This is a genomic window from Spirillospora sp. NPDC047418 (genome assembly GCF_040643275.1).
In the GTDB taxonomy this organism is placed as follows: domain Bacteria; phylum Actinomycetota; class Actinomycetes; order Streptosporangiales; family Streptosporangiaceae; genus Spirillospora.
The window spans coordinates 1-43,496 of the sequence record NZ_JBEYTW010000075.1; the positions used below are offsets into that span (position 1 = coordinate 1).

The 43,496-nt window shown below is 72.0% G+C and carries 38 protein-coding genes and 1 tRNA gene; 32 read left to right on the plus strand and 7 right to left on the minus strand.

Annotated elements, in window-relative coordinates:
- Positions 1–50: 50 nt before the first annotated feature.
- On the minus strand, positions 51–680 hold the full coding sequence (locus tag ABZ806_RS33355) for a TetR/AcrR family transcriptional regulator (protein WP_500221434.1): 630 nt from the start codon (positions 678–680) through the stop codon (positions 51–53).
- Between the two features lie 104 nt (positions 681–784).
- Between ABZ806_RS33355 and ABZ806_RS33360 the strand changes: the two genes are divergently transcribed.
- The 3 genes from ABZ806_RS33360 (at position 785) to ABZ806_RS33370 (ending at position 4,852) form a co-directional block, all read left to right on the plus strand.
- Positions 785–1,828, plus strand: coding sequence for an oxygenase MpaB family protein (locus ABZ806_RS33360; protein ID WP_500221435.1), 1,044 nt, complete (start codon positions 785–787; stop codon positions 1,826–1,828).
- Positions 1,829–1,976: 148 nt separating this feature from the next.
- Entirely contained in the window at positions 1,977–2,558 is a 582-nt protein-coding gene (locus tag ABZ806_RS33365) for a TIGR03086 family metal-binding protein (RefSeq protein WP_500221436.1), read from the plus strand.
- A 143-nt stretch (positions 2,559–2,701) separates the two neighbouring features.
- A complete protein-coding gene (locus ABZ806_RS33370) occupies positions 2,702–4,852 on the plus strand; it encodes an acyl-CoA dehydrogenase family protein (protein ID WP_500221437.1) in 2,151 nt (716 codons plus the stop codon).
- 36 nt (positions 4,853–4,888) lie between these two features.
- Here ABZ806_RS33370 and ABZ806_RS33375 read toward each other — a convergent pair whose 3' ends face one another.
- Positions 4,889–5,926 carry an aldo/keto reductase gene (locus ABZ806_RS33375; RefSeq protein WP_500221438.1) on the minus strand — a complete coding sequence of 346 codons (1,038 nt, stop codon included), beginning with the start codon at positions 5,924–5,926 and terminating at the stop codon, positions 4,889–4,891.
- A gap of 394 nt (positions 5,927–6,320) precedes the next feature.
- On the opposite strand from ABZ806_RS33375, the gene ABZ806_RS33380 reads away from it, so the two are divergent.
- The 13 genes from ABZ806_RS33380 to ABZ806_RS33440 all read left to right on the plus strand — a co-directional run bounded on the left by ABZ806_RS33380 (position 6,321) and on the right by ABZ806_RS33440 (position 18,408).
- Complete coding sequence (locus tag ABZ806_RS33380; protein WP_500221439.1) at positions 6,321–6,992, plus strand: DUF6084 family protein; 672 nt, start codon at positions 6,321–6,323, stop codon at positions 6,990–6,992.
- On the plus strand, positions 6,980–7,849 hold the full coding sequence (locus ABZ806_RS33385; RefSeq protein WP_500221440.1) for a hypothetical protein: 870 nt from the start codon (positions 6,980–6,982) through the stop codon (positions 7,847–7,849). The genes ABZ806_RS33380 and ABZ806_RS33385 overlap by 13 nt, the downstream gene beginning before the upstream one ends.
- Complete coding sequence (locus tag ABZ806_RS33390; protein ID WP_500221441.1) at positions 7,843–8,619, plus strand: hydrogenase maturation protease; 777 nt, start codon at positions 7,843–7,845, stop codon at positions 8,617–8,619. The genes ABZ806_RS33385 and ABZ806_RS33390 overlap by 7 nt, the downstream gene beginning before the upstream one ends.
- Positions 8,616–8,756 (plus strand): hypothetical protein, encoded by a 141-nt coding sequence (locus ABZ806_RS33395; protein WP_500221442.1) that lies wholly within the window; start codon positions 8,616–8,618, stop codon positions 8,754–8,756. The genes ABZ806_RS33390 and ABZ806_RS33395 overlap by 4 nt, the downstream gene beginning before the upstream one ends.
- A 36-nt stretch (positions 8,757–8,792) precedes the next feature.
- A complete protein-coding gene (locus ABZ806_RS33400; RefSeq protein ID WP_500221443.1) occupies positions 8,793–9,317 on the plus strand; it encodes a DUF892 family protein in 525 nt (174 codons plus the stop codon).
- Complete coding sequence (locus ABZ806_RS33405) at positions 9,314–10,018, plus strand: D-sedoheptulose-7-phosphate isomerase (RefSeq protein WP_500221444.1); 705 nt, start codon at positions 9,314–9,316, stop codon at positions 10,016–10,018. The genes ABZ806_RS33400 and ABZ806_RS33405 overlap by 4 nt, the downstream gene beginning before the upstream one ends.
- Positions 10,019–10,023: 5 nt before the next feature.
- Positions 10,024–10,647, plus strand: coding sequence for a D-sedoheptulose-7-phosphate isomerase (locus tag ABZ806_RS33410; protein WP_500221469.1), 624 nt, complete (start codon positions 10,024–10,026; stop codon positions 10,645–10,647).
- On the plus strand, positions 10,647–11,723 hold the full coding sequence (gene hypE / locus ABZ806_RS33415) for a hydrogenase expression/formation protein HypE (protein ID WP_500221445.1): 1,077 nt from the start codon (positions 10,647–10,649) through the stop codon (positions 11,721–11,723). The genes ABZ806_RS33410 and hypE overlap by 1 nt, the downstream gene beginning before the upstream one ends.
- 111 nt (positions 11,724–11,834) lie before the next feature.
- A complete protein-coding gene (locus tag ABZ806_RS33420; protein ID WP_500221446.1) occupies positions 11,835–12,335 on the plus strand; it encodes a DUF1269 domain-containing protein in 501 nt (166 codons plus the stop codon).
- Positions 12,336–12,408: 73 nt separating this feature from the next.
- A tRNA-Met gene (locus ABZ806_RS33425) sits at positions 12,409–12,480 on the plus strand.
- Positions 12,481–12,595: 115 nt separating this feature from the next.
- The gene (locus tag ABZ806_RS33430) at positions 12,596–14,071 is read left to right on the plus strand and encodes an MFS transporter (protein ID WP_500221447.1); all 1,476 of its coding nucleotides are present in this window, start codon (positions 12,596–12,598) and stop codon (positions 14,069–14,071) included.
- Positions 14,072–14,202: 131 nt separating this feature from the next.
- Positions 14,203–16,041, plus strand: a complete 1,839-nt coding sequence (locus ABZ806_RS33435; protein WP_500221448.1) for an ABC transporter ATP-binding protein — start codon at positions 14,203–14,205, stop codon at positions 16,039–16,041.
- A gap of 534 nt (positions 16,042–16,575) precedes the next feature.
- Positions 16,576–18,408 (plus strand): transporter substrate-binding domain-containing protein, encoded by a 1,833-nt coding sequence (locus tag ABZ806_RS33440; RefSeq protein WP_500221449.1) that lies wholly within the window; start codon positions 16,576–16,578, stop codon positions 18,406–18,408.
- Positions 18,409–18,865: 457 nt separating this feature from the next.
- Here ABZ806_RS33440 and ABZ806_RS33445 read toward each other — a convergent pair whose 3' ends face one another.
- Both ABZ806_RS33445 and ABZ806_RS33450 read right to left on the minus strand, forming a co-directional pair.
- Entirely contained in the window at positions 18,866–19,072 is a 207-nt protein-coding gene (locus ABZ806_RS33445; RefSeq protein ID WP_500221450.1) for a DUF397 domain-containing protein, read from the minus strand.
- A gap of 13 nt (positions 19,073–19,085) precedes the next feature.
- Positions 19,086–19,946 carry a helix-turn-helix domain-containing protein gene (locus ABZ806_RS33450; RefSeq protein WP_500221451.1) on the minus strand — a complete coding sequence of 287 codons (861 nt, stop codon included), beginning with the start codon at positions 19,944–19,946 and terminating at the stop codon, positions 19,086–19,088.
- Between the two features lie 195 nt (positions 19,947–20,141).
- Between ABZ806_RS33450 and ABZ806_RS33455 the strand changes: the two genes are divergently transcribed.
- Both ABZ806_RS33455 and ABZ806_RS33460 read left to right on the plus strand, forming a co-directional pair.
- Positions 20,142–20,399 (plus strand): hypothetical protein, encoded by a 258-nt coding sequence (locus ABZ806_RS33455; RefSeq protein ID WP_500221452.1) that lies wholly within the window; start codon positions 20,142–20,144, stop codon positions 20,397–20,399.
- Positions 20,396–20,818: an ATP-binding protein gene (locus tag ABZ806_RS33460; RefSeq protein ID WP_500221453.1), complete on the plus strand. Its 423-nt coding sequence runs from the start codon at positions 20,396–20,398 to the stop codon at positions 20,816–20,818. The genes ABZ806_RS33455 and ABZ806_RS33460 overlap by 4 nt, the downstream gene beginning before the upstream one ends.
- Before the next feature lie 350 nt (positions 20,819–21,168).
- Here ABZ806_RS33460 and ABZ806_RS33465 read toward each other — a convergent pair whose 3' ends face one another.
- The 3 genes from ABZ806_RS33465 to ABZ806_RS33475 form a co-directional block, all read right to left on the minus strand.
- The gene (locus ABZ806_RS33465) at positions 21,169–26,058 is read right to left on the minus strand and encodes a DNA repair ATPase (protein ID WP_500221470.1); all 4,890 of its coding nucleotides are present in this window, start codon (positions 26,056–26,058) and stop codon (positions 21,169–21,171) included.
- 133 nt (positions 26,059–26,191) lie between these two features.
- Entirely contained in the window at positions 26,192–28,210 is a 2,019-nt protein-coding gene (locus ABZ806_RS33470; protein WP_500221454.1) for a flotillin family protein, read from the minus strand.
- A gap of 39 nt (positions 28,211–28,249) precedes the next feature.
- The gene (locus ABZ806_RS33475) at positions 28,250–28,966 is read right to left on the minus strand and encodes a hypothetical protein (RefSeq protein WP_500221455.1); all 717 of its coding nucleotides are present in this window, start codon (positions 28,964–28,966) and stop codon (positions 28,250–28,252) included.
- A 463-nt stretch (positions 28,967–29,429) separates the two neighbouring features.
- On the opposite strand from ABZ806_RS33475, the gene ABZ806_RS33480 reads away from it, so the two are divergent.
- The 14 genes from ABZ806_RS33480 (at position 29,430) to ABZ806_RS33545 (ending at position 43,417) form a co-directional block, all read left to right on the plus strand.
- Entirely contained in the window at positions 29,430–30,479 is a 1,050-nt protein-coding gene (locus ABZ806_RS33480; RefSeq protein WP_500221456.1) for a sulfotransferase family protein, read from the plus strand.
- A gap of 453 nt (positions 30,480–30,932) precedes the next feature.
- The gene (locus ABZ806_RS33485; RefSeq protein WP_203597414.1) at positions 30,933–31,190 is read left to right on the plus strand and encodes an acyl carrier protein; all 258 of its coding nucleotides are present in this window, start codon (positions 30,933–30,935) and stop codon (positions 31,188–31,190) included.
- A gap of 29 nt (positions 31,191–31,219) precedes the next feature.
- Positions 31,220–31,813 (plus strand): SGNH/GDSL hydrolase family protein, encoded by a 594-nt coding sequence (locus ABZ806_RS33490; RefSeq protein WP_500221457.1) that lies wholly within the window; start codon positions 31,220–31,222, stop codon positions 31,811–31,813.
- 39 nt (positions 31,814–31,852) lie between these two features.
- The gene (locus tag ABZ806_RS33495; RefSeq protein ID WP_500221458.1) at positions 31,853–32,752 is read left to right on the plus strand and encodes an SGNH/GDSL hydrolase family protein; all 900 of its coding nucleotides are present in this window, start codon (positions 31,853–31,855) and stop codon (positions 32,750–32,752) included.
- Positions 32,753–32,798: 46 nt separating this feature from the next.
- A complete protein-coding gene (locus ABZ806_RS33500; protein ID WP_500221459.1) occupies positions 32,799–33,290 on the plus strand; it encodes a nuclear transport factor 2 family protein in 492 nt (163 codons plus the stop codon).
- A 73-nt stretch (positions 33,291–33,363) separates the two neighbouring features.
- Entirely contained in the window at positions 33,364–35,229 is a 1,866-nt protein-coding gene (locus ABZ806_RS33505; protein ID WP_500221460.1) for an acyl-CoA dehydrogenase family protein, read from the plus strand.
- Between the two features lie 6 nt (positions 35,230–35,235).
- On the plus strand, positions 35,236–37,044 hold the full coding sequence (locus tag ABZ806_RS33510) for a fatty acyl-AMP ligase (protein ID WP_500221461.1): 1,809 nt from the start codon (positions 35,236–35,238) through the stop codon (positions 37,042–37,044).
- Positions 37,045–37,185: 141 nt separating this feature from the next.
- Positions 37,186–37,767, plus strand: coding sequence for a PadR family transcriptional regulator (locus ABZ806_RS33515; protein ID WP_500221462.1), 582 nt, complete (start codon positions 37,186–37,188; stop codon positions 37,765–37,767).
- Positions 37,768–37,896: 129 nt separating this feature from the next.
- Complete coding sequence (locus ABZ806_RS33520; RefSeq protein ID WP_500221463.1) at positions 37,897–38,478, plus strand: ATP-binding protein; 582 nt, start codon at positions 37,897–37,899, stop codon at positions 38,476–38,478.
- Positions 38,479–38,520: 42 nt separating this feature from the next.
- Positions 38,521–38,886, plus strand: coding sequence for a hypothetical protein (locus ABZ806_RS33525; protein WP_500221464.1), 366 nt, complete (start codon positions 38,521–38,523; stop codon positions 38,884–38,886).
- A gap of 100 nt (positions 38,887–38,986) precedes the next feature.
- The gene (locus ABZ806_RS33530) at positions 38,987–41,893 is read left to right on the plus strand and encodes a sensor histidine kinase (RefSeq protein ID WP_500221465.1); all 2,907 of its coding nucleotides are present in this window, start codon (positions 38,987–38,989) and stop codon (positions 41,891–41,893) included.
- Positions 41,890–42,309, plus strand: coding sequence for a roadblock/LC7 domain-containing protein (locus tag ABZ806_RS33535; RefSeq protein ID WP_500221466.1), 420 nt, complete (start codon positions 41,890–41,892; stop codon positions 42,307–42,309). Before ABZ806_RS33530 ends, ABZ806_RS33535 begins: the two co-directional genes overlap by 4 nt.
- Before the next feature lie 6 nt (positions 42,310–42,315).
- On the plus strand, positions 42,316–42,750 hold the full coding sequence (locus tag ABZ806_RS33540) for a DUF742 domain-containing protein (RefSeq protein WP_500221467.1): 435 nt from the start codon (positions 42,316–42,318) through the stop codon (positions 42,748–42,750).
- Complete coding sequence (locus ABZ806_RS33545; protein ID WP_500221468.1) at positions 42,731–43,417, plus strand: GTP-binding protein; 687 nt, start codon at positions 42,731–42,733, stop codon at positions 43,415–43,417. Before ABZ806_RS33540 ends, ABZ806_RS33545 begins: the two co-directional genes overlap by 20 nt.
- Positions 43,418–43,496: the final 79 nt, after the last annotated feature.

Consider the following 43,496-nt stretch of genomic DNA (forward strand, 5'->3'; position numbering starts at 1 on the left):
TTGTTGTTATGCGGGCCCTCATAACAACAACACGCCGCAGGTCAACGAAATCAGGCGTGTTTTGCGGCGGTGGTGTGGAGGGCTAGGGACAGGTCTACGGCGCTGTCCACCACCGCGTCCAGGTCTTCGCCTAGGCGGCCGTCCGCCCACTGCTGGGCCAACTCGGTCATGGCGCCGGTGAACATCGTGGCGGCGATGACGACCGGGAGCGCCGGGTTCTCGATGTTGCTCATCGCGAGGACGCCGTCCAGCAGGGCGGTCTGCGCGGCGCGGCGCCGCTCGGCGAGGACCTCGTTGCCGCGCGCCTCCGCGAACAGGACGCGCCCCCTGCGCGGATCGTCGCTGATGAAGCGGAGCACGCTGCGGATGCCCGCGCGGGTGCGGACGTTCGGGCCCGGGCCTGCCTCGTCGAGCGCGCCCGCCAGCGCGTCGCCGAGGGCCGTGGCCTCCCGGTCGTAGACGGCCGCGAGGAGCTCGTCGGTGCCGGCGAAGTTCTCGTAGAAGTAGCGCGTGTGCAGCTCGGCCTCCCGGCACACGGCGCGCACCGTCAGGGCGGCCTCGCCCTCGTCCCCGAACAGCGTGTACGCGGCCCGGACGAGCATGGCGCGCCGCTCGTCCCGCCGCCGGCCCGCCGGGACCCCGGCCCACCGGGTGGCCGTGGCCGTGCGCGCGTTCGCCATGCCCCGACGATACCGGCCCGGCCCCGCCGCGCACCCCGAGTCTGGACACGGATGTACCCAGACACTTACTCTGGCCACAGTTGTAGCCAGAATTGGGAGCGCAGATGCCGGCCGAGACCAGTCACCGCAGGACCAGCCAGGGCAAGACCAGCCAGGGCAAGACCAACCCCGTCGCGACGCGGTTCGAGCGGGCCTTCGACACCGAGATCCGCTCCAGGTTCTTCAAGGGCCTGGACTTCGCCGGGCCGGAGGGCGACCCCGGCTGGTTCGGCCCCGGCAGCGCGGTCTGGTACGTCCACTCGCACCTGCCCACGCTGATCCTCGGCCTGGTCGGCGCCGCCTACATCGAGGGCCTCGACCCGAGCATCAGCTGGATGGCCTACGACCACTCGCGCATCCCGGAGCGCGTCGACGGCATCCCGACCGGCAACATCGACCCGGAGGGCGCCGCCGTCCGGCTCGGGCACTCCCTGTCGTTCTTCATCGGCACCGCCTACGGCTCCACGCCGACCGCCGAACGCCTGGCCCGCACCGTCCGCGCGATGCACCACACCATCAAGGGCACCCGGCCGGACGGGCTCGCCTACGACGCCGACGACCCCGAATGGCTGCGCTGGAACTACGCCACCGTCGTCTGGGGGCTCGCGACCGCGCACGAGCGCTACCACCGGCGCCCGCTGCGCGACATCGACCGCTACTACGGCGAGTTCGTCCGCGTCGGCGAGGCCCTCGGCGGCACCGACCTGCCCGCGACCAAGGCCGAGGTCGCCGCATGCCTGGAGTCCTACCTGCCGCGTCTGGCGCTGACCCCGATCAAGGCGTTCCAGACCGGGCCGAACCTCCGCGACAGCAAGGTCAAGCCGTGGGAGCCCGGCGGCCCGTTCATGGACTGGGCCGCCCGCGACATGCTCCCGAAGTGGGCGCAGAAGCTCTGCCTCTACCGGCCGCCGAACCCGATCGCGCTGCGCGCCCGGCGGAGCACGCTGTGGCTCGTCCTCAACGGGCTGCACGACGCGACGGGCCCGATCCGGGAGTTCCGCGAGGCCGAGGCGCGGGTCGCGGCGGGCGCCACGGCCGCGGTCGCCTCGACCGCGCCGACCGCCCCCGACCCCGTCCTGACCCGCGCGGAGGTCGAGGCCACCGCCTGACTCGGCCGCGGGACCGCTCGGGCCGGGGCGCCGCGCCGCGGTCGCCAACCGCGCGGGAGCCGGTGGCGCGCCGATGAATTCGCGATGCGGAGGCAGTCCACAGAACAGGCGGTCCGCTCGGCGGGCCGCCCTTCCGATGGGAGGCCGGATGTCCGAGCGGACGTGTGCGATCCAGACCGCCGGGTGCGGCGCCAGGCTGCTGGACCGGGCGGTCGGGTTCGCGCTGACGGCCGTCCAGGCGGTGACGCCGGACATGCTCGCGCGCCAGACGCCGTGCGCGGACTGGGACCTCGGCATGCTCGTGCTGCACCTCGGCGAGTCGCTGGCCGCGCTGCACGAGGGCATGAGCGCGGGACGCGTCGGGCGGGAACCGGCCGCGTACACGCCGCCGGACGACCCGGTGTCGGCGCTGCGGGTACGGGCCGTCCGCGTGCTGCGGGCGTCCGCCGCCCTGCCGGTCGTCGCGGTCGGGGACCGGCGGCTGGCGGGCGGCGTGCTGGCCCGGGCCGGCGCGCTCGAGGTCGCCGTCCACGGCTGGGACATCGCGCAGGCCACCGGGGAGCACCGGCCCATCCCGCCGCTGCTGGCCGAGGATCTGCTGGCCGTCTGCCCGCTGGTGCTGCCCGAGCCGCCGCGCGGCCCGCTGTTCGCCGCCCCCGTCGAGCCCCCGCGGGGCGCGGGGGACGGCGCGCGGCTGGTGGCCCTCCTCGGGCGCCGCCCGATGGCCTGAGGCGGTCGGGCGGGATGCGGCGCGGCGATGCGCTTGGTCGATGCGCTTCGCCGAAGCGCTGAGATAGATCGGGGCTGCCTCTCGCCCCGGACGGCAACCGAATGCCATTCTGGTTACTGGACGGAACGACGCTTGGAGGGTTCATGGCGATCGCCATCAGCGAGGAGCACCGCGAGCTGGCACGGACGGCGCGCGCGTTCCTGCGCGACCAGGGGGCGCGGGCCGCGAACCGCGCGCTGCTGGACGCCGACAAGGAGCCGCTGCCCGCGTTCTGGACGGAGTTCGCCGGCCTCGGGCTGCTCGGCCTGCACCTGCCCGAGGAGCACGGCGGCGGCGGCGCGGGACTGCCGGAGCTGGTCGTGGTCGCCGAGGAGCTCGGCCGCGCCGCCGCGCCCGGCCCGATGCTGCCGACGATGATCGCGGCCGCGGTGATCGCGGCCGCCGGAGGCGGCGAGCAGCGGGCGCGGCTGCTGCCCGGCCTCGCCTCCGGGGCGACCCCGGCGGCGCTCGGCACCGGCGGCTCACTGACCCTCGCCGACGGCACCGCCACCGGCGACGCGGGCGTCGTGCTCGGCGGCGGCCTGGCCGAGCTGCTCGTCCTCCCGGCCGGCGACGACATGATCGTCGTGCGGGCGGACGCGCCGGGCGTCACCGTCGAGGTCCCCGCCAACCTGGACCCGGCCCGCCGCTCGGCCCGCGTCACGCTGGACGGCGCCGCCGCCGACGTCCTGCCCGGCGCGCGGGCCCGCGCCACCGCCATCGCCCGCACGCTCGTCTCCGCCGAAGCGGTCGGCGGCGCCCTCGAATGCGTGCAGAACTCCGTCGAGTACGCCAAGGTGCGGCAGCAGTTCGGCCGTCCCATCGCGACGTTCCAGGCGGTCAAGCACCACTGCGCGAACATGCTCGTCGGCGCCGAGCTGGCCACGGCCGCCGTGTGGGACGCCGCGCGGGCGGCCGCGGGCCCGGCCGACCAGTTCGAGCTGGCGGCGGCCGTCGCCGCGGCGCTCGCCCTCCCCGCGTTCACCACCAACACCGGCCTCAACATCCAGGTGCACGGCGGCATCGGCTTCACCTGGGAGCACGACGCGCACCTGCTGATGCGCCGCGCCGCGACGCTGGCGGCCGTGTTCGACCCGCACTCCGCCGAACGGGACGTGACCCGCCTGAAGGCCGCGGGCGTCGTCCGCGAGACGACCCTCGACCTACCGCCCGAGGCGGAGGCGCGGCGCGCGGAGATCCGCGCGCTGGCCCGCGAGATCGCCGCGCTGCCCGCCGCCGAGCAGCGGCAGAAGCTGATCGACACCGGCTACGTCCAGCCGCACTGGCCGCGCCCGTGGGGCGTGGCGGCGAGCGCCGGGCTGCAGCTCGTCATCGAGGACGAGTTTCGCACCGCCGGGGTGAAGCGCGCCCAGCTCGGGATCACCGGCTGGGTGATCCTCACCCTCGTCCAGCACGGCACGCAGGACCAGGTCGACCGCTGGGTGCGGCCCGCCCTCACCGGCGACGAGATCTGGTGCCAGCTGTTCAGCGAGCCCGAGGCGGGGTCGGACGCCGCCGCCGTGAAGACCCGCGCCGTCAAGGTCGAGGGCGGCTGGATCGTCAACGGCCAGAAGGTGTGGACGAGCGGCGCCCAGCACTGCCGCTGGGGCTTCGCGACCGTCCGCACCGACCCGGACGCGGCCAAGCACGCCGGCGTCACCATGGTCGTCGTCGACATGGAGCACCCCGGCGTGGAGGTCCGGCCGCTCCGCCAGATCACCGGCGGCTCCGACTTCAACGAGGTGTTCTTCTCCGACGTCTTCGTCCCCGACGCCGACGTGGTCGGCGAACCGAACCAGGGCTGGACGGTCGCCCGCGCGACCCTCGGCAACGAGCGCGTCAGCATCGGCGGCGGCGTCGGCGGCCCGCCGGGACCCGACTTCGTCTCCCTCTACACCGGGCACGGCGACCGCGTCCCGGCCGCCGCCGAGCGCGTCGGCGCCTACCTGGCCGAGGAGCAGGCCCTCCGCCTGCTCAACCTCCGCTCCGCCGAACGCGCCGTCGCCGGCGGCGAACCGGGCCCGGAGGGCAACATCACCAAACTCGTCCTCGCCGAGCACGGCCACGCCACCGCCGACCTGCTCGCCGAGTTCGCCGGCTCCGGCACGGCGTTCGACGAGGGCCTCGGCCAGTTCGCCGGCCTGATGCGCCTCGGCTCCCGCGGCATGTCCATCGCCGGCGGCACCTCCGAGATCACCCGCAACCAGATAGCCGAGCGCATCCTGAAACTCCCCCGCGACCCGCTGATCAAGTAACCGGAGCGGCCCCGGCGCGACGGCGCCGGGGCTTGCTCACGCGCGGCGGCGGCTGCCGGGGAGCAGGGACGGGGTGCCGCTGCGGTGGTTGATCCCGGCGATGTCGGTGCCCGGCGGGACCACCTCGTCGATCGCGTCCAGGACGGCGGCGTCCAGGCGGACGTCGGCGGCGGCGAGCAGGTCGTCCAGCTGGGGCAGTGTCTTCGGGCCGATGATCGTCGAGGTGATGGCCGGGTGCTCGCCGACGAAGGCGAGGGCCAGGTGCGTCAGCGTGAGGCCGGCCTCCTCGGCGATCTTGGCGAGGCGCTCGACGGCGTCGTACCGGACGGGGGCGCTGGGGTCCACGTCGACGGTGCGGCCGCGCCACGCCGGGTTGTCGGAGTGCGCGAACCGCGCGCCCGCCGGCGGCTCCTCCCCGCGCCGGTACTTGCCGGTCAGCCAGCCGCCCGCGAGGGGGCTCCACGGGATGACGCCCATCCCGTGCCGCCGCGCGGCGGGCAGCACGGACTCCTCGATCGACCGGGCGAAGACGGAGTACTGCGGCTGCTCGCAGACGAACCGGACGCCGCCCCTCCGCTCGGCGGCCCACTGCGCCTCCACGATCTGGTCGGCCGGGAACGACGACGACCCCACGTGGAGGACCTTGCCCTGGCGGACGAGGTCGGTGAGGGCGTCGAGGGTCTCCTCCAGATCGGTGTCCCAGTCGCGGCGGTGCATCTGGTAGAGGTCGATGCGGTCGGTGCCCAGCCGCCGGAGGCTGTCCTCCACGGCGCGGACGATGTAGCGCCGCGACCCGCCCCCGCTGTTGCGCTCCTCGCGCAGCGGGAAGAAGCACTTGGTCGCGAGGACGATGTCGTCCCGGCGCCCCTTGATCGCCTTGCCGACGACCTCCTCGCTCTCCCCGGCGGAGTACATGTCGGCGGTGTCGATGAAGTTGATCCCGGCGTCCAGCGCCCGGTCGACGATGCGCACGCAGTCGTCGTGGTCGGGGTTGCCGACGGCACCGAACATCATGGCGCCGAGGCACTGGCCGCTGACCTCGATACCGGTGCGGCCGAGCTTGCGGTACTGCATCCTCGCGTGCTCCCTCGTTAGGCGAACGCAGCGAACGCTAGAAGCTGGAGCGCGCTCCAGGTCAAGCGCACGGCCCGTCCATCGCGGGGGTCGGGAGTCCGGCATGGCCGAGGAAAGGTTCCCCATGGGCCGGGCGGCGGCCGCCGGTTGCGAATCGGGCAATTGGCTGGAAATTGACGCCGCATTGCGCGGAGCGGGTTCGTGCCGGGCTTCCTAATTCTGGTCGTTTGCCTAGGTCAGAAGGCCGTCGTGGGGGTGTCGCCCGCGCCTGCGGACCGTTTCTTTGCCGAACGCCGGGGCGGGGAGCGGCGGCTTTCCGGGTGGTGTTTCGGGGGGATGCGGCAGGGCAGTCCGCTCTGGTGATGATCTGCGAACCCGCGCGCGGGAGGCGGGCATGAGCGGCGCGCCGGAACTTGGGCTGGAGCTGCTCGGGATCGAGGCCGGGACGGCCGCGGCGACGCCGGCGCTGGACCTGCGGATCGGGCTGCGGCGGCTGGACGGCGGGCCCGTCCAGTGCGTCATGCTCACCGCGGCCGCGACGATCGCGGCGTCGCGCCGCGACCACGACGACGCCGAGCGTGAGCGGCTCACCGCCGTGTTCGGGACGCCCGACACGTGGGACACGGCGCTGGACGCCCTGGCGTGGGCGCGCGTCGGCGCGACCGTGCCGACGTTCCGCGGCGGGACGGAGGTCACGCTGTCCCTGCCGTGCGGGCACGACGCGCAGGCCGGCGCCGACCGCTACCTGCGCGCGCTCGACGGCGGCGACGTCCCCCTCGACCTGGCCTTCGACGGCACGGTCTTCTACCCCGGCGGGGACGGGCCGCTGCGCACCCGGCAGGCCCCCTGGCGGCACACGGCGGCCGGCGTGCTGCCCGTCCAGGCGTGGCGGGACCTCATGGACCACTACTACGGCCCCGCCCGCTGGCTCCGGCTGGACGACGCGTGCTTCGGCCGGCTGTCGGACTACCGGGCGCGCCGCGCGCACTCCTCGTTCGACGACACGGTCGACGAACTGCTCAGGAAGGCCGACGCGCGGCGCGGGGAGGAAGAGTGGACCGTGTGAGGGCGGTCGCGGACTCGGTCCTCTACGAGGGCCATCTGCTGTGGCCCTACCGCCGGCCGCCGCTGCGGCACCGCCGCCGGTGGACGATCGGCGGCGTCCACCCGCGCGCCCACGCCGAACGCACCGGCGACCGGTGGACCGCCTGCGCCGAGGTCGTCCTGGAGGCGGCGCCCGACGCCGACGTCGAGATCACGCTGCGCTTCCTGCAGGCGGTGCGCCGCCAGGTCATGGACGGCGACACCCCGGTGGACGGCGTCCGCCGCGGCGGCGAGACGTTCACGACCTGGGACGAGGCCCGCGAACGGGAGGTCACCGGCGGCCGGATCTCCGTGCGGCGCATGCTGACCGGCCCCATCCGGATCCCGGTCGCGGTCCCGCCCGGCGCCGAGGACGAGGAGATCGGCGGCGGCGCGCGCCTCCGGCGGTCGTGGAGGCGGGTGGCCGGCTGGGTCGACGCGTCCGCCGTCCCGGTGGGGGACGGCGCCGTGCGGCTGCGGATCGAGATCGTCAACGGCGCGGACGCGGCCGGGCCCGAGGACGCCGCCCGCGCCGGGATGCTCTGCGCGCACGTCGTGGCGAGCGCTCGCGGCGGGGCGTTCGCCTCGTCCGCCGACCCGCCCGACCGGCTCGCCGCCGCCGTCGCCGGGTGCGGGAGCGACGGGCTGTGGCCCGTCCTCGCGGGCCGGCCGGGCGAGCGCGGCACCGTCCTCGCCGCGCCGGTCACCCTCTACGACTGGCCGCAGGTCGCGCCGGACGGCCCCGGCGACCCGCGCTTCGGGTCCGAGGGCGACGGGCTGCTGTTCCTCGGCGTGCTCGGCCTCGCCGGAGGCGAGCGGCGGGAGACCGCGGCGTGGTGAGCGCGAGGGCGCTCGTTCGCGGGCGGGAACTGACCGCCGGGAGCCGGGTCCGGCTGCGTCCCCGGGGCGGCGCGGACGCCTTCGACCTCGCCATCGTCGGCCGCGCCGCCACCGTCGAGCGGGTCGAGGACGACCTGGAGGGCGGCCTGCACCTGCTCGTCACGGTCGACGGCGACCCCGGCGGGGCGCCCGGCGGCCGCGACGCCCTCGGGCACCGGTTCTTCATCGGCCTGGACGAGGTGGACCCGCTGCCGCGGGACGAGCCGTCCCGCCGGGTGCTCGTCGCCGGCATCGGGAACGTCTTCCACGGCGACGACGGGTTCGGGGTGGAGGTCGTCCGGCGGCTGCGGCGGCGCCCCGTGCCGGACGGCGTGGACGTCACCGACTTCGGCATCCGCGGCGTCGACCTGATGTGCGCGCTCGGCGACGGCCACCGCACCGCGATCCTCGTCGGCGCCGCCGCCCGCGGCGACGCGCCCGGCACCGTCTCGGTCGCCGAACCCGACCCGGACTCGGGCGGCTTCGGCGGCGCCCGGGTCGACGCGCACGGGCTCGACCCGGCGCGGGTGCTGCGGCTGGCCCGGGAGAACGGCCCGGTCCCGCCGCGGATCCTGCTGGTCGCGTGCGAGCCGTCGGCGCAGGCGGCCGACGCCACCTGGGAAATGGACCTCAGCGCGCCGGTCGGCGCGGCGGTCGGGGAGACCGTCCGGCTGATCGAGCGGCTGATCGCGAAGGAACTCACCGCACAGAGAGAGGGAGTCGTGTCATGAGGAAGGGAAAGCGGGTCGGCCCGCGCATGGTCCGGCTGATGGTGGCGCTGTCCGCGCTGTCGGTGCTCGCCATGATCGTCATGGTGGCCGGGCGGACGCCGGTGCTGCGCCGGTACGTCGGCTCCGAGCCCAGGTGACACCGGGCGCCGCTGCCACATGATCGGAACCCGGCGATGACGACGATCGACCGGCATCTCGTCGGCTACCTGAAGGACGCGCACGCGCTGCAGGAGCACGTCGAGGCCGCACTGAGCGAACTGCTGACGACGGTGGCGGACGAACCGGACGCCTGCCGGCCGCTCGGCCGGTTCGCCGAGACGACGCGGCTGCACATGCGCGAGATCGAGGCGCGGCTGCGGGCGCACGGCTCGTCCCCGTCCATGGTCCGGGACGCGGGGCGGCTGTTCGCCGCCGTCGCGGAGGCCGGGCTCGGCCGCAGCCGCCGCGACGCCGCCGGCAAGCACATGCGGGACGCCTACGTCGCCGCGCACCTGCAGATCGCGGCGGCCGAGATGCTGCGGCGCGTCGCCGAGCGCGCCGGGGACGCCGAGACGGCGCGGGTGGCGAAGGCGATGTGCGACGACGCGCACGCGATGTCGGCGGAACTGTCGGACCGCTGGGACCTCGCCGTCGAGTTGTCGCTGCGGCAGCACGGCGTACGGGACATCCCACCGCCGCCGCCCGGGACCGACCGGTGAGCGGCACGGTTGGCGGCACGGCGGGCGGCGCGGTTGGCGGCACGGCGGGCGGCGCGGTGGACGGCACGGTGGCGGAGGTGTTCCGGCGGCGCGCCGAACCGGGCGCGGCGCTCGCGGACGCCGCCGGCGCTATCGCCGCGGCGTCCCACGCCATGGCGGGGCGCTTCCACCGCGGCGGGCGGCTGCTCGCGTTCGGCAGCGGCGCCGCCGCCGCGGACGCCCAGCACGTCGCGGTCGAGTTCGTTCAACCGGTGATCGCCGGGAGGCGGGCGCTGCCCGCGATGCCGCTCACCGGCAACGCCGCGACCCTCACCGGCCTGTGCGCCGGGCCGGGGCCGGACGACGTCTTCGCGCACCAGATCCGCTGCTTCGGCGGCCCGGACGACATCGCGTTCGGGATCTCGCCGGACGGACGGTGCGGCGGCGTCCTGCACGGCCTGCGGACCGCCCGCGACCGCGGCATGCTCACGGTCGCGCTGGCGGGCGGCGACGGCGGCGCGCTCACCGGGGCGCTCACCGGGGCGCTCGCCGGGGCGCTCGCCGGGGCGGTTGCCGGGGCGGTCGACCACCTGGTGGCCGTGCCGTCCACCGACCCGCGCATCGTCAAGGAAGTGCACGTCACCGCGTACCACCTGCTCTGGGACCTGGTCCACGTGTTCCTGGAGCAGCCGGACGTGCCGGGCCGGGAGGTGGTCGCGTGACCGAGATGCTCTACCCGTTCCTCTACGCGGGCGGCTCGGGGCTGGACACCCTGCTGGAGGACGTCCGGCGGTCGACGGCCGACAAGGCGAACGAGATCGTCCGGCTGCGGGAGGCCGTCCTCGCCGAGCACGGGGAGGGCATCGCCGCCTGCGCCGCGCGGATGGCGGACGCCTTCCGCTCCGGCGGCCGGCTCTTCGCGTTCGGCAACGGCGCCGGCGCGGCGGACGCGCAGGACGTCGCCGCACTGTTCCTCAACCCGGGCGGCTCCGCGAGGCCGCTGCCCGCGCACGCCCTGAGCAGCGACGCCGCCCTCGTCACCGCGCTGTCCGACGACATCGGCTTCGAGGCCGTCTACGCGCGGCAGCTCGCCGCGTTCGGGCGTCCCGGCGACATCGCGCTGGCGCTGTCCACCAGCGGCGACTCCGCCAACCTGATCGCCGCGCTGCGGGAGGCGTCGCGGCGCGGGATGGCGACGGTCGGGATCACCGGCCGCACCGGCGGCCGGATGGCGGAGACGCCCGGCCCGACCCACCTGTTCACCGTGCCGTCGTCGTCCGCGCACCGGATCCAGGAGGCGCGGACGACGATCTGCCACGCCCTCTGGGAACTGACGCAGGAGGCCCTCTGATGGCCGTACGGGAAGAGCAGGTCCTCGACCGCACCACGCGGGCCCGCGGCGGCAGGGCGCGCCTGCGCGACGACACCGTCACCCTGGCGCACGGCGCGGGCGGCGAGGCCACCCGCACCCTGGTCGACGCGGTCTTCAGGGAGGCGTTCGACAACCCGCTCCTGGACCGCCTGGACGACTCGGCGCGCTTCGCCGTCAACGGCGCCGGCCTGGCCTTCACCACCGACGCGCACGTGGTGTCGCCGCTGTTCTTCCCCGGCGGCGACATCGGCGACCTGGCGGTCAACGGGACGGTCAACGACCTGGCCGTCTCCGGCGCGACGCCGCTGCACCTGTCCGCCGGCTTCATCCTCGAAGAGGGCTTCCCGGTCTCGTCGCTGCGCCGCATCACCGCGTCGATGAGCGCCGCCGCCGAGGCCGCCGGCGTCGACATCGTCACGGGCGACACCAAGGTCGTCCGGCGTGGGCAGGCCGACGGCTGCTACATCACCACCGCCGGCGTGGGCGTCGTCCACTCCGCCCCGGCGGACGACGTCCGCCCCGGCGACGCGATCCTGGTCACCGGCCCGATCGGCGAGCACGGCGCCGCGATCATGCTGGCGCGCGGCGACCTCGACGTCCTCGACACCGAGGCGGACCTGGCCTCCGACACCGCGCCGCTGAACTGCCTGCTCGCCGACCTGGCCGCCCGCTGCCCGGGAGCCGTCCGCCGCATGCGGGACGCCACCCGGGGCGGCGTGGCGGCGGTACTCGCCGAACTGGCGGCCGGCGCGGGCCTTGCCGCGGTGGTGGACGAGGACGCGGTCCCCGTCCGGCCCGCCGTCCGGGCTGCCTGCGAACTCCTCGGCATCGACCCGCTGCACGTCGCCTGCCAGGGCCGGGCCGTGATCGTGGTCGCACCCGAAGCCGCCGACGCCGCGCTGGCCTCACTACGCGCCCACCCGCTGGGCACGGACGCCGCCGTCATCGGCCACCTGCACGAGGACCCGCCCGGCACCGTCCTGCTGAAGACGGCCTTCGACGGCACCCGCCCCATCGATTTCCTGGTGGGCGACCCCCCGCCCCGGATCTGCTGAGGTCAAGGTTCGCGCCGGAAATGGGCAACTTCCCGCCATTGATGCTTGCCGGGCATAGAAGCGGGCATTTCCGAAAAACTTTCAGGTGCCACACCCTTGGGGGACACATCAATGAGCGACCTCATCGCCATCGCCTACCCTGACGTCGACAGTGCCGTCGAGGTCCGGGACCGGCTCATCGACATGCAGCGCCAGAACGTGATCGCGCTCGCCGACGCCGCCGTCGTCGAAAAGCGCCTCGACGGCGGGATCAAACTCCACCAGATCCACAACACAACCGGCCGCGGCGCCGCCTGGGGGACGGTCTGGGGCGGGCTGCTCGGCATGCTCTTCTTCGCCCCGCTGGTCGGCATGGCCGTCGGCGCCGCCGCCGGCGCCGCGAGCGGCAAGATGACCGACGTCGGCGTGGACGACTCGTTCATGCGCGAGCTCGGCGCGAAGCTCCAGCCCGGCGGCGCGGCCCTGTTCCTGCTGGTCACCCGGGTGACGCCGGACAAGGTCATCCCGCAGATCACCCCGTACGGCGGCGAGATCCTGCAGACCTCGCTCAGCGAGGACGCCGAGCGCCACCTCCGCGAGGCCATCGAGGCCGACGCCCGCGTCCACGCCTGACCGCCCGCGCGGCGGTCCGGCGGAAAAAGGATTGGCGCCTCCCCGTACCGGCCTTTTATCATCGAAATGCCGGTGCGGGGTAGTGCAACGGGAGCATGCAGGCCTCATAAGCCTGGTGATGCGGGTTCGAATCCCGCCCCCGCCACGATGAAAGGCGCGCCCGGCCCGTCCGGGCGCGCCTTTTCCGCGCCCTGCCGGAATTCGCCGGGGAACGGTCGGCCGCTCGTTTACCCCTGGAAGGCAGGGGTAGCCGACGCCGCATGGTGGCGACGAAAGTCCGGCTGTCCGGGGTCCCCTTGCGCGGCAGCTATGCCGGTGCTGTCGCGATGGCGCTGCTCGCGCTCTGCCCGTTCATCGTCCTGTCGACCGCGTCCCTGCTGCTGCGGCAGCCGGTGGAGCGCGACCTGGGCGGCGGGCGCTTCGGCACGCAACTGGCCGGGGGACTGTCCAACGCCTTCTACGCGTTCGGTGCGGTCGCCGCCGCCGACCTCATCCAGCGCTTACCGGGCCGGACCCTCTTCCTGTCCTGTGAGGCGGGCTTCGTCGCCGGTTCGCTGCTCGCGGCCCTGGCACCGGGCCTCGAGGTGTTCATCGCCGGGCGCGTCCTGCAGGGCGCGGCGACCGGCATGCTGCTGGTCGCCGCGTTACCGCCGCTCGTCACCAACCACGGCGTCGGGAAACTGCCGCTCACCGCCGCGTTCGTCAACCTCGGGCTGTTCGGCATGGTCACGCTGGGGCCGCTCGTCGGCGGCGTCGCGGCCGGCTTCGACGCGTGGCGCGCCCTGTACCTCGGGATCGCGGGCCTCGGCGCGGCCGGCCTGCTCATGGGCGCGCTGACCTTCGAGCGCTCCGCCGCCCCGTCCCCGCGCATCGGGTTCGACTACTCGGCCATCCCCGTGGCGGCGGGCGCGACGATCCTGCCGTTCCTCGGTGTCGCCTGGCTGGGCCGCGGCTCGTTCACCTCCGCGGGCTTCCTGGTCCCGCTGCTCATCGGCGCGGCGGCGCTCGGCACCCTCCTGGTCCGCCAGTACCGCAAGCCGCGGCCGCTGATGCCGCTGAAACTCCTCGCCCACACCCTCCCCGTGACCGGGGTGTCCATCGCCATGGTGGCCGGCGCCGGCTTCACCACGCTGATCGAACTCGCCGTGATCTACCTGCTGGAGGTCGACCACCGGACGCCGCTGGCGACCGGGGGGCTCCTCGCCACCCAGGTCGCCGGCGTTCTGGTGGCGGCCTGGCTGTTCAAGACGATGCTGACCACCCGCTGGCTGCCCGTGCTGGCGTTCACCGGGATGGGCGTGGTGCTGGCCGGCGGTGCGTTACTGCTGTGGCTCCAGCCGTCCAGCAGTACCCCGGTCGTGGCGGTCGCGGGCGTCCTGCTGGGCTTCGGCGCCGGCGCGGGCGTCACCCCCGGGCTGTTCATGGCGGGCCTCAGCGTCCCGTCCACCCGGCTCGGCCCGACGTTCGCACTGGTGGAACTGCTGCGCGCGGAGGCCGCCTTCCTCGTCGGCCCCGTCCTGGTGCACATCGCGATGACCAGCACCGACCTGTCCCGGGGCATCCTCCTCGCCATCTGGATCACGCTGGTCATCGTCGCGGCGGGGGCCGTCGCCTCCCTCGCCGTCCTGCTGGCCGGCGGCGCCCGCCCCCAGGCCCCCGACCTGCCGTCCTGGCTATCCGGCGACTCTTCCGCCTACCATTCCCCCCGCCTCGCCGCCACCTTCCGTAACGACTGAAAGGCGCGCCCGAAATCCGGACGCGCCTTTCGGGTCATTTACTCACGGGCGCGAGCACTCGGGAAATACGTTCGCCTGCCTGGACGTATTGAGGCAGCATGGGAGAGCGCCGGTGTGGAGGGTGGGTTGACGTGCTGGGGGTACGGGGTGGCTCCGGGGACGCTCGGTCGCCCCGGCGGCGAGCGGTTCTGCTGGCCCTGCGCTATTACTGCGATGTGCTGCGCCGCCAGTGGCGTATCTCGCTGCCGGCGCTGACATTACCGGCGCTCGGGAACACCTGCCTGTTCTACCTGACACCGCTGATGGTGGCCGCCCTGGTCGGGCACCTGGCCGACGGCGGGGAAAGCGACCTCGCCGCGCTCCTGCCCTACGTTCTCGGCTTCGCCGGCCTGATGCTGGCGGGCGAGGCGCTGTGGCGAGCGGGACTGCACTTCCTCAACCGGACGAACGGCCGCGGCATCGAATGGCTCGGCATCGTCGGCATGGACGAGTTGCTCGCCAAAGACACCGCCTTTTTCCACGACAACTTCGCCGGTTCGCTGACCAAACGGATACTGAGCTTCTCCGGCGGCTTCGAAAATTTCGCGGACACGCTCACTTTCTCGGTCGTGGCCAATGTGATCCCGCTGTCCTTCGCCTCGGTGATCCTGTGGCGGTATCACCCGCTCCTGGTCGTCGTCCTCGTCGGACTGATCGTCGTGACCGGCTTCCTCGTCACCCCGTTCATCCGCCGCCGGCAAGTGCTGGTGGACGAGCGGGAGGCGGCCAAAGTGCGAGTGTCGGGCCACGTCGCCGACGTGGTGACCAACATGGAGACGGTCCGTGCGTTCGCCGCCGAGGAGCGGGAGGCCGCCGAGTTCCGCGGCCGGGTCGCCGAGCAGCACCGCCTGTCGCTGCGCTCCTGGGACTACGCCAACCTGCGGGTCGACACGATCGTGGCTCCGATGTCGGTCCTGACCAGCGCCCTGGGGCTCCTCGTCGCGGTGGCACTCCACGGCGGACTCGGGGTGGAGGGCATCGTGGTGACGTTCTCCTACTACACCAACGCGACACGGATCATGTTCGAGTTCAACCAGATCTATCGGCGGTTGGAGAGCACGCTCACCGAGAGCGCGCAGTTCACCGAGTTGCTCCTCGTCCCGCCGACCGTCGTGGACCCGCCCGACCCGCAGCCGTTGCGCCCGGCCGATGCCGCGGTCCGCTTCGAGCGGGTGCTCTTCGCCCATGGCGACGGCCCGCCCCTGTTCGAGAAGCTGGACCTGGAGATCCCCAGCGGCGCCAAGATCGGCCTGGTGGGCCGGTCCGGCGGCGGCAAGACCACCCTCACCCGGCTCCTGCTGCGTCTCATGGACGTCGACGGCGGCCGGATCCTCGTCGGCGGCCAGGACATCGCACGGTTGCGCCAGAGCGACCTGCGCGGCCTGATCGCGTACGTCCCGCAGGAACCCGCGATGTTCCACCGGTCGGTGCGCGACAACATCGCCTTCGCCCGGCCGGGCGCCACCGAAGCCGAGATCCTCCAGGCCGCGCGGGCGGCACACGTCACCGAGTTCGTCGAGAGCCTCCCGGACGGGTTCGACACGCTGGTCGGCGAGCGAGGCGTGAAGCTCTCCGGCGGTCAGCGGCAGCGCCTCGCCCTCGCCCGCGCCGTCCTCCGGGACGCCCCGATCCTTCTCCTGGACGAGGCGACCAGTGCGCTGGACTCCGAAAGTGAACTCCTCGTCCAGGAGGCTCTGTGGCACCTGATGCGCGACCGCACCGCACTCGTCGTCGCGCACCGTCTCAGCACGGTCGTCCGCATGGATCGCCTTGTCGTACTCGACCGCGGCCGCGTCCTTGAAGAGGGCACCCACCGGGAACTCCTCCAGTCCAAGGGCCCGTATGCCCGTCTCTGGCACCACCAGTCCGGCGGCTTCCTCACCGACGAAGCCGCCCCGAGCGCCGCCGACCGCCAGCCCGCGACCGGCTGACCCACGGCGGTTCAGGGAACGACCACTACGGCGCCCCGCAAGCAACGTCGTACCCGCGCTCTTCGGCGCTTCGGCAGCGCATCACGAACTCCGCACCCGAGCCGGCATCAAAAAAGGTTGAACTGGCATGGGAAGCCAGCCATGCTCCGTACTGATCACAGCTCCCTCGCGATCACGAGGGATTTAACGACGGGCTTATAGGGGACGATGTGCCAGCCGAAAACAGATTGCGCCGGTTCGTTGTGCGGTCTGCCAGCGGTGGGCGCGTAACGGTGATTAGGCTGGCGGGTGCGGGTGCGGGTGCGGGCAGCGAGTGGACGCACTCGGGTGGGTTGGACGTGCTTGCGGACCATTTGAAGGTCCGTGGCCGCTGGCACCGATATCCCGATGGTGGCGAGGAAGCGTGGAACAAGCCGCCGGGTGGCGACACCGATACGATTGCTCGCAGTGACCCGGCATGAGCGGCCCTCATGGCCTGTCGGTACCGTCGGCAGGGTCGGTAACCTCTGCGGGCGCCACGATCAGGGTGGGGTAATGGAAAACTTGCGGTTGCATCGACTGATTATCTGTGTTGATATTGAGCGTTCTTCTGAATTGTCCGACTCGTGGAAGGCTGTCGCGCGCCAGGGCATGTACGAGGCGCTGCGGAGCGCATTCAACGCATGCGAGATCGCGCTGGATGACCACGACCACGAGGACCGTGGTGACGGTGCGCTCATAGTGCTGTCAGCGGACGTACCGAAAGATCGTTTGTTGAGCAGGCTGCCGCTGGAACTGGTTGTCACGTTGGCCCGACATAACGTCTCCGAACCACGGGCACGGGTCAGGTTGCGGATCGCCGTCCACGCCGGTGAGGTTCTCAAGGACGCTCACGGCTTCGTCGGTACCGCGGTAGACAAGGCATTTCGCCTGTCTGAGGCTCCGCCGCTGAAGGATGCTCTGGCCGCAAGCCCGGCGCTGGTGGCGATCATCACTTCCAGCGACATTTATCAGGACGTGATCTGGCACACTCCGGCTGCCAGGCCCGAGAGTTACCTGCCTATCAGGGTCTCGGTGAAGGAGACCGACACCACGGCCTGGATCTGCCTGCCCGACGCACCGGATTTCTTGAGCCGAACCCTGGACCATCAGCGTGACAGGCCACAGTGGCAGGAAGCGGAAGCCGCCCCTTCATGCATGGCAGACGCTCCTCGGGTTGGCTCCGGACACGCCGCCTTGTCCACAGGCAACCCTCGCTCCGGTGGCGATGATTCGGCCGGGTCCGCGGACCATCCACATATAGGGCCGTCGACAACATCAGATTCAGGCCCTCGTGCGGACGACGTGTCGGGGTTCGGGAGTGCCGGACGCGGCCAACGCCCCCCTCGCCTCACGTTCGGCGGGAGATCTCGGATCGTGGTGGGGGCAGTGTGCCTGGCTCTTCTGGCCGGCGGCGGATGGCTCACGTGGGACCAACTGAGCAAGCCGGATACGGTGAACGCCCAAACGCACAAGTGGGATCCGAATAAATCTGCCACCCTCCGCAAAATTGCACAAAGAAACGGAACGATCGTCATCGGAATTAAAAGAGCCCAGCCCGGTCTGAGTAAAAGAGTCGAGGGCGATCCTTCGAAATTCGACGGGGATCCTTCGAAATGGGACGGGTTTGATGTGGAGATAGCCAAGCGAATCGCCGGGCGTCCCGAACTGAAGCACTCGCACCTCGTGTTCAAAGATGTCTCGTCCGCAAATCGCGAGGACGGAATTGACCGGGGCGATCTGGACCTGATAGTGGGGAGCTACAGCATCACTCCTGAACGCAAAGAAAAGGTAGATTTCGCGGGCCCATACTTCGTCACCAGTCAGGGGATATTGATGTATGGAGGCCGAGATGGCATGTACATCAAGAACAGATATGGAAGCCGGATTCCGGAGCGGGTAAACGGATGGGCTGAACTAAAGAATGTGGCAAAGGAGCCTGAATACAAAGAAGAATTTCTAGTGTGCACCTCTGCTGGGTCGACTTCGGAAAAAGAGCTAGGGAAAGTCAAAATAAAGACTAAGTCGGTGACGGACTATCAACAATGTGCGGATGATTTGAAGCGTCCAGAATCTGATTATTCTGCCATGGTCACCGACAGGGCCGTCCTGGTCGGCTTTCAGGGGGACGGGCTCAAGATGATTAAAGATCCAATCCCAGGCACCACGCAGTACTGGGGGATCGGACTAAAGAAGGGAGATGGCTTTATGAAGCATTTGGTATGTGAGGCCCTTCGAGACCTGGCAAAGAATGGGGGAGGATGGTCCAAACTACGCGGAAAGTATCTTTCTGAACTCGGCAGTGAGAGCGCGACCCCGCCAGAAATGACTGAGTGCGATGATGTTTAAATTGGTCGGCGAGATGCTACAGAAATTGGCGTAGCGGCCGCAGTGGCGCAGTAGCTCGCGGTGTCGTGGACGACTGCGCCGTTCTTCCAGGGATCGGAAGCCGCCGGGCGCCTTGGATCAGTGACTCACGTCCATCCCAAGTGCATTGTCCTGTTGGATGCCAAGCGACGCATAAGTGACCTGCCGGTATGCCACCCGCGGTGGCCGCCGTTCTGGCAGGAACGAGTTTGTGTCAGCGTGGATGCTGTATGTGAGTTCGTCCAGATCTTCGCCCAGCAGTACCGCGACGAACGTCCGCTCTTCGGCATGAGGTCGTCCCGGCCCCTAGCGTGTAGCCGGGCAGTGGCCTATCGGCCGCTGATGCAGGGGCACGCGATGCTCAACGCGCCGTACCCCGGTCGCAGTCCCTCATGCCCCGCTGGCGGCACGGGAGCCGGGCCCTTGGCGGCGGTACCGGTCAGAGGTCGTGGGTACCGCGCTTGACCGCGTGGAGGAATCGGGACCACTGGCCGGTGGGGATGGTCAGGACGGGCCCGGCGGGGTCCTTGCTGTCGCGGACCTTGACATGTGTGCGCAGGTCCGCGAGTTCCACGCAGGCGCCGCCCGCTCCGTTGCTTCGGCTGCTCTTGCGCCATGTCGCGCTGGTCGAGCTTGGCGGAGCCACGCCGTACTTCCTCTCACTCGCTCAGGCCCTCGGCGAGACGCCTGATGAAGGCTTTGGATGCTTCCGGGGACAGGGCAGATGCCCGCAGATGATCCGAGACGAGTGTATAGCGCTCGATGTCGGTTGGTTGCTCTAGATATTGGCTGCTGGTGAGGTCTTCGATGTAGACGATGTCGTCGGCGTCCTGCTCGGGAAACGTCAGGCGGTGGAAGGACGTCCCCATGGACGCATGGGCTCCCTGGTCGAATGGCAGGACTTGCAGGGTGACGTGTGGAAGGTCCGCCAGTTGCACGAGGCGGCGCAACTGTGCCGCCATCGTCTTGGGGCCGCCGACCATGCGGCGCAGCGCGGCCTCGTCGAGGACGACCCAGAGTTCGAGAGGGTCGGGCTGAGTCAGCAGGGCTTGCCGTGCGGCGCGGGCCGTGAGTTGCCGCTCGACCTCGTCCGATTCGAGCGAGGGGCGGTGCGCACGGATGATCGCTTCCGCGTAGTCATCGGTCTGCATGAGGCCCGGAACCAGGTCCGCCTGGTAGATCATTAGAGCCTTGGCGCCGTCCTCAAGGCCGACGTAGTTCCGGAACCAATGAGGGAAGGCGTCCGAAAAGGAGTTCCACCATCCGCGGTGGTGGGCCTGTTTGCGGAGTGCGCGAAGCGTACTCCGCGTTTCGTCGTCCACCTCGTAGACGTCGAGCAGGTGATCGAGGTCGTCGGCCCGGATGCCGGTACGGCCAGTCTCGATGCGGCTGACCTTCGACTCCGACCATCCGACTGCACGGCCCACTTCGGCACAGCTCAAACTGCGATCTTCGCGGAGCTGTCGGAGGACGCCGGCGAGGCGTCGTCGACGAGCCGTGGGGCTTGAGCGCGGGGGCATATGCAGGTCCTTGTCTGATTCGTCCTTGCGGACTTTTGTTCGTCTCTGCAACTGGCTTGTAAATCTGCAAGATGCAATCTAGCTTGCAGGTGCTCAGTAGCAGTATGTCAGCCGTCGATGACGGACGGTGTCCGATCGGCGAGGCCGAGTTGTGGGGTGATGATCTCGATGGAGAGACCCGGTAGGCAAGGAAGCGTGACGCTGGAGCGGTTCGAACTGCTGGTCGGGCTCATGTGGGCCCTGCGCGGGGTGGGGCGGGGGTCGGTGCTCTACCTGGACGCGAGGGCCGAGCCGGTGCTTTCGGTCCCCGTGCCGTTCCGGCGGCGGTCCATGGCGGTCCTCGGCGTCCAGGAGTACGACGGCGGGTGGGCGTTCCTGTGGGACGGGGTCTGCAAGGCTCCGGCCGGGTCCACTCTCATGGCCGCGCGGCGGATCGCGGAGGTCGAGCGATGATCGTCTGGGACGTCGGGTACACGGAGCGGCTGTGTTCGGGTGGTGTGTTGGACGTCCGGCAGGTCCGGGCGCATGTTCGGCGGATGTTGGCCGAGACCCTGGCGGCGCGCGACCACGGGTTCGACGCGGGGGACGTCGATCTGATGGTCTGCGAGATCGCGACGAACGCCGTCCGGCACAGCGCGACCGGTTCGGCGGGCGGCGGGGTGTGGGTGACCATGCTCTTCGCGTCCCGCCGGATCCGGGTGGAGATCCAGGACGACGGCGGCGCGCGGGCGGTTCCGGCGATCCCGTCCCAGGGCGGCGGATGGGCCGAGTCCGGGAGGGGCCTCCTGGTGGTGGACGGGCTCGCCGACCGGTGGGGCACGTCCGTCGGGAACACCGGTCAGACCACGGTGTGGTTCGAGGTGGCCGGGTGAAGCGGGTGCTCCGGGGGATTGGGCGGCCTCGTCCGGAAGGGCGGGAGGAGTGGCCCGAGGCTGTGATCTTGTTCGCCGGGCCGGGCGCGAGTGCGGTGTCCACGAACGTCGACCGGGTCACCCGTCGTTGACCTGCGGCGTGTTGTTGTTTCCGACGCGCTGATAACAACAACACGCCGCAGGTCAACGCAGCCGGTGAACCTTGGTGGACACCGCGCTGGCGGAGAGGGAGATCGTGCGGGCTTCTGCTTGGCGGCGCGAGGCGTTCGATTTGTGGGAGCAGTACGAGCGGCAGGTGGGGAAGGGACTGTAAGGCGGACGCGCGTTTCCGGGCGCGCGTCCGCCACTTTTCATCGGGCGCGGAGGGCCTTTTCTATGGCGGCGAGTTTGTCCGCCAGGTGGAGAAGGGCGCCTACGGATGGGTCTTCGGTGTTGCCGGCGAGTGTGCGGGAGCGCTGGTAGGCGGTCTTGATCTCCGTCCAGCGGTCGGCTTCGGGCTGGGTCAGAGTGCCTCGGAGTTCGGCGAGTTTGAGGCGGTTGGCTTCGGCGTCGGAGGTCAGGGTCTGCGACTCGGCCTTGTAGTGGTCGTCGATCGCCGCTTCCAGTTCGGTCGCGTTCATGACCGGGAGGATGCGTTCGGCGAGTTTGTTCATGTCGCGGTAGGAGCCCTGGAGGCGGAACGGCGGTTCGGTTCGGGACGCGTCGTCCTGGGCCGCGGAGGCTATGTAGGCGCGGTTCACCGTCAGGACGGTCTGCTGGACGTGGATCAGCTTTTCCAGGACGGAGAGGATCTCGTCCAACTCGGCCTGGGAGTAGGGGTGCGCCAGGCGGTCGGGGCGGACGGTCTCGTCGCCCGAGGCCAGGCGGACGAGCAACTCGACGTCGTCGCGGTCGCGGGTCGTGAGGGGCGCCAGGACGGGGTTCGAGGTCAGCGTGTTCTCGATGTAGCTGAGCGCGAACAGGTCGTCCTTACCGGAAAGGACATCGCCCAGGTTCCACACATCCGCGCGGTTGGCGAGCATGTCGGGGATGCGGAAGCGCCGGCCGGACTCGGTGTACGGGTTGCCCGCCATGCAGACGGCGAAGCGCTTGCCGCGCAGGTCATAGGTGCGGGTCGCTCCCTCGATGCGGCGCTGGGCGTCGCAGAGGGGAATGAACTTCTGCAGGAATTCGGGCGACGTGTGCTGGATGTCGTCCACGTAGAGCAGGACGTTGTTCCCCATTTCGAGCGCGAGGTTGATCTTCTCGACCTCGCGGGCCGCCGTCGCGTTGGGCGCCTGAGCCGGGTCGAGGGACGTCACGTCGTTGCCGAGGGCGGGGCCGTCCACCCGGACGAAGGCCAGGCCGAGGCGGTCGGCGACGTATTCCATCAGGGTTGTCTTGCCGTAGCCGGGCGGTGAGATGAGCAGGAGCAGGCCCATCTGGTCGGTGCGCTTGCCTTCGCCGGTGGCGCCGAGTTGTTTGGCGAGGTTGTCGCCGATGAGGGGCAGGTAGACCTCGTCCACGAGGCGGTTCCGGACGAACGCGCTCATCGTGCGGGGCTTGAGACCGGCGAGGCCGAGGCGCTTCTCCTCGGACGCGATCAGGTCGTTGCGGGTCTTCTGGTAGGCGCGGAAGGCGGGGACGCGTTCGGCGCGGAAGCGGTGCGTGCGGGCGAGCAGTTCGTCCAGGCGCAGGACGAGCCTGCGGTCGGCGATGCGCGGGTGGTCGCCGAGCAGGTCCTCGATCGTCGCGGTGAGCGCGGCGGGGGAGTCGTAGCGGTCGGACGCGCAGAGCAGCGTCGCGACGGCCTCGGGGACGTCGGCCGGGTCGCCGTCCGCGCCGGTGCCCAGGTAGGAGGTGAGCCAGGCTTCGGCGAGCTGGTGGCGCGCGGCGAGAGTGCCGGCGCCGCGCAGGTCGTCGTCCAGGGTGCCGTCGCCCGCCGCCTGGGCGAAGCCCTTCAGGAGCGTGCGGGCGCCCTGGCTCGTCACGAAGCCGTCGGGTGCGGCGGCCAGTTCCTCGACCAGGTACTCGGCGGTGAGCGGGTCGGGTGCGGGCAGTTCGTGCGCCGTTGCGAAGCCGGTGATCGACGCGGCGAGTTCGGTGGTGAGGCCGGTCAGGGCGTCGGCGCGGCCGAAGGCTTCGCGGGCGCGGACGAGGGAGCGGGCCCGGGTCGTCCAGGTGGAGCGTCCGGCCTCGTCGGTGCCGTGCGTCCAGAAGAGCTGCGCGGTGGCGCGGGCCGCGCCCGGGTAGCGGAGCAGGCCCGCGTCGGAGCGCAGGCGCAGCAGCGCCTCCAGGATGCGGGCCGCGTCGTGGTCGTGGACGCCGCGCTCGTAGCCCTCGTCGTAGCGGTCGGCCGCCGCGTCCCGGACGAGGGTGAGCAGGCGGCCGTCGGCGGCGGCCCGCCGCAGGTCGGTGAGGGATGACGCGGCCAGGATCGACGCCGCGAGGTATTCGGCGCGGTAGGTCTCCGGGGTTTCCGAGACGAGGGTCTGGTTCCACAGGTGCCGGGTCGCGGCGAAGCCGTCGTCCCGGACGGGCCCCCGGTAGTCGGTCCCCGTGATCGCGAAGGCGACCGTGTCGCGGTGCGGGACGAGGGTCAGCTCGATCGGCCGGGTGTTGACCGCGAACCGGTGCCGGCCCAGCCGGATCGTCCCGCCGCCGTCCCCGTACAGGTCGAGGCGGTCGCGCAGCGCGCGGCCGGCCTCCTGGCGGGCGGCCTTGACGCGCCCCTCCAGCTCCTCCGCGCGGACGCCGTCGTCCAGCCCGCGCAGCTCGCCCGCGATCGACCGGAGGCGGGCCACCATCGCGTCGGTGGCGAAGTAGGTGTTGACCTCGTCCGGCGAGGTGAGCGCGGCGGCGCGGCGGCGGACGCCGGTGAGGATGCGCTCGGCCGACCCGGTGAGCCGGTCGGTGCGGCGGGCGCGCTCGTCCAGCAGCGTCTGCTTGCGGGACGAGAACGCCTCGTAGACCTCGGTCCGCTTCGTCTCCAGCTCGGCGAGGAACTCGTCCAGCTCGGCGAAGCGGGCCTGGAGCGTCTCGACGCGGAGCAGCAGGCGGCCGAGCTGCTCGTCGCAGTCCTCGGGCGTGGCGGCGGTGGCCAGGGCCCCGGCGATCGACTGGTCGAGCAGGGCCAGTTCGGCGGCGAACGCGGCACGGCCCTCGCGTCCGAGCAGGTCGCGGCGCCGGACGTCCAGGACGGCGCGGGCCCGGTTCAGGCCGCCGAGCACCTCGCCGACCCGCTCCAGGATCGCGGTCCGGGCGGTCGCGTCGGTGATGTCGAGGTCGCCGACGACCTCGGTCACGACCTCCAGCCCCTCGTTCTGCGCGGCGAGGAGGTCGGCGAGCGGGGCGGCGCCGGCGGCCGTCCCGATGGCGCGGGCGGCCTCGGTGACGCGCTCGACCTCGGCGTGGTAGCCGGTGAAGGCGTCCTCGCGCTGGAGGAAACCGACCGCGCCCTCGCCCGCGTCCCGGAGCTCGGCCCGGACGGATTCGGCGAGCTCGTCGATCCGGGTGGTGTCGACGTAGCGGAGGCCGCGCAGGGTCTCCAGCCGGCCCTGGGCGCGGCGGAACTCCGCGAGCCGGGAGATCCAGCCGTCCGCCGTCGCCGGCGGCTCGGTCCGCGCGCCGCGGGCCAGCGCGGCGATGCCGTCGGCGGCCTCGGAAACAGCGGAGACCGCCTGCTCGGTCAGCGCCTGGACCTTCTCGAACTCGTCCAGCACCTGGCCCGCCGTCGAGCGGACGTCAGCCAGCGGCGCGGTGACGCCGCCGAGGTCCCCGCCGCCGAGCCAGGGGTACAGGTCCGCGACCCGCGTGCAGGACGCGATGAGCGCCTCGAACACCCGCGTGGACGGCGACATCTCGTCCACCATCCGGGTGATCGACAGGCATTCGGAGATGCCGCGGACCAGGTCGGCGTTCCCGACCCGCTCCAGCGGCCCGGTGCCGACCGGCTGCGCGGCGGCGTGCGCGTCCGACACGTACGGGGTCGCCCAGATCTGCATCGGGTGGACGCGGGACGGCTCGTCGGAGAACGCCCGCATCACGACGAGCGTCCCGTCCTCGAACAGCGAGTACCCGTGGCAGGTCACCGGCGTCGCGACCCGCTTGCGGATCACGTTGTAGGGCAGCAGCAGCGACCGGCCGTCCTCCCGCGAGTGGAAGACGTACAGGACGTCCTCGCCGTTGGGGGAGCGGATGACCCGCTCGTACTCCAGCCCCGCCACGTCGGTGTCGAACGTCTTCGCGGCGCCGGTGTCGAGGTAGTAGCCGCCCGGGAAGATGATGCCGTGGTCGTCGGGGAGCCGCCGGCACGCCTGCTCGATCCCGTCGAGCCGCGTGACCTCCTTCGTGCGGACGTTGAACACCAGGTGCCGCCACGCCGGCTCGTTGTAGGGCCGGATCCGCAGCAGGACCAGCGCCCCGACGCGGGCGTGCAGGACGTCGGCGTCGGCGAGCGACTGCAGCGGCTCGTCGACCGGCTCGGAGTAGATCCCCTCGCCGGTGCCGGTGTTGTCCTCGATCTTCACCGTGAGGGTGCCGCCGATGGTCTCGACGAACAGCTCGCCGCCGATCGAGATGTGCGGGTGGCGCCCGAGGACGTGGTCGTCCCGCGTGGTCTCGACCCAGTCGACGTCGTGCGCGGGCGGGAACGAGTGGTCGCGTTCGCCCTGGTTGTCCTCGTAGGCGACGGTGCCGTCCGGGGCGGTCCGCCACCGCAGGACGCGCAGGTCGGTGAGGCGCGGGCCGGTCTGGAAGACCGCGAGCAGCCGCCCGTCCACCAGCCGGAGCTGGAGCAGCCGCGCTTGCCGGTAGTACCGGTACATGTCGGCGAAGTCGCGCGCGAAGCGCGGGTCGTCGAGCAGGCCGGGCACCGCCTCCGGCCCGGCCGGGACGAACGCGATGCCGTCCCCGTCCCGGGTGAACCGGTGCAGGGAGAACACGTCGCCGACGGCCGTCTCCGGCTTCAGCCCGAGGAAGACGTTGTAGCCGAACAGCATCACCCCGCCGAGCGCCACCACGTCGCGGGGTACGCAGCTGTGCGCCGTCCGGATCCGCTCGGTGCCGGCCAGCCGCATCTCCGTGCCGCCGAACACCTCCAGCCGCCGCGCGTTCAGCGCCTCCGCGCGGCGCGCCAGCTCGCCGGCGTGCCCGGCGAGCCGCGCCCGCAGCACCTCGTACGTTCCGTGGTCCAGCCCGGCCCTACCGTCCTCAGCCTGGGCGTCCCCGGCCTGGGCGCCCGCGGTCTCGGCGGCCTCCATGACGACCTCGCTCACCGTCTCTCCCCTCTTCCCCGAAGTCCACGCCGTCCCCGTGCCGCCGGTCCGCTCCGGCCGCGGCGGGCCGCCGGTCCGGCGGCCCCCGGACGCGACGACCCGCCGCAGATCCCTTCGATCAGCCGGCGGTCACCGCGGTTCCATTGACCTGCGCCAGCGGCGCGTCGGCGACGCCGAGCCGGCGGGCGGTGTCCAGGAGGTCCTGGAGGCCGGCCGTCTCCGGGCCGCCGGACTTGATCAGGCGCAGCAGCAGCGCCGACAGCGTGAGGTCGCGGACGCCGCCGGCGTCGATCGAGCCGAGCAGCCGGGTCACGTCGTCGGTGAAGGACGCCGTCCCGTCCAGCCACGGGCCCGCGAGCGACTGCGCGACCTCGGAGTTCCGGACGAAGCCGTCCACGCTCTTGCCGAGCCCGATCGAGCCGACCAGCCGGTCGAAGAACACCGAGTCGCCGCCGACGATGTCGATGTCGGCCTTCTCCAGCCCGGCCGCGAGGACGCTCGCCTGCGCCTCGGCGACCTGCCGCTGCACCTCGATGCCGGCCAGCCGGACGTCCTTCTCCGCCTCCAGCCGCAGCCGGTACTCCTCGTGCTGGCGGGACGCCTCGTCCAGCGCGGCCATCGCGCCGGCCTTCTCGTGCAGGCCCTCCGCCTCGGCGCGCAGGCTCTCCCGGATCCGGGCGGCCTCCGCCATCGCCATCTCCTGCGCGGCGAGCGCCTCGGCGCGGCCGACCTTCTCGATCGCCGCGGCGTCGCGCTCGCGGACCTCGACCTCGGCGAGGCCGGGCGCGGCGGACTCGGCGCGCAGGCCCTCGGCCAGCCGGACCTTCGCCTCCGCGTCCAGCTCGGCGGCCTGCCGGCGGGCCTCCGCCATCGTCAGCTCCTCGCGGGCCCGGTGCTGCGCGGCGGCCTCCGCTGCCTCGGCGGCCTTGATGTCCTTGACCAGGTTCTCCTGGGCCTCCGCCTCCGCGTGGATGATCACCGACTGGCGGGCGCGCTCGGCCTCCTCGACGGTGCGCAGCCGCTTGATGGCCTCCTCCTGCTCGGCGACCGTCCGCTCCACCGCGATCCGCTCCCGGACGACGTTCGCGATCTCCCGCTTCTCCGCCTCGACCTCCTTGTCGGCGGCGATCCGGGTCAGCTCGGTCTCCCGCTCCCGGGCGATCACTTCCAGCAGGCGGTCCTTCTCGATGCGCTCGCTCTCGATCGCGAGGACGCGCTCCTTGTTCTTCGCGGCGACCGACACCTCGCGGTCCTTGTTCTCGTGCTGCACGCCGAGCTGCTCGTCGGTGCGGATGTGCGCGGCCTGCGCCCGCAGCCGCTCCTCCGCCTTGACCCGCTCGGTCTCCGCCTGCTCGCGGGCCCGGACGGTCTCGATCTCGCGCTCCTGGCGGAGCTCGGCGTCGGCCTGGCGGCGCTCCAGCTCCAGGATCGCCTCGCGCGCCTCCACGTCCTGGCGGGCGATCTCCTTCTCCTCGTTGCGGGTGAACTCGTTGGTCCGGACGTGCTCGATCGCGGTCAGCTCGGTGATCTTCCGGATGCCCTGGGCGTCCAGGATGTTGGTCTTGTCCAGGGAGAGCAGCGACGTCTGCTCCAGGTAGTCGATCGCCGCGTCCTCCAGGCTGTAGCCGTTCAGGTCCGTGCCGATCACCTGGATGATGTGGTCGCGGAACTCGTTGCGGCGGGTGTAGAGGTCGGCGAAGTCGAGGTGCTTGCCGACGGTCTTCAGCGCCTCGGAGAACTTCGCGGCGAACAGTTCCTGCAGCGTGTCCTGGCTGCTGGCGCGCTCGGTGCCGATCGCCTGCGCGACCTTCACGACGTCCTCGACGGTCTTGTTGACGCGGACGAAGAACGTTATGCGGATGTCGGCGCGGATGTTGTCCTTGCAGATCAGCCCGTCCCGGCCGGTCCGCTCGATCTCGATCGTCTTGACCGAGATGTCCATCAGCTCGGCCTTGTGCAGCACCGGCAGGACGACCGCGCCGGTGAAGGTGACGTCGACCTTCTTGAGTTTGGAGATGATCAGCGCCCGGCCCTGGTCGACCTTGCGGAACAACCGGCTCACCATCAGCACGAGGCCGAGGGCGATGAGCAGGGCGAGCGCGAGGAGCACACCGGCTCCTATGGTGATGGTGTCCATCGGGATCCCTGTTCTGCTGGGGGACGAGGTCGCGGGGAGTCAGCCGGTCCGGTGGCCTTCGGCCAGGTCGGACGCGGTGTCGTGCGGCATGACCCAGAAGAACTGGCCGTCCGGGTCGAAGTCGAAGATGAGTGCGGCGCTGCCCGCGGTCAGGCCCGCCGCCGGGCCCGCGCCGCCGGCCGCCGGGCCCGCCACGGGCACGTCCATCGCGGGCCGCCGGACCTGGACGATCGCGGACGACCCGTCCGGCGCGGTGACCTCCGCCTGGCCGAAGTCCGGCCCGACCCGGCCCGTCCGGATCACGCACGGCAGCCCGACGAAGTCGCGCAGCGACGCCGCGACCTGCTCCTGGAACACGCGGCGCAGCGGCAGCACGGCGAGGCGGGTTCCGGCCCAGGCCGCCACCAGCGCCCCGGACAGGCCGAGCAGGCGCAGCGCGACGCCGCCGGTCAGCGCGGACGCCGCCAGGCTCACGAACCACGCGATCGCGATCAGCAGGGAGAGGACGACCGTGGCGGGGACGCCGCCGAGGCCCAGCATCGCGAGGCGTTCGGCGACGAGCCCGTCCCCGCCCCCGTCGCCGCCCTCCGCGTCGGCGCCGGCACCGGCCCCCGTATCGGCATCGGTGCCGGCGCCGAGGAGGTCGACGCCCAGGCCGCCGAGCAGGACGAGCGTCCAGTACCCGGCGACGACCAGGAGGGAGAAACTGAAAAGAGCGGTGGGAAAACCGAACGCGGCGTCGAAGAATTCACCCATGAAAATGCACGCTTCCGCATCGAGACGTCATTGAGCACTCGGGCCGCCGAAAACGGCGATCCGGTACTGAGAAAGGATTCGCTGAGCGGGAAAGGGGTCGTGCTCAGATATCTGGGAAGGCGTGCGCCCAGGTGATGTGACTCAGGTCATACGGCCTGGCGTCCTGGGGGCGGGCTCGGCGCGGCTGAGCCGGCGCAACGAGAAAGTGCCGGGGAGTCATTCATACCCTCCAGGTCGGAGACAGATCCTGCCTCGCCGACCAGACTTCCCGGCACACCGGTAGTTACTTTAGCTTATTTCTTGCTCGAAGGGAAGTCTTTAAGCGGCGGATGGGCGGATACAGGTCGTTGACCGTGCCATTCACCGCAAATACGGCGAAGCCTCCGGTGGCCGGGCGGACGTTCAGGGAGCGTTGAGGTCCGCTGGAGCTTCGGCTCAGGAGCGGTCACTACCGTCGCCCGCCATGACCCCGCCAGCCACCTTCCCACCTGCGGCGACGCAGCAGCCCTGCCGGCCGATCTTCGTTCTCGGGTGCCCGCGCTCGGGGACCACGCTGCTCCAGCAGATGCTGCATTCGCACCGGCGCATCGCGTTCCCGTCCGAGACCCGGTTCGTGCACGTCTCCTACGCGCTGCGGCAGGAGTTCGGCGATCTGGAGCAGGAGCGGAACCGGCGTGCGCTCGCCGAATGGATCACGGGCGGCAAGGACACCAAGTTCGCCGTCCTCGGCCTGGACCCCGCCGGCGTGGTCGAGGAGATCGTCCAGGGGCCGCCGACGCTCGGGTCGGCGCTCGCCGCCGTCTTCCGCGCCTACGCGCGGGCGCACGGCAAGCCGCGGTGGGGCGACAAGCGGCCGAGCTACTTCCGCCGGGTCCCGATGCTCCAGCGGATGTTCCCGGACGCGCAGTTCGTCCATCTCGTCCGGGACGGCCGGGACGCGGTGAGCTCGCTGACGCGGATGCCCTGGTTCAAGGGCGACCTCTACGCCGCCGCGCTCACCTGGCGGGAGGCGGTCGACACCGGGCGGCGCCTCGGTGCCCGCCTCGGCCCGGACGCCTTCTACGAGTTCCGCTACGAGGACCTCGTCGCCGAGCCGGAGGACGAGCTGGTGAAGCTGTGCGCGTTCCTCGGCGAGGAGTACGACGCCGAGATGACCAAGGCGTACCAGCACGCCCGCAAGACCGTGCCGGCCCGGCGCACCTGGCATCTGCGCACCCACGAGGCGCCCAACACGAGCGTGGTCGGGGCATGGCGGGAGCGCTTCGACGACGCGGAGGCGGACCTGGTCGAGCACGTCCTCGCCGACCGGCTGCGCCACCACGGCTACGAGCTGACCGGGGTGCCGCGCCCCGCCGCCGCGGAGCTCGCGAAGTTCCACCGGCTCGCCGCGCACCGCTGGCGGACGCGGCATTCGCACGCGGTGCGCGAGCGGGTCGCGCGGAGCCGCGAGCCCAACCCCGTCGACTCCCGCCTGACCGGACCGGTGCCGGTGACCGGACGGTCTGAGGACTGACGCGCAGGAGACAGGTGACTCTGTCTCCAGGGCAAGGAGTACCGGGCTCGACCGCGCTGGGGGATTCTGGGCGGTTGTCCGAAATTCTCATGGAACGTGCCGGGCCGGCCGGGGTCCGCGCCCGGCCCGCCGCCGCGCGGCTGCTGGGGAACGACGCAGGTGGCGTGCCGCGGGACGGCGCGCGGGGGAGAAGCGGACCGCTGGGACGGACGGGGACAGCGTTTTCCGATCATGGTCCGCTGGGTCCCTTAACGGCGCGGTTACCGGCCGGTAGGGCGAGCGCCGATTTACCGGCCCGCTGACTTAATTTACGGAACAGAGACATGGTCGTGTCCGATCGTTCACCCGGCCCCTTGAGGACACATCAAGCGTTTGGTTGTATCTTGCGTGTTGCTCGTCACCCAATACCTATCGCGATTGATTCGACGATCCTCTGGGATAAGGAGGAGTTCGGTGACCACATCGGAAACAATTTCCCACGACGAGCTGCAATCGTGGCTTCTTGACAGGATCGCCTTCTACCTCGACAGGCCCCCGGAAAACATCGATCCGTCGGTCGAACTCGCCCGCTACGGGGTGGACTCGGTCTATGCGATCAGCATCATCAGCGACATCGAGGACCACCTCCAGGTCGAGGTCGACGTGGCCGAGGCCCGGCGCCGCGAGACCGTGACCGCACTCACCGACTACCTGCTCGAACTCGTCGCGTGATGGGCGGCCGGCCCGGGGACGGTCCCCTGATGGTGGTCCTCGGCGACAGCGTGGCCGAGGGCCAGGCCGACCCCGACCCGGCCGGCGGGTGGCTCGGCTGGGCCGGTCGCCTGGCCGCCCACCTGGGCATTCCTCGGGAATCGATGCTGAACGTCTCCGATCCCGGCGCGACGGTCGAGGACGTCGCCCGCGACCAGCTGCCGGCCGTCCGGCACCTGCGGCCGGCCCTGGTGGTGCTCGGCTGCGGCATGAACGACGCGCTGCGCGGGTTCGAGCGGCCGGCCGCGGCGGTGCGGCTGGACGAGCTGTTCGGCTGGGCCCGCGGGCGCGGCGCGGTGGTGGTGGCGATCCCGGTGCCGCGGCCGCCGCTGCTCGACCTGTCCCCGATCTCGCAGTTCCGCAAGAAACGGACCGTCCAGCGTATTCACGACTTCAACGCCGAGCTCGACCGCGTCTCCCGCGACTTCGGAATGTCTTTCCCGGAACAGCAGACGGTCGCGAAAGTCGCTGACCCCGCGATGTGGAGTTCCGACGGAATCCACCTGAACCCGAGAGGGCACGCATATGTGGCGGAGGTGATCGCGGAGATAGCGGGAAGCCTGCTCGGTGAGCGGGTGAGCTGAGCTGAGCCTCGGGGGCCGATCCAGCAGTGTGGGATGCAGATGAAGAGACCATTCGCGTTCGCGCGCGCGCCCCAGTCGATGATGCTGATTCCGCTGGCTCCCGTGCTGGCCGTCCAGGCGTGGCGGACCGTGCGCCGGACACCCCGGCTCGACCCCGCCGCCGGGGACGAGCACGGCTTCGTGCCGGGCCCGAACCCCGGCACCGGCCGTCCCGCGTACCGCGTCGTCGTGATCGGGGAGTCCACCGCGGTCGGCGTCGGCGCGTCCCGGCACGCCGAGGCCCTGCCGGGCTTCCTGGCCGAGGCGCTGCGCGACCGGCTGCGGCGCAGCGTGGCGTGGTCGGTCTCCGGTGAGAGCGGTGCGACGGCGCGCCGCATCACCGGCGGTCTCGTCCCGCCGGCGGGCGGCTCCGCGCCCGGCCTCGCGTCCGACCTCGAACCCGATCTCGTGGTCGTCACCGCAGGGATCAACGACCTGATCCGGCGCCGCCCGCTGCGCCGGTGGGCGGCCGACGCGGCCGGACTGGTCGGCGTCCTGCGCGGCCGGTATCCGCAGGCCACCGTGCTGGTGGCGGGCATGCCGCCGGTGCACCGGTTCCCCGCCGTCCCGCAGCCGCTCCGGTACCTGCTCGGCGCCCGCGCGCGGACCATGGACCGGATCATGCGGGACGCGGCGCGGGCGGGCGGGGCGGTCCACGCTCCCATGGACGAGGCGATGGCGCGCGACCGCGGGCTGTTCGCCTCCGACGGCTTCCACCCGTCGCCCGCCGGCTACCGGGCCTGGGCACGCGACCTCGCCCGCGCCGCCGCCCCGGCCGCCGTCCCGCCCGCAGCCCCGCCCGCCGTCCCGCCCGCCGCCGGTCCGCCGCCCGCCCGGGCACGGCCGGCCGCGAGCACGAGCACGCCCCCCGCCGGCACCGCCCCGCCCCGGAAGAACTGACACGTCGCACGGCAAGCGAGCACGGCAAGCGAAGGGAGCAGCTCGGATGACGGTTCCCGGAACGTTCCGATCGGCGGTGGAGGCCAAGGACCTCGCCGCCGTCACCCGCGCCCTGGATCCGGGCATCGAGTTCCGCAGCCCGGTGATGGTGAAGCCCTACCTCGGCCGCGACACCGTCGGCAGGCTGCTGGCGGTGCTGTTCGAGGTCTTCGAGGAGTTCCGCTACACCGACGACCTGGTGAGCCGCGCCCCGAACGGGGCCGGCCCGCCCACCCAGGCGCTGATCTTCGAGGCGCGGGTGCTGGGCAAGTCCGTCCAGGGGATGGACCTGCTCAGCTTCGGCGGCACCGGCCTCGTCACCGGCCTGACGGTCATGGTCCGCCCGCTGCCGGCGGCGATGACGCTCGCGCGGGCGGTCGGGCGCCGGATGGAGGACGCCGCGGACGGCGGCGAGGGGGACGCGCCCGGCCCCGGGGACACGGGCGGCTCGGGGGGAGCGGAGGAATCGGGGGGCCCGTCCGGCACGACGCGGTCATAGGCCGCGCTCCCCGGGGCGCGGCCGGACGGCGGGCCCCGGGGAGCCGACCGAGGAAAAGGGAGTGGAACAAGAGATGGACAGTAAGGTCCCCGCACACCCCATCGTCGCGGCCCCGGCGGCCGCGGACTCCGCACTCGCGGATCCCCCACCCGCCGCCCCACCCGCCGCCGTCCCGGACCCCGGGCCCGCGGGTCCGGCGCGCGGGAGGCGGCTGCTTTCGGGGCTGTCTCCGGCGCATCGGATCGCCGCCGACCTGGACGGGTATCTCGGCGATCCGATGGACGACGAGGCCGGGCCGTTCTCCTACAAGGCGATCGTGGAGGCCGAGGAGCGCGACGAGCTCCCGCCGGGCGCGGTGGACGCCGTCCGGGCGTGGGGCTTTCCGAAGTACCTGGTGCCGTGCCCGCTCGGCGGGCGGCTGTCGACGCTGGAGGAGCTGTTCTTCGTGACGCGCGGCATCTCGCGGCGCAGCGTCACGGTGGCGGTGATGTACGGGTCGGGGCTGCTCGCGGTGAACCCGGTGTGGCTGTGGGGCAGCGCGTGGCAGCGGAAGACGGTCGCCGACGGGGTGCTGCGCGGCGACCTGGCCTGCTTCGGCGTCTCGGAGGCCGACCACGGCAGCGACGTGATGGCGTCGGAGTCGGAGGCCGACCTGCAGGGCGACGAGCTGGTGCTGACGGGCGTGAAGTGGCCGGTCGGCAACGCCACCCGCGGCCGGTTCGTGACCACCTATGCCAAGACCGGCCCGCGCGACTTCTCCCTGATCCTGGTCGACAAGCGGGAACTGGACCCGGCCGCCTGGTCGACGCTGCCGCCCGTCCGGACGGTGGGGCTGCGCGGCCACGACCTGTCGGGCGTGGCGTTCTCGGGCGCGCGGGTGCCCGCCGACCGGGTGATCGGGCGGCGCGGGTCCGGGCTCGTCCAGACGCTGAAGACGCTGCAGATCACCCGGACCGCGATCGCGGCCCTGTCGGTCGGGACGATCGACGCGGTCGTGCGCATCGGGATGGAGTACTCGCGGCAGCGCACCCTCTACGGCTCGGACATCTACAAGATCCCCGTCATCCGCGACCACCTGCTGAAGGCCCATCTGGACCTGCTGATCGCCGAGTGCGTGGCGATCCCGGTGACGCGCTGCCTGACGGTGGCGCCGGGACGGCTCAGCCTGTGGTCGTCGATCGCGAAGTACTTCGTCCCCGTGCTGGGGGAGGAGGTCGTGGCGAGCATCGGGACGGTCCTCGCCGCGCGCGGCTACCTGCGCGAGGGCGTGGCGCACGGGGTGTTCCAGAAGCTCCAGCGCGACCACGCGATCGCGAGCATCTTCGAGGGCACCACGCACGTGAACCTGGCGAACGTCGCCGGCCAGCTCCCGTACCTGGTCGACCCGCCGGAGGAGACCGGCGGCGAGGACGAGCTGCTCGCCGAGCTGTTCTGCTGGACGCGGACCCCGCCCGCATGGGAACCGGACGGCCGCCGGCTCCAGCTCACCAACGAGGGCCGCGACGAGGTCGGGCAGCGTTTCGAGCAGATCGCCGAGGCGGTGCTGGAGGCGGCGAACGCGCATGCCGCGCCGGGCGTCGCGGCCGAGCTGAAGGACCTCATGTCCAGCATCGGCGGCCTGCGCGCCAAGGTCGAGCAGGGCATCAGGGCGGCCGAGGGCGACACCTCGTCGGTGGCCGCGCTCGCCCGCGCCAAGCGGTACAGCGAACTGCACGCGATGGTCTCCTGCATGCTGACGTGGCTGCACAACCGCCACGCGTTCGGCGGCCCGTTCGCCGACGGCCAGTGGCTCGCCCTGTGCCTGCAGCGGCTGCTCCAGCGCGCGCTGCCCGACGCCGTCCTGTCGGAGGAGTTCCTCCCGCCGCTGGAGGACGCGATGTTCCGCAGCTTCGACGAACGGCGCTGGTTCTCGCTGCTCTCCCTGGCCGAGGACGAGTGATAGGCCGTGTACACGGATTTCGTGTCGCTCGTCCGGGACAACATCCAGACGTACGGTGACGACCGCTCGTTCACCTTCATCAGCGAAGAGCCGGGACGCAAGTACAAGGAGAACGTGCTCGGCTTCGCCGAACTGGACCGCAAGGCCCGCGCGCTGGCCTGCCGCCTGGAGGCGCGGGGGCTGCGCGACAGGGCCGTCCTGCTGCTGTATCCGGAGGGGCTGGAGTTCATCACGGCGTTCCTCGGCTGCCTGTACGCGCGGGTCATCGCCGTACCGGCGCCGCTGCCCGACCTGGACGCCGGACGGTTCGGACGCACCCGCCGCATCATCGAGGACGCCGACATAGCGCTGATCCTCACCGACACCGCCCACCGGGCCACGCTCGACGCGTGGCTGCGGGCGGCGGGCCTGCGCCATCGCGTCCACTGCCTCGACACCCAGGCGGGCAAGGACGCCGATCCCGGCGACTGGACGCCGCCGCGGTTCGAGCCCGCCACCCTCGCGTTCCTGCAGTACACCTCGGGCTCGACCAGCGACCCGAAGGGCGTGATGGTCTGCCACGGCAACCTGCTGTGCAACGGCGAGGAGATCAAGCGCCGCATCGAGGGCTCACCGGACACCGTCGGCGTCGGCTGGGTGCCGCACTACCACGACATGGGCCTGGTCGGTCAGTTCCTCCAGCCGCTCTACCTCGGCTGCCGGTACGTGTTCACCTCGCCGATCACGTTCATCAAACGTCCGGTGCTGTGGCTGGAACTGATCACCCGTCACCGGGGCACGATCACCGTCGCGCCCAACTTCGGGTACGAGCTGGCCCTGCGCCGCGTAACCGACAAGCAGTTGGACGGCCTGGACCTGTCGTCGCTGACGGTCGCCAAGAACGGCGCGGAACCCGTCCGGGCGTCGACGCTGGAGGCGCTGACCGAGCGGTTCGGCCCGGTCGGGTTCCGGCCCGGGATGTGGATGCCGTGCTACGGGATGGCCGAGACGACGCTGCTCATCACCGGTGCCCCGCGCGGCACCGGACCGGTGGTCCGCGACTTCGACGCCGAGGCGCTCACCAAGGACGAGGCCGTCCCCCGCCCGAGTCCGGCCGGCACGGGCGGGGAGGGCAGGAGTCCCGAGGGCATGCGGCGGCTCGTCAGCAGCGGGCGCCCCGTCACCCTGGACGTGCGGATCGTCGACCCGGAGACGCGCGCCGAACGCCCGGAGGGGCGGGTCGGCGAGATATGGGTCCGCGGCGGAAGCGTCGCGCGGGGCTATTGGGGCAGTCCGGAAGAAAGCCGAACGACTTTCGGTGCCCGCACCATTGCCGATGACGGTCCGTATCTGCGCACCGGTGATCTTGGATTCGTCCTCGCCGGCGAACTCTTCGTCACCGGGAGGATCAAGGACCTGATCATCGTCAACGGCCGCAATATCCACGCCCACGACATCGAGGAGGCGGCGCGCGGGGCCCATCCGGCCGCGCTGATCGGCGCCGCGTTCGCGATCGACGGCGCCATCGACGCCGATGTCGGCGGCGGCCTGGACGGCGGCCGGGAGCATGTCGTCCTCGTCCAGGAGATCAGTACCCGGGCGGCCGCCGGAACGCCCCTGGACGAGCTGGCGGCCCTCATCAAGGCCCGCGTGGCACGGGCGTTCGAGCTGCCCGCGGTGAGCGTCGTGCTCGCCGCGCGCGGCACCGTGCGGCGCACCACGAGCGGGAAGATGCAGCGCCGGCTCACCCGCGAGGCGTTCCTCGCCGGAGAGATCACCGCACTCGCCGATGATCTCGAATCGGACGTCGCGGACCTCCGGCGGGCACCCGCATGAATCCCGCGCGCGGGCCCGTGACGTGCCATTTCGAAGATCCCAAAATTACCGCTGACCAATCCTAGTCAAAAGCATGACTAATCATGTCTTTGTCTGCTAACGTCGGTCGCAACCCTGAGTCAAGGCGGGGAGAGAAGGCCGATGGCGCTACGTCACGCGGTGCTGGCGGCGCTGCTCGATGGCGAGTACAGCGGCTACCAGCTGGCCAAGATCTTCGATTTGTCGGTCTCCAACTTCTGGCATGCCGTACCGCAGCAGCTCTACTCGGAGCTGTCGAGGTTGGAGACGGAGGGCCTGATCCGCGGACGGCAGATCATCCAGCACGACCGCCCCAACAAGCGGGTGTACACGGTCACCCGGGCCGGCGTCGACGAACTCGAGCGGTTCGCCGTCACGCCCGCCAAACCCGGGATCATCCGGGAGAACCTGCTCGTGATGGTCCAGGCAGTGGACCACATCTGCGCGGAGTCCGTCATCGCGCAACTCGAGGACCGGGCGGTCGCCGCCGCGGCCAAGGTCGAGGTCTTCGAGCACACCCTCAAGCACCTGCGCGGCGACCTCGACGAGGACACGTTCCTGCGGACCGGCTCTCCGCTCGGCCCGTACCTCACGTGCCTGCGGGGCCGCCGCTTCGAGCAGGAGAACTACGAGTGGTTCACCAGCACCGCCCGGCTGCTGCGCAGCCGGACGGGCACCCAGGCCGAGGAGGACGAGGCGTCATGACGGCCATCATGCCGCCCGCGGCCCCCTCGAACACGGCGCCACCCGCGCCGACCCCTCACGCCCACCCCAGCCCAGCACCCCGGCGGGGCTGGACCCGGGCGACACGCCTTAGTCAAGGAGGCGTTCACCATGTCGGGCGAACACCACACCATCGAACTCCCTAGCAGCCCACTCCCCAACACCGCACTGGCCGACGACGCCCTGCCCGCCGACCTGCCCACCGACGCCCTGGCCGCCGACGCCCTGGCCGGCGACATGGTCGCCACCGCGGCGCACGGCCTGCCGGCGATCGACGAACCGCCCCCGCTGCTGCTGGGCGAGCTGACGCTGCCCGCGGAACGGGAGTCCGTGCCCCGGGCCCGGCGGTTCAGCCGGTCCGTCACCCTCGCCTCCGGCATCGCGCACCTCCGCGACGACGCCGAGGTCCTGGTCTCCGAGCTGGTCACCAACGCCGTCCGGCACGCGACGGTGTCGGGCGCCGCGCTCCGCCTGCGGCTGCTGCGCGCCGGCACCCGGCTCCGCATCGAGGTCCACGACCAGGGCACCGGGGTCCCCCGGCCGCGCCGGGTCGACCTCATGGAGGAGACGGGGCGGGGCTGGTTCCTCGTCGCGGTCATGGCCGACCGGCACGGCACCGACCACACGCCGTCCGGCAAGTCGGTGTGGTGCGAAGTGCGCGCCTGGCCGCGGGACGAGCATCCCGGTCACTGAGCATCCCGTTCGCAGACCCCCGGTTCGGCGAATGGAAGTGCCATGTCCGAGAACACGCACGTCTCCGTCGGCTACTACCGGTCGGACGGGAGCCCCGCCACGGCCGAGGAGGCCCAGCGGCTGCTGCTCGACGTGCGGGGACGCCTGCTCGCGCAGGACGTCATCCGCGTCGGCGCCGTCGTCGTGGTCGTCTCGACCTGGTTCACGGTGGTCGACCTCGGCATCGCGGCGAACGGACGGCCGCTGCTGTGGCAGACGATCGTGTCCGACCTCTCGATGCACGCCGACATCGGCCAGTACACCTCGCGGGACAAGGCCGCGCGCGGCCACGCGCAGGCCGTCGCCATGATCTCCGGCAGGCTGCGCGGGCTGGTCGCCCGCGCGGCACTGGACGAGGTGCGTCCCTGAGGCAGGAGCCCTGAGCCACGAGCCCGCCACCCCGCCCCCGCAATCCCCCCACGACACGGGCCGCGATCCCGGCCCGCCCTCGGCATGAGGTTGTGATCTGATGGCCTCGAAGGCACCCCGCGACGACGTCCCCGGCGGCAAGGTCCGCCGGCGACGTCCCATCCGCCTGCGGATCACGGCGCTGCTGCTGGTCCCGCTGGTGTCGCTCATCACCCTGTGGGCGTTCGCCGCGAACATCACGCTCGGCGACGCGTTCGACAAGTACGACTTCTCGACGACGTACGAGAAGATGGGCCTGCCCGGCCTCTACCTGGTGAACCAGCTCCAGGCGGAACGTTCCCTGAGCGTCGTCGCGCTCGTCTCCGGAGACGCCAAGGCCAAGCAGAAGCTCGGCGGGCAGCGCGCCCGGGTCAGCGCCGTCGAGAAGTCGTTCCGCGGGACCGCGCTGTCGCCCGACGCGCAGGACGCGGCGCAGCCCGAGACCAAGCAGCGGCTCGCCGAGGCGATCACGGCCCTCGACCGGCTGCCGCAGCTGCGCGGCAAGGTCGACTCCGGGCAGGTCGCCCCGCTGGACGTCATCAACTCCTACAGCACGATGCTCGACCAGGTCATCAAGGTCTTCGACGGCCTGGTGACGGTCAACGACGTCGCGATCCTCACCCAGGGCCGCGCGCTGATCGGCATCGGCAACGCCCGCGCCTACATGCTGCGCGAGGACTCCCTCGTCACCGCCGCGATGGCGCGCAAGGGCCGGCTCACCCCGGCCGAGCACACCGCGTTCGTCCAGTGGGCGGCGGAGGGGCGGCAGGAGTTCGAGGCCGGGCTCGCCGACCTCAACGACCAGATCCGCGGGCCGCTGCAGCAGCTCGCCGCGAGCGACCAGTTCAAGCGGTACCGCACCGCCGAGGCCGCGATCGTGAACGCGCGCGGCGACCGGCTGCCGGCCGAGGCGGCCGACTGGCAGGCCACCACCCAGCTGCTGTCGCAGGCGTGGGGGCAGAAGGTCCAGCAGGCGAGCCTCGCGCTGAACGAGCTGGCCAAGCCGATCGGCGAGCGGATCGTCATGCGGCTCGTCCTGGCCGGCGGGTTCGGGCTGCTCGCGGTCATCGCGTCGATCGTGCTGTCTCTGCTCGCGGCGCGCAGCCTGTCCCGCGAGCTGCGCGGGCTGCAGCGCGCCGCGCTGAACCTCGCCGAGGACCGGCTGCCCGGCGTCGTCGCCCGGCTGCGGCGCGGTGAGGAGGTCGACGTGGACGCCGAGGCGCCGCCGCTCGTCATCGGCAAGACCAAGGAGGTCGCGCGCGTCGGCGACGCGTTCACGAAGGTGCAGCACACCGCGATCGACACCGCCGTCCGCGAGTCGTACCTGCGGCAGGGCATCAGCCGCGTGTTCCTCAACGTGGCCTGGCGCAGCCAGTCGCTGCTGCACCGCCAGCTCCGCATGCTGGACGAGATGGAGCGCGGCGCGTCCGACCCGAAGGCGCTGGAGGACCTGTTCCGGCTCGACCACCTCACCACCCGCATGCGCCGGCACGCCGAGGGCCTGGTCATCCTGTCCGGGACGTCCCCGGGCCGCGGCTGGAGCCGGCCGGTGCACGTCGAGGACGTGCTGCGCGCCGCGGTCGCCGAGGTCGAGGACTACACGCGCGTCGAGGTCGTCGTCATGTCCGGGCAGGCCGCGCTGATCGGCGAGGCCGTCGCCGACATCATCCACCTGCTCGCCGAGCTGATCGAGAACGCCACCGTGTTCTCGCCCGCGCCGACCGAGGTGCTGGTGCGCGGCGAGATGGGCGCCAACGGGTTCGCGGTGGACGTCATCGACCGCGGCATCGGGCTCGACCAGTCCGAGCTGGACGCGCTCAACCTGCGGCTGTCGCGGCCCCCCGAGTTCGACCTGGCCGTCACCGACCGGCTCGGCCTGTTCGTCGTCTCCCGGCTCGCCGGGCGGCACGGCATCCGGGTCGCCCTCCAGCCGTCGCTGTACGGGGGCGTCAGCGCCGTCGTGCTGATCCCGCGCGAGCTGATCGTGGACGTCGAGCAGCCCGAGGACGAGGGCGGCGCCGCCGGTGCCGCCGGTGCGTCCGGCGGGGACGTGCCGGTCGCCGGGCCCGTCCGGCAGAACGGGCACGCGGCGGCCAACGGCTCGACCCGCCAGTGGCCCACGCCGTCGGCGCCGTCGTCCACGGCGATGCTGAACGCGCCGGTGTACGACACCGTCCAGGACGCCCCGCCCGCCCACGACCCGGCCCAGCCCTACGAGACGGCGCAGCCCTACGAGACCGGGCCACCGTACGAAGGCACGTCCTCGTACGACAGCGCGCAGCCGTACGAGACCACGCCGCCGTACGAGACCGCGCCGCCGCACGACGGTGCGCCGCCGTACGAGACCGCGGCGCCCGATACGCCGGCGTCCCAGGAGGAGCGGCCGGACCACGACGCGACGGTGGGGTTCGGCACGTACGACGGAACCGAGACCCCGACGCCGTACGGCGCCCCACCGTCGCACGGGGCGCAGCCCGGACCGCCGCCCGCGTTCGACGCGACGCGCCCGTTCCAGGCCGCGGGCCCGCGCATCCCCGCCTACGGCCGCGACCCCTACACCGACCCGGGCCGCTACGAGGCGCCCACCTCGTTCGGCGAGGGCCGGCCCTTCGGGCAGGCCCGGCCGTTCGGCCAGGCGCAGTCGCTCGGTGAGGCCCAGCCGTTCGGGCAGACGCAGTCGTTCGGGCAGGCGCAGTCGTTCGGCGAGGTGCAGGCCCGCACCGGGAACGGCGGGCGCGCCCCGCTGCCGCGCCGGGTGCGGGGCGGCAACCTGGCGCCGCAGCTGCGTGCCCCGGACGCCCTCGACGACGAGCCCCTCCCGGCGGCGCCCCCGGAGGACGCGCTCGCCGGGTGGGAGGAGCGCTCGGCGGAGGCGTCCCGTGACCTGTTCGCCTCCCTGCAGGCCGGCTGGCTGCGGGGCAGGGACGAGGACGAAGGACCGGCCGACGGCATGGAGGGAAGAACATGACCCAGCAGGGAGTCGCGGCCGAACTGAGCTTCCTCCTCGACGATCTCGTCGACCGGGTTCCGCAGATCCGCAAGGTCGTGGTGCTGTCCCGGGACGGGCTCGTGATGGGCAAGTCGCGCGGCGTCGGCCGCGAGGACGCCGAGTACCTCGCGGCCCTCGCCGCGGGGTTCCACAGCCTCGCGAACGGCGCGCGGCCGCAGCTGGAGTCCGGCGAGATCCGGCAGACCCTGATCGAGATGGACCAGGGCCTGTTCTTCGTGGTGCCCGCCGGCGCCAACAGCTGCCTGGCGCTGCTCAGCGAGGTCGGCGCCAACGCGGGCCTCGTCGCCTACGAGATGACGATGCTGGTCAAGCGCGTCGGCCGGCAGCTGTCCACCGGGATCAGGCAGAGCGCCGCCGGCCCCGGACCCAGGTGACCCGCCATGGACCCCAGTGACGTGCCCGGTGCTCCCCGGGGTCCCGGCCGGGAACGGTGGCTCGACGCCGCCGCCGGGCCCATCGTCCGCCCCTACGCGGTGACGCGCGGCCGGACCCGGCCGGCCGGCGAGCCGCTCGACATCGTGGCGATCCTCGTCGCGACCGGGCGGCCGCCGGCCGAGCCGGGCCGGCTGTCGCGCCACCAGCGGCGGCTGCTCGCGCTGTGCCGCCGCCCGCACGCCCTCGCCGACCTCGCCTCGGACCTCGGCCTGCCGCTCGGCGTGATCCGGGTGCTGGCCGGCGACCTGATCGAGTCGGGCCTCGTGGACGTCCAGCGGTGGTCCACGCCGGCCACGCCGGCCGGGCGGCCCGCCATGATCCAGCCGCATACCGACCAGAACCTGCTCAGGATGGTGCTCGATGAACTCCGTGCACTCTAAATCCGACGAAGTCGGCCCGGGGGCCGCGGGGGGTCGTCCCCCCTCGGGCGACCGCGTCCCCCCGCCCGCGCCCGACGATGCCGACGACCGGGAGGACGGGCCCCGCGTCGCCCTGAAGATCCTCGTCGCCGGCGGGTTCGGTGTCGGGAAGACGACCATGGTCGGCGCGGTCAGCGAGATCCGGCCGCTGCGCACCGAGGAGGCGCTGACCGACGTGAGCGTCGGCGTCGACGACCTCGACGGCGTCGCCGCCAAGACCACCACGACCGTGGCGATGGACTTCGGCCGCATCACGCTGCGCGACGGCGTCGCGATCTACCTGTTCGGGACGCCGGGCCAGGAGCGGTTCTGGTTCATGTGGAACGAGTTGTCGCGCGGCGCGCTCGGCGCGGTCGTGCTCGCCGACACGCGGCGGCTGATGGCGAGCTTCGCCTCGATCGACTACTTCGAGCGCAAGGGCACGCCGTTCGTCGTCGCGGTCAACTGCTTCGACGACGCCGACCGCTACGACCCGCCGGAGATCCGGACGGCCCTGGACATCGACCCGCACGTCCCGGTGCTGCTGTGCGACGCGCGCCGGACGGGGTCGGCGAAGGAGGTCCTGGTGTCACTGGTGGAGCACGCCCTACGCCTGGCAGGCGGCGCAAGCCCCCGCCGAGCCGGCTGACCCGCCCCGCCCGCCCCCACCCCCTTGTTGATCTGCGGCGTGTTGTTGTTATCCGGCCCGCCATAACAACAACACGCCG

Bases quoted from the DNA above. Each gene is read 5' to 3' on its own strand.
- ABZ806_RS33355 (WP_500221434.1), bottom strand. From the start codon at position 680: ATGGCGAACGCGCGCACGGCCACGGCCACCCGGTGGGCCGGGGTCCCG.
- ABZ806_RS33360 (WP_500221435.1), top strand. From the start codon at position 785: ATGCCGGCCGAGACCAGTCACCGCAGGACCAGCCAGGGCAAGACCAGC.
- ABZ806_RS33365 (WP_500221436.1), top strand. From the start codon at position 1,977: ATGTCCGAGCGGACGTGTGCGATCCAGACCGCCGGGTGCGGCGCCAGG.
- ABZ806_RS33370 (WP_500221437.1), top strand. From the start codon at position 2,702: ATGGCGATCGCCATCAGCGAGGAGCACCGCGAGCTGGCACGGACGGCG.
- ABZ806_RS33375 (WP_500221438.1), bottom strand. From the start codon at position 5,926: ATGCAGTACCGCAAGCTCGGCCGCACCGGTATCGAGGTCAGCGGCCAG.
- ABZ806_RS33380 (WP_500221439.1), top strand. From the start codon at position 6,321: ATGAGCGGCGCGCCGGAACTTGGGCTGGAGCTGCTCGGGATCGAGGCC.
- ABZ806_RS33395 (WP_500221442.1), top strand. From the start codon at position 8,616: ATGAGGAAGGGAAAGCGGGTCGGCCCGCGCATGGTCCGGCTGATGGTG.
- ABZ806_RS33400 (WP_500221443.1), top strand. From the start codon at position 8,793: ATGACGACGATCGACCGGCATCTCGTCGGCTACCTGAAGGACGCGCAC.
- ABZ806_RS33410 (WP_500221469.1), top strand. From the start codon at position 10,024: ATGCTCTACCCGTTCCTCTACGCGGGCGGCTCGGGGCTGGACACCCTG.
- hypE (WP_500221445.1), top strand. From the start codon at position 10,647: ATGGCCGTACGGGAAGAGCAGGTCCTCGACCGCACCACGCGGGCCCGC.
- ABZ806_RS33420 (WP_500221446.1), top strand. From the start codon at position 11,835: ATGAGCGACCTCATCGCCATCGCCTACCCTGACGTCGACAGTGCCGTC.
- ABZ806_RS33430 (WP_500221447.1), top strand. From the start codon at position 12,596: ATGGTGGCGACGAAAGTCCGGCTGTCCGGGGTCCCCTTGCGCGGCAGC.
- ABZ806_RS33440 (WP_500221449.1), top strand. From the start codon at position 16,576: ATGGAAAACTTGCGGTTGCATCGACTGATTATCTGTGTTGATATTGAG.
- ABZ806_RS33450 (WP_500221451.1), bottom strand. From the start codon at position 19,946: ATGCCCCCGCGCTCAAGCCCCACGGCTCGTCGACGACGCCTCGCCGGC.
- ABZ806_RS33460 (WP_500221453.1), top strand. From the start codon at position 20,396: ATGATCGTCTGGGACGTCGGGTACACGGAGCGGCTGTGTTCGGGTGGT.
- ABZ806_RS33465 (WP_500221470.1), bottom strand. From the start codon at position 26,058: ATGGAGGCCGCCGAGACCGCGGGCGCCCAGGCCGGGGACGCCCAGGCT.
- ABZ806_RS33470 (WP_500221454.1), bottom strand. From the start codon at position 28,210: ATGGACACCATCACCATAGGAGCCGGTGTGCTCCTCGCGCTCGCCCTG.
- ABZ806_RS33475 (WP_500221455.1), bottom strand. From the start codon at position 28,966: ATGGGTGAATTCTTCGACGCCGCGTTCGGTTTTCCCACCGCTCTTTTC.
- ABZ806_RS33480 (WP_500221456.1), top strand. From the start codon at position 29,430: ATGACCCCGCCAGCCACCTTCCCACCTGCGGCGACGCAGCAGCCCTGC.
- ABZ806_RS33490 (WP_500221457.1), top strand. From the start codon at position 31,220: ATGGTGGTCCTCGGCGACAGCGTGGCCGAGGGCCAGGCCGACCCCGAC.
- ABZ806_RS33495 (WP_500221458.1), top strand. From the start codon at position 31,853: ATGAAGAGACCATTCGCGTTCGCGCGCGCGCCCCAGTCGATGATGCTG.
- ABZ806_RS33500 (WP_500221459.1), top strand. From the start codon at position 32,799: ATGACGGTTCCCGGAACGTTCCGATCGGCGGTGGAGGCCAAGGACCTC.
- ABZ806_RS33505 (WP_500221460.1), top strand. From the start codon at position 33,364: ATGGACAGTAAGGTCCCCGCACACCCCATCGTCGCGGCCCCGGCGGCC.
- ABZ806_RS33515 (WP_500221462.1), top strand. From the start codon at position 37,186: ATGGCGCTACGTCACGCGGTGCTGGCGGCGCTGCTCGATGGCGAGTAC.
- ABZ806_RS33520 (WP_500221463.1), top strand. From the start codon at position 37,897: ATGTCGGGCGAACACCACACCATCGAACTCCCTAGCAGCCCACTCCCC.
- ABZ806_RS33525 (WP_500221464.1), top strand. From the start codon at position 38,521: ATGTCCGAGAACACGCACGTCTCCGTCGGCTACTACCGGTCGGACGGG.
- ABZ806_RS33530 (WP_500221465.1), top strand. From the start codon at position 38,987: ATGGCCTCGAAGGCACCCCGCGACGACGTCCCCGGCGGCAAGGTCCGC.
- ABZ806_RS33535 (WP_500221466.1), top strand. From the start codon at position 41,890: ATGACCCAGCAGGGAGTCGCGGCCGAACTGAGCTTCCTCCTCGACGAT.
- ABZ806_RS33540 (WP_500221467.1), top strand. From the start codon at position 42,316: ATGGACCCCAGTGACGTGCCCGGTGCTCCCCGGGGTCCCGGCCGGGAA.
- ABZ806_RS33545 (WP_500221468.1), top strand. From the start codon at position 42,731: ATGAACTCCGTGCACTCTAAATCCGACGAAGTCGGCCCGGGGGCCGCG.